72 protein-coding genes and 2 other annotated features (1 of these 74 running past the window's edge) are annotated in these 53798 nt (G+C 50.6%); of the genes, 68 read left to right on the top strand and 4 right to left on the bottom strand.

Annotated features, from left to right (window positions below):
* Window positions 1-302 carry the end of a CDP-diacylglycerol--serine O-phosphatidyltransferase gene (gene pssA / locus AC3WJN_RS17500; RefSeq protein ID WP_005828908.1) on the top strand. Its footprint begins 427 nt before the window's first position, so the window shows 302 of its 729 coding nt (coding positions 428-729); its start codon lies off the left edge, out of view; it ends in the stop codon at window positions 300-302.
* A 93-nt stretch (window positions 303-395) separates the two neighbouring features.
* Here the strand turns inward: pssA and AC3WJN_RS17495 are convergent, their stop codons facing one another.
* Window positions 396-791, bottom strand: a complete 396-nt coding sequence (locus tag AC3WJN_RS17495) for a nucleoside triphosphate pyrophosphohydrolase family protein (protein ID WP_005828907.1) — start codon at window positions 789-791, stop codon at window positions 396-398.
* 288 nt (window positions 792-1079) lie between these two features.
* On the opposite strand from AC3WJN_RS17495, the gene AC3WJN_RS17490 reads away from it, so the two are divergent.
* The 26 genes from AC3WJN_RS17490 (at window position 1080) to AC3WJN_RS17365 (ending at window position 27836) form a co-directional block, all read left to right on the top strand.
* Window positions 1080-2168 carry a PIN/TRAM domain-containing protein gene (locus tag AC3WJN_RS17490; RefSeq protein ID WP_005828906.1) on the top strand — a complete coding sequence of 363 codons (1089 nt, stop codon included), beginning with the start codon at window positions 1080-1082 and terminating at the stop codon, window positions 2166-2168.
* 34 nt (window positions 2169-2202) lie between these two features.
* Complete coding sequence (gene ispD / locus AC3WJN_RS17485) at window positions 2203-2889, top strand: 2-C-methyl-D-erythritol 4-phosphate cytidylyltransferase (protein ID WP_005828905.1); 687 nt, start codon at window positions 2203-2205, stop codon at window positions 2887-2889.
* A gap of 3 nt (window positions 2890-2892) precedes the next feature.
* On the top strand, window positions 2893-3366 hold the full coding sequence (ispF, locus tag AC3WJN_RS17480) for a 2-C-methyl-D-erythritol 2,4-cyclodiphosphate synthase (RefSeq protein ID WP_005828904.1): 474 nt from the start codon (window positions 2893-2895) through the stop codon (window positions 3364-3366).
* 82 nt (window positions 3367-3448) lie between these two features.
* Entirely contained in the window at window positions 3449-4915 is a 1467-nt protein-coding gene (gene gltX, locus AC3WJN_RS17475) for a glutamate--tRNA ligase (protein WP_005828903.1), read from the top strand.
* Window positions 4916-4940: 25 nt separating this feature from the next.
* Window positions 4941-5202, top strand: a binding site (T-box leader).
* Window positions 5203-5287: 85 nt separating this feature from the next.
* Entirely contained in the window at window positions 5288-5953 is a 666-nt protein-coding gene (gene cysE, locus AC3WJN_RS17470; protein WP_005828902.1) for a serine O-acetyltransferase, read from the top strand.
* A complete protein-coding gene (cysS, locus tag AC3WJN_RS17465) occupies window positions 5934-7340 on the top strand; it encodes a cysteine--tRNA ligase (protein ID WP_005828901.1) in 1407 nt (468 codons plus the stop codon). The genes cysE and cysS overlap by 20 nt, the downstream gene beginning before the upstream one ends.
* A gap of 17 nt (window positions 7341-7357) precedes the next feature.
* On the top strand, window positions 7358-7759 hold the full coding sequence (locus AC3WJN_RS17460) for a Mini-ribonuclease 3 (protein WP_005828899.1): 402 nt from the start codon (window positions 7358-7360) through the stop codon (window positions 7757-7759).
* Between the two features lie 3 nt (window positions 7760-7762).
* On the top strand, window positions 7763-8518 hold the full coding sequence (gene rlmB / locus AC3WJN_RS17455; RefSeq protein WP_005828897.1) for a 23S rRNA (guanosine(2251)-2'-O)-methyltransferase RlmB: 756 nt from the start codon (window positions 7763-7765) through the stop codon (window positions 8516-8518).
* 1 nt (window position 8519) lies between these two features.
* A complete protein-coding gene (locus tag AC3WJN_RS17450) occupies window positions 8520-9044 on the top strand; it encodes an NYN domain-containing protein (RefSeq protein ID WP_007787058.1) in 525 nt (174 codons plus the stop codon).
* A gap of 82 nt (window positions 9045-9126) precedes the next feature.
* Window positions 9127-9777: an RNA polymerase sporulation sigma factor SigH gene (sigH, locus tag AC3WJN_RS17445; RefSeq protein WP_005828894.1), complete on the top strand. Its 651-nt coding sequence runs from the start codon at window positions 9127-9129 to the stop codon at window positions 9775-9777.
* Between the two features lie 292 nt (window positions 9778-10069).
* A complete protein-coding gene (gene rpmG, locus AC3WJN_RS17440) occupies window positions 10070-10219 on the top strand; it encodes a 50S ribosomal protein L33 (RefSeq protein ID WP_003392018.1) in 150 nt (49 codons plus the stop codon).
* Window positions 10219-10467: a preprotein translocase subunit SecE gene (gene secE, locus AC3WJN_RS17435; RefSeq protein WP_005828890.1), complete on the top strand. Its 249-nt coding sequence runs from the start codon at window positions 10219-10221 to the stop codon at window positions 10465-10467. Before rpmG ends, secE begins: the two co-directional genes overlap by 1 nt.
* A gap of 45 nt (window positions 10468-10512) precedes the next feature.
* Window positions 10513-11049 (top strand): transcription termination/antitermination protein NusG, encoded by a 537-nt coding sequence (gene nusG / locus AC3WJN_RS17430; protein WP_005828888.1) that lies wholly within the window; start codon window positions 10513-10515, stop codon window positions 11047-11049.
* 183 nt (window positions 11050-11232) lie between these two features.
* Window positions 11233-11658, top strand: a complete 426-nt coding sequence (gene rplK / locus AC3WJN_RS17425; protein WP_005828886.1) for a 50S ribosomal protein L11 — start codon at window positions 11233-11235, stop codon at window positions 11656-11658.
* A gap of 91 nt (window positions 11659-11749) precedes the next feature.
* Window positions 11750-12433: a 50S ribosomal protein L1 gene (gene rplA, locus AC3WJN_RS17420; RefSeq protein WP_005828884.1), complete on the top strand. Its 684-nt coding sequence runs from the start codon at window positions 11750-11752 to the stop codon at window positions 12431-12433.
* Between the two features lie 42 nt (window positions 12434-12475).
* Window positions 12476-12640 (top strand) — a sequence feature (ribosomal protein L10 leader region).
* A gap of 24 nt (window positions 12641-12664) precedes the next feature.
* The gene (gene rplJ / locus AC3WJN_RS17415; protein WP_005828883.1) at window positions 12665-13180 is read left to right on the top strand and encodes a 50S ribosomal protein L10; all 516 of its coding nucleotides are present in this window, start codon (window positions 12665-12667) and stop codon (window positions 13178-13180) included.
* A 56-nt stretch (window positions 13181-13236) separates the two neighbouring features.
* Window positions 13237-13599 (top strand): 50S ribosomal protein L7/L12, encoded by a 363-nt coding sequence (gene rplL / locus AC3WJN_RS17410; RefSeq protein ID WP_005828881.1) that lies wholly within the window; start codon window positions 13237-13239, stop codon window positions 13597-13599.
* Between the two features lie 98 nt (window positions 13600-13697).
* Entirely contained in the window at window positions 13698-14294 is a 597-nt protein-coding gene (locus tag AC3WJN_RS17405; protein WP_005828879.1) for a class I SAM-dependent methyltransferase, read from the top strand.
* Between the two features lie 307 nt (window positions 14295-14601).
* Window positions 14602-18141, top strand: a complete 3540-nt coding sequence (gene rpoB, locus AC3WJN_RS17400; protein WP_007787066.1) for a DNA-directed RNA polymerase subunit beta — start codon at window positions 14602-14604, stop codon at window positions 18139-18141.
* A gap of 29 nt (window positions 18142-18170) precedes the next feature.
* Entirely contained in the window at window positions 18171-21797 is a 3627-nt protein-coding gene (gene rpoC / locus AC3WJN_RS17395) for a DNA-directed RNA polymerase subunit beta' (RefSeq protein ID WP_005828875.1), read from the top strand.
* Between the two features lie 137 nt (window positions 21798-21934).
* Entirely contained in the window at window positions 21935-22189 is a 255-nt protein-coding gene (locus tag AC3WJN_RS17390; protein WP_005828874.1) for a 50S ribosomal protein L7ae-like protein, read from the top strand.
* A 120-nt stretch (window positions 22190-22309) separates the two neighbouring features.
* On the top strand, window positions 22310-22753 hold the full coding sequence (gene rpsL, locus AC3WJN_RS17385) for a 30S ribosomal protein S12 (RefSeq protein WP_005828873.1): 444 nt from the start codon (window positions 22310-22312) through the stop codon (window positions 22751-22753).
* A 54-nt stretch (window positions 22754-22807) separates the two neighbouring features.
* Window positions 22808-23278, top strand: a complete 471-nt coding sequence (gene rpsG / locus AC3WJN_RS17380; RefSeq protein ID WP_005828872.1) for a 30S ribosomal protein S7 — start codon at window positions 22808-22810, stop codon at window positions 23276-23278.
* Window positions 23279-23349: 71 nt separating this feature from the next.
* Window positions 23350-25428: an elongation factor G gene (gene fusA, locus AC3WJN_RS17375; protein ID WP_005828865.1), complete on the top strand. Its 2079-nt coding sequence runs from the start codon at window positions 23350-23352 to the stop codon at window positions 25426-25428.
* Window positions 25429-25547: 119 nt separating this feature from the next.
* Entirely contained in the window at window positions 25548-26738 is a 1191-nt protein-coding gene (gene tuf / locus AC3WJN_RS17370; RefSeq protein WP_005828864.1) for an elongation factor Tu, read from the top strand.
* A gap of 162 nt (window positions 26739-26900) precedes the next feature.
* A complete protein-coding gene (locus tag AC3WJN_RS17365; RefSeq protein ID WP_005828862.1) occupies window positions 26901-27836 on the top strand; it encodes a DMT family transporter in 936 nt (311 codons plus the stop codon).
* 6 nt (window positions 27837-27842) lie between these two features.
* On the opposite strand, the gene AC3WJN_RS17360 is transcribed toward AC3WJN_RS17365, so the two are convergent.
* Entirely contained in the window at window positions 27843-28241 is a 399-nt protein-coding gene (locus AC3WJN_RS17360) for a globin domain-containing protein (protein ID WP_005828860.1), read from the bottom strand.
* A gap of 352 nt (window positions 28242-28593) precedes the next feature.
* Here AC3WJN_RS17360 and rpsJ point away from each other — a divergent pair, with 352 nt between their 5' ends.
* The 38 genes from rpsJ to AC3WJN_RS17170 all read left to right on the top strand — a co-directional run bounded on the left by rpsJ (window position 28594) and on the right by AC3WJN_RS17170 (window position 50181).
* Window positions 28594-28902, top strand: a complete 309-nt coding sequence (rpsJ, locus tag AC3WJN_RS17355) for a 30S ribosomal protein S10 (RefSeq protein ID WP_005828858.1) — start codon at window positions 28594-28596, stop codon at window positions 28900-28902.
* 152 nt (window positions 28903-29054) lie between these two features.
* Window positions 29055-29684, top strand: a complete 630-nt coding sequence (gene rplC, locus AC3WJN_RS17350) for a 50S ribosomal protein L3 (RefSeq protein ID WP_007787072.1) — start codon at window positions 29055-29057, stop codon at window positions 29682-29684.
* 17 nt (window positions 29685-29701) lie between these two features.
* Window positions 29702-30325, top strand: a complete 624-nt coding sequence (gene rplD, locus AC3WJN_RS17345) for a 50S ribosomal protein L4 (protein ID WP_005828851.1) — start codon at window positions 29702-29704, stop codon at window positions 30323-30325.
* Window positions 30325-30615 carry a 50S ribosomal protein L23 gene (gene rplW, locus AC3WJN_RS17340; protein WP_005828849.1) on the top strand — a complete coding sequence of 97 codons (291 nt, stop codon included), beginning with the start codon at window positions 30325-30327 and terminating at the stop codon, window positions 30613-30615. The genes rplD and rplW overlap by 1 nt, the downstream gene beginning before the upstream one ends.
* Window positions 30616-30647: 32 nt before the next feature.
* Window positions 30648-31478, top strand: a complete 831-nt coding sequence (gene rplB / locus AC3WJN_RS17335) for a 50S ribosomal protein L2 (protein ID WP_005828847.1) — start codon at window positions 30648-30650, stop codon at window positions 31476-31478.
* Window positions 31479-31527: 49 nt separating this feature from the next.
* Window positions 31528-31809: a 30S ribosomal protein S19 gene (gene rpsS / locus AC3WJN_RS17330; protein WP_005828846.1), complete on the top strand. Its 282-nt coding sequence runs from the start codon at window positions 31528-31530 to the stop codon at window positions 31807-31809.
* Between the two features lie 29 nt (window positions 31810-31838).
* Window positions 31839-32171 (top strand): 50S ribosomal protein L22, encoded by a 333-nt coding sequence (gene rplV, locus AC3WJN_RS17325; RefSeq protein ID WP_005828844.1) that lies wholly within the window; start codon window positions 31839-31841, stop codon window positions 32169-32171.
* Window positions 32172-32184: 13 nt separating this feature from the next.
* Complete coding sequence (gene rpsC / locus AC3WJN_RS17320; RefSeq protein WP_005828842.1) at window positions 32185-32847, top strand: 30S ribosomal protein S3; 663 nt, start codon at window positions 32185-32187, stop codon at window positions 32845-32847.
* Between the two features lie 2 nt (window positions 32848-32849).
* Entirely contained in the window at window positions 32850-33284 is a 435-nt protein-coding gene (gene rplP / locus AC3WJN_RS17315; protein ID WP_007787078.1) for a 50S ribosomal protein L16, read from the top strand.
* The gene (rpmC, locus tag AC3WJN_RS17310) at window positions 33274-33471 is read left to right on the top strand and encodes a 50S ribosomal protein L29 (protein ID WP_005828838.1); all 198 of its coding nucleotides are present in this window, start codon (window positions 33274-33276) and stop codon (window positions 33469-33471) included. Before rplP ends, rpmC begins: the two co-directional genes overlap by 11 nt.
* A 22-nt stretch (window positions 33472-33493) precedes the next feature.
* Window positions 33494-33760 (top strand): 30S ribosomal protein S17, encoded by a 267-nt coding sequence (gene rpsQ / locus AC3WJN_RS17305; protein ID WP_005828837.1) that lies wholly within the window; start codon window positions 33494-33496, stop codon window positions 33758-33760.
* Window positions 33761-33801: 41 nt separating this feature from the next.
* Window positions 33802-34170 (top strand): 50S ribosomal protein L14, encoded by a 369-nt coding sequence (gene rplN / locus AC3WJN_RS17300; protein WP_005828835.1) that lies wholly within the window; start codon window positions 33802-33804, stop codon window positions 34168-34170.
* Window positions 34171-34219: 49 nt separating this feature from the next.
* On the top strand, window positions 34220-34534 hold the full coding sequence (gene rplX, locus AC3WJN_RS17295; protein ID WP_005828833.1) for a 50S ribosomal protein L24: 315 nt from the start codon (window positions 34220-34222) through the stop codon (window positions 34532-34534).
* Window positions 34535-34560: 26 nt separating this feature from the next.
* Complete coding sequence (rplE, locus tag AC3WJN_RS17290) at window positions 34561-35103, top strand: 50S ribosomal protein L5 (RefSeq protein ID WP_005828832.1); 543 nt, start codon at window positions 34561-34563, stop codon at window positions 35101-35103.
* A 24-nt stretch (window positions 35104-35127) separates the two neighbouring features.
* Window positions 35128-35313 (top strand): type Z 30S ribosomal protein S14, encoded by a 186-nt coding sequence (locus tag AC3WJN_RS17285; RefSeq protein ID WP_005828830.1) that lies wholly within the window; start codon window positions 35128-35130, stop codon window positions 35311-35313.
* Window positions 35314-35340: 27 nt separating this feature from the next.
* Window positions 35341-35739: a 30S ribosomal protein S8 gene (gene rpsH / locus AC3WJN_RS17280; protein ID WP_005828827.1), complete on the top strand. Its 399-nt coding sequence runs from the start codon at window positions 35341-35343 to the stop codon at window positions 35737-35739.
* Window positions 35740-35775: 36 nt separating this feature from the next.
* On the top strand, window positions 35776-36312 hold the full coding sequence (gene rplF / locus AC3WJN_RS17275) for a 50S ribosomal protein L6 (RefSeq protein ID WP_005828824.1): 537 nt from the start codon (window positions 35776-35778) through the stop codon (window positions 36310-36312).
* Window positions 36313-36344: 32 nt separating this feature from the next.
* The gene (gene rplR, locus AC3WJN_RS17270) at window positions 36345-36707 is read left to right on the top strand and encodes a 50S ribosomal protein L18 (RefSeq protein WP_005828822.1); all 363 of its coding nucleotides are present in this window, start codon (window positions 36345-36347) and stop codon (window positions 36705-36707) included.
* Between the two features lie 18 nt (window positions 36708-36725).
* Window positions 36726-37223: a 30S ribosomal protein S5 gene (gene rpsE, locus AC3WJN_RS17265; protein WP_005828820.1), complete on the top strand. Its 498-nt coding sequence runs from the start codon at window positions 36726-36728 to the stop codon at window positions 37221-37223.
* A gap of 16 nt (window positions 37224-37239) precedes the next feature.
* Entirely contained in the window at window positions 37240-37425 is a 186-nt protein-coding gene (rpmD, locus tag AC3WJN_RS17260; RefSeq protein ID WP_005828818.1) for a 50S ribosomal protein L30, read from the top strand.
* 33 nt (window positions 37426-37458) lie between these two features.
* Window positions 37459-37899: a 50S ribosomal protein L15 gene (gene rplO, locus AC3WJN_RS17255; RefSeq protein ID WP_005828815.1), complete on the top strand. Its 441-nt coding sequence runs from the start codon at window positions 37459-37461 to the stop codon at window positions 37897-37899.
* The gene (gene secY / locus AC3WJN_RS17250; protein WP_005828813.1) at window positions 37899-39194 is read left to right on the top strand and encodes a preprotein translocase subunit SecY; all 1296 of its coding nucleotides are present in this window, start codon (window positions 37899-37901) and stop codon (window positions 39192-39194) included. The genes rplO and secY overlap by 1 nt, the downstream gene beginning before the upstream one ends.
* A 61-nt stretch (window positions 39195-39255) precedes the next feature.
* On the top strand, window positions 39256-39900 hold the full coding sequence (locus AC3WJN_RS17245) for an adenylate kinase (protein ID WP_005828811.1): 645 nt from the start codon (window positions 39256-39258) through the stop codon (window positions 39898-39900).
* 7 nt (window positions 39901-39907) lie between these two features.
* Window positions 39908-40654, top strand: a complete 747-nt coding sequence (gene map, locus AC3WJN_RS17240; protein WP_005828809.1) for a type I methionyl aminopeptidase — start codon at window positions 39908-39910, stop codon at window positions 40652-40654.
* Between the two features lie 117 nt (window positions 40655-40771).
* Window positions 40772-40990 carry a translation initiation factor IF-1 gene (infA, locus tag AC3WJN_RS17235; RefSeq protein ID WP_003333772.1) on the top strand — a complete coding sequence of 73 codons (219 nt, stop codon included), beginning with the start codon at window positions 40772-40774 and terminating at the stop codon, window positions 40988-40990.
* 34 nt (window positions 40991-41024) lie between these two features.
* Window positions 41025-41138, top strand: coding sequence for a 50S ribosomal protein L36 (gene rpmJ / locus AC3WJN_RS17230; RefSeq protein WP_003333770.1), 114 nt, complete (start codon window positions 41025-41027; stop codon window positions 41136-41138).
* 21 nt (window positions 41139-41159) lie between these two features.
* Window positions 41160-41528: a 30S ribosomal protein S13 gene (rpsM, locus tag AC3WJN_RS17225; RefSeq protein WP_005828805.1), complete on the top strand. Its 369-nt coding sequence runs from the start codon at window positions 41160-41162 to the stop codon at window positions 41526-41528.
* A 16-nt stretch (window positions 41529-41544) separates the two neighbouring features.
* Complete coding sequence (gene rpsK / locus AC3WJN_RS17220; protein WP_005828803.1) at window positions 41545-41946, top strand: 30S ribosomal protein S11; 402 nt, start codon at window positions 41545-41547, stop codon at window positions 41944-41946.
* A gap of 156 nt (window positions 41947-42102) precedes the next feature.
* Window positions 42103-43047: a DNA-directed RNA polymerase subunit alpha gene (locus tag AC3WJN_RS17215; protein ID WP_005828801.1), complete on the top strand. Its 945-nt coding sequence runs from the start codon at window positions 42103-42105 to the stop codon at window positions 43045-43047.
* Between the two features lie 130 nt (window positions 43048-43177).
* Window positions 43178-43537: a 50S ribosomal protein L17 gene (rplQ, locus tag AC3WJN_RS17210; protein WP_005828799.1), complete on the top strand. Its 360-nt coding sequence runs from the start codon at window positions 43178-43180 to the stop codon at window positions 43535-43537.
* Window positions 43538-43718: 181 nt separating this feature from the next.
* Complete coding sequence (locus AC3WJN_RS17205; protein ID WP_005828797.1) at window positions 43719-44570, top strand: energy-coupling factor transporter ATPase; 852 nt, start codon at window positions 43719-43721, stop codon at window positions 44568-44570.
* A complete protein-coding gene (locus AC3WJN_RS17200; protein WP_005828795.1) occupies window positions 44546-45418 on the top strand; it encodes an energy-coupling factor transporter ATPase in 873 nt (290 codons plus the stop codon). The genes AC3WJN_RS17205 and AC3WJN_RS17200 overlap by 25 nt, the downstream gene beginning before the upstream one ends.
* A gap of 2 nt (window positions 45419-45420) precedes the next feature.
* Entirely contained in the window at window positions 45421-46218 is a 798-nt protein-coding gene (locus AC3WJN_RS17195) for an energy-coupling factor transporter transmembrane component T family protein (protein ID WP_005828793.1), read from the top strand.
* Window positions 46215-46949, top strand: a complete 735-nt coding sequence (gene truA / locus AC3WJN_RS17190) for a tRNA pseudouridine(38-40) synthase TruA (protein WP_005828791.1) — start codon at window positions 46215-46217, stop codon at window positions 46947-46949. The genes AC3WJN_RS17195 and truA overlap by 4 nt, the downstream gene beginning before the upstream one ends.
* Window positions 46950-47202: 253 nt before the next feature.
* Window positions 47203-47640: a 50S ribosomal protein L13 gene (gene rplM, locus AC3WJN_RS17185; RefSeq protein ID WP_005828789.1), complete on the top strand. Its 438-nt coding sequence runs from the start codon at window positions 47203-47205 to the stop codon at window positions 47638-47640.
* A 20-nt stretch (window positions 47641-47660) separates the two neighbouring features.
* Window positions 47661-48053: a 30S ribosomal protein S9 gene (rpsI, locus tag AC3WJN_RS17180; RefSeq protein ID WP_005828788.1), complete on the top strand. Its 393-nt coding sequence runs from the start codon at window positions 47661-47663 to the stop codon at window positions 48051-48053.
* 188 nt (window positions 48054-48241) lie between these two features.
* A complete protein-coding gene (gene cwlD, locus AC3WJN_RS17175) occupies window positions 48242-48958 on the top strand; it encodes an N-acetylmuramoyl-L-alanine amidase CwlD (protein WP_005828786.1) in 717 nt (238 codons plus the stop codon).
* 119 nt (window positions 48959-49077) lie between these two features.
* Complete coding sequence (locus AC3WJN_RS17170; protein ID WP_007787090.1) at window positions 49078-50181, top strand: P-loop NTPase; 1104 nt, start codon at window positions 49078-49080, stop codon at window positions 50179-50181.
* 51 nt (window positions 50182-50232) lie between these two features.
* Here the strand turns inward: AC3WJN_RS17170 and gerD are convergent, their stop codons facing one another.
* The gene (gene gerD, locus AC3WJN_RS17165; protein WP_007787092.1) at window positions 50233-50877 is read right to left on the bottom strand and encodes a spore germination lipoprotein GerD; all 645 of its coding nucleotides are present in this window, start codon (window positions 50875-50877) and stop codon (window positions 50233-50235) included.
* A 125-nt stretch (window positions 50878-51002) separates the two neighbouring features.
* On the opposite strand from gerD, the gene AC3WJN_RS17160 reads away from it, so the two are divergent.
* Window positions 51003-51590 (top strand): KinB-signaling pathway activation protein, encoded by a 588-nt coding sequence (locus AC3WJN_RS17160; protein WP_005828781.1) that lies wholly within the window; start codon window positions 51003-51005, stop codon window positions 51588-51590.
* A 118-nt stretch (window positions 51591-51708) separates the two neighbouring features.
* Here AC3WJN_RS17160 and pdaB read toward each other — a convergent pair whose 3' ends face one another.
* A complete protein-coding gene (pdaB, locus tag AC3WJN_RS17155) occupies window positions 51709-52479 on the bottom strand; it encodes a polysaccharide deacetylase family sporulation protein PdaB (protein WP_007787094.1) in 771 nt (256 codons plus the stop codon).
* A 126-nt stretch (window positions 52480-52605) separates the two neighbouring features.
* On the opposite strand from pdaB, the gene AC3WJN_RS17150 reads away from it, so the two are divergent.
* Together AC3WJN_RS17150 and AC3WJN_RS17145 are read left to right on the top strand one after the other, a co-directional pair.
* On the top strand, window positions 52606-53259 hold the full coding sequence (locus AC3WJN_RS17150) for a stage II sporulation protein M (protein ID WP_005828776.1): 654 nt from the start codon (window positions 52606-52608) through the stop codon (window positions 53257-53259).
* A 114-nt stretch (window positions 53260-53373) separates the two neighbouring features.
* Window positions 53374-53607 carry a hypothetical protein gene (locus tag AC3WJN_RS17145; protein WP_007787097.1) on the top strand — a complete coding sequence of 78 codons (234 nt, stop codon included), beginning with the start codon at window positions 53374-53376 and terminating at the stop codon, window positions 53605-53607.
* Window positions 53608-53798 lie beyond the last annotated feature (191 nt).

Below are 53798 nucleotides of genomic sequence, written 5' to 3'. Positions count from 1 at the left end.
AAGTTTTCAATCCGGTACTGCTTGCGGTGAGCATGCTGCTTCTGGCTTTCCTCATGGTATCGAAGGTCAAGTATCCGAACTTCAAGAAGGTCGGGATTCCAAAATCGGCCTACTGGATTACGCCGATCATCATCGCCATCGTCGTTGTGGTTGCGATCAAGTATCCGCAGCAGTTTCCCAAAATCGTCTTCCTGCCGCTTGCTTTCTATGCCCTGTATGGAATAAAAAAAAACGTTGACTTTCTCGTCAAAAAATTACGCAAGCGCAAGAACAAGGAAGAAGAATCTGTGCCATTTGAATAAGCCAGGCAATGAAAAAACCCGCGCTGCGATGTGCGGGTTTTTCGCTTTTGGATGCAACTTTTTGTAGGGTTCATTCGTAATACGAGTGTGGGGTTAAGAAAGATTGAACACACCCAGCGTATTCAGCCGGTTCGATTCTTTTTGCAAGACGTCCTCCAGCTTGATGTCTGTAATGTTGCACAAGGCGGTCAGGTAAAAAAGATTTTTGCCAAGCTCTGCTGTGACTACGTCGCGACAATGCTCGCATAGTGGGCCGTTAAAGTGAGTGTCCAGATGGGACTTGTTCTCCTCCAGGTTTTTGCTTGCGTCGTAGGTTTGCTTTTTGGCTACCACTTCAACACAGCCGCATTCGGTGATGGCTTTCGTCAGGGAGCGGTTGATGCGAGACGCTGTTTCCTGAACTTTGGACATGACGTCCAGTACGCTTCGATGTCGGATCAAAAGCTCGGATACTTGTGCTTGAAAGTCGTCTACATCTCGTTTGTCCATATCGATTCACCTCTGCTTTAAGCTGTTCGTATCGTCACAATTTTCGCTCATTGTGTTACTGCCATTATAAGAAGGGAGTCTGGCCGCTGTCAATTTGCCTGGGAAGGAAACAGGTGTTTGAGGTTGACGAGAAAATGGCAACTATGTTAAAATTTTTGGCTATTTGACATGGTAAAATCATTTTTGCTATAGTGAGGGAAAGCGATAATGAAGCAATTTCGCTATTTGGAAAGAAACAGGGTTTTACTCATAGGCTTCTGTCTATAATTAATAAAAGGAGGTGAAGGCATGGTACGCCGCATAGGAAAAATCTTTTTTGTCTTGGTTGGCGGTGGCTTGGGGTACCAATACGGTACAGAGCTGTTTTCGCTGCTCAACCCGTTGTTGAATTTTGGAGTAGTTGCTGGAGCGCAATATATTGGGGCGGTACTTGGTGCCATTCTGTTCTTCTTTTTAGCTAATTGGCTGTTGGACTACATTTTGAGGGTAGTTCGCTGGGGAGAAGAGACGCTCGTCAAAATGCCGATTGTTGACGTGATGTTCGGAGCGATGGGGTTGATTAGTGGTCTTATTGTTGCCTTTTTATTATTCCTGCCCATCAGTAAAATTCCGATTCCGCTAATAGGTGATCTGTTGCCACTGGTTGTTTCCGGGTTGCTCGGCTATCTGGGCTTTCAGGTAGGGTTTCGCAAGCGGGACGAGATTATGTCGGTTTTCTCTATTGGACGCAAGGATAAGAAAAAGGAACAGGCTGCTGCGACGACCAATGTCGAGCACAAGATTTTGGATACGAGCGTCATCATTGACGGACGCATTGCAGATATTTGCCGCACGGGCTTTTTGGAGGGCGTGCTGGTCATTCCGGGCTTTGTCCTGGAGGAGCTGCAACACATCGCGGATTCCTCGGATGTGCTGAAGCGCAACCGCGGCCGCCGTGGTCTGGACATCCTCAACAAGATCCAGAAGGAAATGAAGGTCAAGGTGCAGATTTGGGAAGGCGACTTTGAAGAAGTATCCGAAGTGGACAGCAAGCTGATTAAGCTGGCGAAGGTCATGAACGGAAAAGTCGTCACCAACGACTTCAACCTGAACAAAGTGTGCGAGCTGCAAGGCGTGGCGGTATTGAACATCAACGACTTGGCTAACGCCGTGAAGCCGGTCGTGCTGCCAGGGGAAGAAATGAACGTGCAAGTCATCAAAGACGGCAAAGAGCACGGTCAGGGCGTTGCTTATCTCGACGACGGCACGATGATCGTCGTGGAAGGCGGACGCGAATACATCGGCAACGACGTGGACGTATTGGTCACCAGCGTGCTGCAAACGTCAGCGGGACGGATGATCTTCGCCAAGCCGAAGCTGCTGGAAAGAGCGCTGTAAGGCGAGAAGTACAAGACGGGAGAGGAAAGAAAACGTGAGTACAGGGGTCGTGATCGTTGCTGCCGGTTCCGGCAAAAGAATGGGCGGTCAACGAAACAAATTGTGGTTGCCGCTTGCAGGAGAGCCGATCTTGGCTCACACCGTTCGCCTTTTCGCTTCGCATCAGGAGATCGACCAGATCGTCCTGGTCGTGAGCGAAGCGGACTACGCCGACGTGCTTGCCTTGGTGGATGCGGAAAAGCTGCAAGTCACCGTCACCTTGGGCGGCGCCGAACGGCAGGACAGCGTCAGAAACGGTCTGGCGTCACTGGCTTCATCCTGTACCTACGTGCTTGTTCACGATGCTGCCCGACCTTTCGTCACGCAGCAGCAGATCAGCGACATGCTCCGGCAGGTGCGGCGCGATCAGGCCACGATCATGGCCGTGCCTGTCAAGGATACGATAAAAGTGGTGGGGGCCACAGGGCTTGTGGAGGCTACCCCGGCACGGGAAAGCTTGTGGGCGGTTCAAACCCCACAAGCTTTTCGTATGTCTTTGCTGCGAGAGGCGCATGAGGCGGCAGAAAAAGCGGGCAAGCTCGGTACGGATGACGCGATGCTGGTCGAATGGCTGGGGCATCCTGTGTCCGTCATGCAGGGAAGCTATGAGAATATTAAGATCACGACGCCGGATGACCTGTGGCTCGGTGAAGAGATCATGCGTAAGCGAAGGGGAGAGTAAATCATGCGTATTGGACAAGGATTTGATGTGCATCAACTGGTGGAAGGTCGTCCGTGCATTATCGGCGGCGTCACCATTCCGTATGAAAAAGGCTTGCTGGGCCATTCTGACGCCGATGTGCTGCTGCACGCCATCAGCGACGCGATTCTCGGAGCGATTGGCGAAGGCGACATCGGGCGCCACTTCCCGGATACGGACCCTGCCTTCAAGGGAGCTGACAGCGTCGTGCTGCTCGAGCATGTGTGGAAGCTGGCAAAAGAGCGTGGCTATCGCCTTGGCAACGTAGATGCGACGATTATCGCGCAAGCGCCGAAAATGGCTCCTTACATACCGCAAATGCGCGAAGTCATTGCCCGTGTGCTGGAGGCAGAAGACGCCTCGCAGGTAAACGTGAAGGCGACGACTTCGGAAAAGCTCGGTTTTACGGGCAGAGGAGAAGGAATCGCGGCCCAGGCTGCATGCTTGCTTGTCAAGTAAAGGGGCAAGGTGTAACATAAAGCCTTAGAAACGTATTCATGAAGGATCATAGCCTTTTACATTCACAAGGATGGTGCTAAAAATGGCGAAAGAAATCCGCACGCGTTATGCGCCGAGTCCTACGGGGCATTTGCACATCGGCGGTGCGCGAACAGCGCTTTTTAACTATCTGTTTGCCAAACATCACGGCGGTTCGTTTATCGTTCGGATCGAGGATACGGACCAAACGCGCAATAAGGAAAATGCCGATGAAGAGCAAATGAAGAACTTGAAATGGCTCGGAATCGAATGGGAAGAAGGCACCGATGTGGGCGGCCCCTACGGCCCGTATCGCCAAACCGAGAGATTGGACATTTACCGTAAATATATCGATCAACTGCTCGCAGAAGGCAAGGCGTACTACTGTTACGCGACCAAGGAAGAGCTGGATGCCGAGCGCGAAGAACAACTGGCGCGTGGAGAAACTCCGCGTATTCTGGAGAAGCATCGCCATGTGACAGAAGAGCAGCGCGCGCAATACGAAGCGGAAGGCCGTGTGCCATCCATTCATTTCCTTGTGCCGGATAACCGCGAATACGTAGTCAACGACCTGATCCGCGGACAGGTGACATTCAACTCCAACGAAATGGGCGACTTCGTCATTTGCCGTCCGGACGGTATCCCTACCTACAACTTCGCGGTTGTGATCGACGACTACCTGATGAAAATCAGCCACGTCATTCGCGGCGAGGAACATCTCTCCAACACGCCTCGCCAATTGATGATCTACGAAGCGTTTGGCTGGGAAGCGCCTGACTTCGCCCACTTGGCACTGATTCTCAACCAGGATGGCAAAAAAATGTCCAAGCGCGATGAAAGCATTTTGCAATTCATCGAGCAATACCGCGATCTTGGCTTCCTGCCAGAAGCAATCGTGAACTTCCTCGTTCTTTTGGGCTGGTCTCCAGGTGGCGAAGAGGAAATTTTCCTCATGGACGATTTGGTCAAGCTGTTCTCCATGGAGCGCGTGAGCAAGTCGCCGGCAGTATTTGATGCGACAAAAATGAACTGGATGAACAACTACTACCTGAAGCGTCAGCCGCTCGATCTGATTACCGACATGTGCATTCCGCACCTGCAAAAAGCGGGCTTTATCGAGGAAACGCTGTCTGACGAGAAGCGGGAGTGGGTGCGCAGCATTGTCGCGCTGTACCAGGAGCAAATGTCCTACTGTGCCCAAATCGTTCCATTGGCCGCTCTTTTCTTCCTGGACGAAGTGGTGTACGATGAAGAGGCGACAATGGTACTGAAAGAACCGCAGTTTCCGGAAGTTCTCGCTTCTTTTGTGAAACACCTGTCGGCCCAGGATGCATATAATGTGGATGTCATCAAAGCGGTGCTGAAGGACGTGCAAAAGGAAACGGGTCAAAAAGGCAAAGCGCTGTTCATGCCAGTACGTGTCGGCACAACGGGTCAAGCGCACGGGCGCGACTTGGCAGAGACGCTGTACCTGCTCGGACGCGACAAAGTGTTGGCGCGTGCCCAGCGTGTGATTGCAAACGGAAAATAGCCTGTAAAGGGCCAGTGATATACAAACGAATGCGACGATCAGGAGAAGTACGGCAGGATACACGTTTACAGAGAGGATGGAAAGGTGAGAGCCATCCAGCGTGCCCTGTTCGGAAATGCGCCTGTGAGCAATGAGCTGAACGTGTCTGACTGTTTGGACGACATCAGTAGGTGCCATCGGTTCCCGCCGTTATCGGGATGTAGAGCGAGATCGTGCGACTGGCTTTCTTTTGGCCGGATGAACAGCGATCTAAGCAGAGTGGAACCGCGGTAAACCCCGTCTCTGTCCCTTCGTCCTTGAAGGGGTGGAGGCGTTTTTCTTTTGCAGCAAAAAAATCTGGCAGGAATTTCAGGCAGGAGGTGCCACCCAACTATGTTCGCACAGATGAAAGATGACATTCAGGCTGTATTTGAAAGAGACCCGGCAGCACGCAGTGCATTGGAAGTTGTCATGACCTATTCAGGTCTGCACGCCATATGGGGGCACCGGATTGCCCACAAGCTCTGGAAAGCGGAGTGGTACACGCTTGCGCGGATTGTGTCGCAGGTTACCCGCTTTTTCACCGGGATCGAAATTCATCCGGGCGCGCGAATTGGCAGAGGTTTGTTTATCGACCACGGTATGGGCGTGGTCATCGGGGAGACATGTGAAATCGGCGACAATGTCACCATCTATCAGGGCGTCACGCTCGGGGGAACCGGGAAGGAAAAAGGCAAGCGCCATCCCACAATCGGCAACGATGTCATTATCGCGACGGGGGCAAAAGTGTTGGGTTCTTTCAAAATTGGCGATAATTCAAAGATAGGGGCTGGCGCAGTCGTTTTGCAGGAAGTGCCGCCCAACTCGACCGTAGTAGGGATCAAGGCACGCATCGTCATTCAGGATGGCAAACGCGTCAAACACGATCTGGACCACGTCAACATGCCTGACCCGGTTGCAGACACGATTCGTCTGATGCAAAAGGAAATCGATCAATTGCGCAAAGAATTGGAGCTTTTGAGGGAGGATAAAAAGAACCATGGGCATTCAACTGACTAATACGATGACACGACGAAAGGAACCGTTCGTCACATTGGAGCCGGGCAAGGTGAAGATGTACGTATGTGGACCGACCGTGTACAACTACATTCACATTGGAAACGCCCGTCCCGCTATTGTTTTCGACACGCTTCGACGTTATTTGAAATACCGCGGCTACGAAGTGACGTTCGTGCAAAACATTACCGATGTGGACGACAAACTGATTCGGGTAGCCAACCAGGAAGGAACGACGGTCAAGGAAGTAGCAGATCGCTACACCGATGCGTACAACGAGGACCTGCGTGCGCTGAACGTGTTGCCGCCTGACATTCAGCCGCGCGTCATGCAGACGATTCCGGAGATCATTTCGTTCGTGGAAGGGCTGATCGAAAAAGGCTACGCGTACGAGAGCGAAGGCGACGTCTATTTCCGCACGGGGCGTTTTCAGGAATACGGCAAGCTCTCGCACCAGCCGCTGGACGATTTGCAGGCAGGCGCTCGCGTAGAGATCAACGAGAAAAAAGAGCATCCGCTCGACTTCGCGCTCTGGAAGTCTGCGAAGGAAGGCGAAGTAACCTGGAGCAGCCCGTGGGGCGAAGGCAGACCAGGCTGGCATATCGAATGTTCGGCGATGGCCCTGAAGTTTTTGGGCGAACAGATCGACATTCATGCGGGCGGAACCGACCTTGTGTTCCCGCACCACGAAAACGAAATCGCGCAGTCCGAGTGTTTTACCGGAAAAGTGTTTGCCCGCTACTGGCTGCACAACGGGATGCTCAATATCGACAACGAGAAAATGTCGAAATCCCTCGGAAACTTTTTGCTCGCTCGCGATCTGTCCAAAAAATTCGGCGGCCAGTTGATCCGTTTCTTCATGCTGCAAGGCCACTACCGCAACCCGATCAATTTCAGCGAGGAGCTGCTGGAGCAGGCAGCGAACGGCCTGGAGCGCATCAAAACGGCTTACACGAACCTCTCCCACCGCCTGGATACGGCAAGAGACGAGGAGCCGAACGGCCAGGCCGAGGAACAGCAGCGCATCATCAATGAGCTGAGAGAACGGTTCATTACTGAAATGGACGACGATCTTAATACAGCCAATGCCATCACGGTCATTTTCGACGTGGTGAAGGAAGCGAACCTGTATTTGCGCCACCAAAATGTAGGGGCCGGAGAGGTTCGCGCCTATATGGAGCTGCTCGTGGAATTGACAGAAGTTCTCGGACTTGAGATTGCCGAGGAGCAGGAGCTGGTGGACAGTGAGATCGACGCGCTGATCGCAGAGCGCACAGAGGCGCGCAAAGCGAAAAACTTTGCCCGCTCTGACGAAATTCGCGACCTGCTCGCGGCAAAAGGAATCGTGCTGGAGGACACGCCACAAGGTGTTCGCTGGCGCCGAAAATAAGGGGCCGAAGAAGCTAGATGCAAAAAGAAGAACTGACCCGAGATCCAAACCTGACAAATCCACTCGTGCTCGCCTTTCTGGGCGATGCTACCTATGCGCATTGCGTGCGGTATCATCTGATCGCCAAGGGGCTGGTTAAACCTAACCAGCTCCACAAGGCGGCCAATCGTTACGTTTCAGCCAAAGCACAGGCCAATGTGCTGCTCGCGCTGATGCCGACATTGCCGGAGGAAGAGCTGAATGTGGTAAAACGGGGGCGGAATGCCAAGTCCGGCTCCACCGCCAAAAATGCCGATATTATCGACTACAGGCATGCTACGGCTTTTGAAGCGCTGATTGGCTACTTGTATTTGTGTGGAAAAGAAGAGAGGATCGCAGAAATTGTGCAACAGGCGTTTGCGATTGTGGAAGGAGAGTAAGGCATGAGTGAAGAGTGGATTTTGGGGAAAAACCCCGTGATCGAGGCGCTGCGTTCCGGGCGCACGATCAACAAGATTTGGATTGCGGAAGGGACCAACAAAAATTTGATGGCACCTGTCTTTGCTTTGGCAAAAGAGCAGGGGGTCATTGTGACTACCGCCAACCGCAAAAAGCTGGACCAGCTTGTGTCGACGGACAACCATCAGGGAGTCGTGGCTTCTGTCGCGGCTTACGACTACGTAGAAGTTGACGACATTTTGCAGCGGGCCGAGGAAAAAGGCGAGCAGCCGTTCCTTTTGCTGCTGGACGAGCTGGAAGACCCGCATAACCTGGGTTCGATCATGCGTACCGCAGATGCGGTGGGAGCGCATGGCATCGTCATTCCGAAGCGGCGCTCTGTCAGCCTGACAGCGACGGTGGCAAAGGCGTCAGCCGGAGCGATCAACTACGTGCCCGTAGCGCGCGTCACCAATCTCGTGCGCACGATGGAGGAGCTGAAGGAGCGCGGAGTCTGGATCGCGGGAACGGACGCCAGCGCCAAGCAGGACTTCCGCCAGGGCGACTACACGATGCCGCTCGCCGTTGTCATCGGCAGTGAAGGAAAAGGGATGAGTCGCCTCGTGCGGGAAAACTGTGATTTCCTCTACAGTCTGCCCATGGCGGGCAACGTCACCTCCCTGAATGCTTCGGTGGCTGCTGCTTTGCTGATGTATGAAGTATATCGCTCCAGGAGTCCTCTTCCGACGCGGGTGAAGTGAGATGGCGAAAAGAAAAGCCAAACAGCTTTTGATCGTGGACGGCTACAATATCATCGGGGCCTGGCCTGAGCTGCGCCTTTTGAAAGATCAGGAGCGGATGGACGAGGCGCGCGACCGGTTGATCTCCAAAATGGCAGAGTACCAGAGCTATACCGGGATCAAAGTCATCATCGTGTTCGACGCATACAACGTTCCCGGCATCGGCCGGCAAATGGAAGATTACCTGGTTGAAATCTACTTCACGAAGAAAAAGGAGACGGCTGACGAAAAAATTGAGCAGCTTGTCTCCGAATTTCACCAAAAAAATCGACAAATTTATGTAGCGACCTCGGACTATACGTCCCAGCGGGTTATTTTTGGACAGGGAGCCTTGCGCAAATCCGCGAGGGAGTTGCTGCTCGATATGGAAAACGCCGGGAAAGAAATCAAGCAGCAGGTCGAAAAAACGCACGAAGAACGGTTCTCCAAACGGATTGCGCTGAATGACGAAATAGCGAAAATATTCGAAAAATGGAGAAGGGAATAACTTGGATTCGGTTGACGCTTTTTTACGGCATCATGTATAATAGCGCTAGCTATGGAGAAACCGGTTGGCGGAGGGATCATTTGTGAGTGTTGACCTCAAGGAGTTAAAACATGCCCAATATGAACTAATGACCGACGAAGAAGTAGTCGACCTGGTTCGCGATAATGATGCCGAAGCTCTGGAATACTTGATTAACAAGTACAAGAACTTTGTGCGTGCCAAAGCGAGATCCTATTTTCTTATTGGGGCTGACCGCGAAGATATCGTACAGGAAGGCATGATCGGTCTGTACAAGTCCATTCGCGACTTCCGAGGGGACAAGCTCACGTCGTTCAAGGCGTTTGCCGAGCTTTGTATTACTCGTCAAATCATCACGGCGATCAAGACAGCGACTAGGCAGAAGCACATTCCGCTCAACTCGTACGTCTCGCTGGACAAGCCGATTTACGACGAGGATTCTGATCGGACACTGCTCGATGTGATTTCCGGGACCAAAGTGACTGATCCGGAAGAGCTGTTCATCAATCGCGAAGAGTTTGATGACATCGAAGGGAAAATGAGCGAAATTTTGAGTGACCTGGAGCGGCAAGTGCTGATGCTGTACCTGGATGGACGGTCCTATCAACAAATTGCCGTCGAGCTCAAACGTCACGTCAAGTCTATTGATAATGCACTGCAGCGCGTCAAACGCAAACTGGAGCGCTATCTGGAAGGAAGAGAGATTCATCTGTAAAACAGGGGAATCTCTTTTTATTTTCGGACCGCCAAGCGCGCAAAAGCTTTGTACATAACGAACCGCGGAGGAATATGGAAGCAAAAGGCCTTCTTTTTGTCAAGTCGTTTTGTTTGACATGGGTATTTTGGTGTGATAAATTTATTTAGGTAGCCATAGACTCTTATCTCTCTGTTCTATGGTTACTTTGGTGAATGAAATGGTCAGGAAAAAGTAGCGGTTTTCCCGTACTATTTATCATTTGGTACTTTTAACGAATAGCAGGTTTGAAATGAGATGGAGGTGGCAATAAATGCGAGTAAACATCACGTTGGCGTGCACCGAGTGTGGCGAGCGTAACTATATCTCCACAAAAAACAAGCGCACCACTACTGAACGTGTTGAGCTGAAAAAGTATTGCTCCCGTGACAAGAAGCAAACCCTTCATCGCGAGACGAAGTAATGGTTGATGCGACGAAGTCAGGGGGTGGCAAAGTGGGTTTTTTAGCACGAATCGGAGCCAGTTTTCGCCGCACCGGTGATTTCTTTGGCGACGTAATGTCCGAACTAAAGAAAGTCCGTTGGCCGAATCGTAAAGAATTGACGACCTATACGATCGTCGTTCTCGTTACGGTTGTGCTTCTGGCAATATTCTTCTTCGTCGTTGATTTGGGAATCTCGCGCTTGATCGATTTGATTCTAGGAACGTAATTTTGCAAGTCTTAGGAGGGACGGACGGTTAACGTCCTGGTGGATATGGAAAAAGCATGGTATGTCGTTCATACGTACTCAGGTTACGAAAACAAGGTAAAGACGAACCTAGAGAAGCGCGTCGAGTCGATGGGCATGGAAGACAAGATCTTTCGCGTTCTCGTTCCCACTGAAGAAGAAGTGGAGACTAAGGATGGCAAAAAGCGCACCGTCACGAAAAAAGTGTTTCCTGGATACGTCCTTGTTGAAATGGTGATGACGGACGACTCTTGGTATGTCGTGCGCAACACTCCTGGGGTTACCGGCTTTGTCGGATCCACGGGCGCTGGCTCCAAGCCGACAGCGCTGCGTCCTGAAGAGGCCGATACGATTCTCAAGCAAATGGGGATCGAAATTCCCAAGATCAGAGTCGATTTTGCTCTCCGCGATATGGTGCGCGTCACAGATGGTCCGTTTTCTAATCGCACCGGGGAGATTATCGAGATTCACCCCGACAGACAGAAGGTTCGCGTATTGGTGGACATCTTCGGTCGCGAAACACCGGTAGAGCTAGACTTTACACAAGTTCAAAAATTGGATTAGGATTCAACTTGAAAAGTATCGCGCTATGTGGTACATTTCATTTTGTTTTAACAATCCCACAACAATATCTGGGGTTTCTTGCACTCTCACTATAGATCGAAAGTCTTTTGCGAGACTTTCATAAAAAGGTGGGAGGGGGCATTCCCCCGTAATAACCACATGTGAAGTAAGGAGGTGTCTTACGTGGCTAAGAAGGTTATCCGCGTAATTAAATTACAAATCCCAGCAGGTAAAGCGAATCCTGCACCTCCAGTAGGTCCGGCTCTCGGTCAAGCTGGTGTAAACATCATGGGGTTCTGTAAAGAATTCAATGCTCGTACAGAGAGCGAAGTTGGTATGATTATCCCGGTGGAAATCACCGTGTTCGAAGACCGCTCTTTCACCTTTATCACAAAAACTCCTCCGGCTGCTGTTCTGTTGAAGAAAGCTGCTGGTATCGAGTCCGGTTCCGGCGTACCAAACAAAACAAAGGTTGCTACGCTGAAACGTGATAAAGTTCGCGAAATCGCTGAACTGAAGCGTCCTGACCTGAATGCTGCATCCGTGGAAGCGGCTATGCGCATGGTGGAAGGTACTGCTCGTTCCATGGGTATCGTAATCGAAGACTAATTGTCTTGAGTGCAAGGGGGCACAGACATTGTGCCCCCCTGTCTGTGGGAGGATTAACCGCTACGACCACATTGAAGGGAGATTTTTATTCATGGCTAAAAAAGGTAAGAAGTATCAAGAGGCTGTAAAGCTCGTTGATAAAAACAAAGTGTACGAAGTAGTCGAAGGCATTGAGCTGGTTAAAAAAGCAGCTACTGCTAAATTCGACGAAACAGTTGAAGCAGCATTCCGTTTGGGTGTAGACCCGAAACGTGCTGACCAACAAATCCGTGGTGCTGTAGTATTGCCACACGGTACTGGTAAAGTACAACGCGTTCTTGTATTTGCAAAAGGCGAAAAAGCAAAAGAAGCAGAAGCTGCTGGCGCTGACTTCGTAGGCGATGCAGACATGATCGCGAAAATCCAAGGTGGCTGGTTCGACTTTGACGTCGTAGTAGCTACTCCTGACATGATGGGTGAAGTAGGGAAATTGGGTCGTGTACTCGGTCCAAAAGGCCTGATGCCAAACCCTAAAACCGGTACAGTTACTTTCGACGTAACCAAAGCGGTTAACGAAATCAAAGCCGGTAAAATCGAGTACCGCGTAGACAAGGCAGGTAACATCCACGCTCCGATCGGAAAAGTGTCTTTCGACGCTGACAAGCTGGCTGAAAACCTGGCTGCTCTGACAGAAGCGCTGAACCGTGCGAAACCGGCTGCAGCAAAAGGTGTTTACATGAAAAATGTAACCCTGAGCTCTACAATGGGTCCTGGTGTACGCGTAGCTGTAAAATAATGACGCTTGACTTCCTTTTGGGGAGTTGTTAAGATAGTTCCTGTTGACGAAAAGAATATGCCGTAGACAGAAGGTGCGGTGCTTGCAAGAGTAACGCTTAATATCCCTCCGAGGCGTGTAATGTACGAATGAGGAAATGTGGATTTCCTTTGACGATAGAGCATTATGCCCTCGTGATGTCTGCGAGGGCATTCTTCTTTTTCCAGGATTAGAGCACGGGAGGTGTAAACAATGGCAGAAATTCGTCCAACCGTTATTCGTGAAGAAAAGGTACAAGCGATCAACGAAATCGCAACCAAGCTCCGCGAGAGCCAAACCACAGTGGTGGCTGACTACCGCGGTCTGACTGTAGCCCAAGTTACCGAGCTCCGCAAACAACTGCGTGAAGCTGGTGTTGAGTTCCAGGTGTTGAAAAACTCCCTGACTCGTCTGGCTACCGAGAAGGAAAACCTGACTGAACTGGATCAATATCTGACTGGCCCGAACGCTCTGGCGTTCTCCAAAGACGATGTTGTCGCTCCAGCAAAAATCATCGCGGAATTTGCGAAGAAAAACGAAAAGCTGGAAATCAAGGGTGGCGTGATCGAAGGCAAAGTAGTTGGTGCAGAGCAAATCAAAGCACTGGCGACTCTTCCTTCCCGCGAAGGTCTCTTGTCCATGCTTCTCTCCGTCCTGCAAGCTCCAATGCGCAACGTTGCGCTGGCAATCAAAGCAGTGGCCGAGCAAAAAGAAGGTCAAGGCGCGTAATCGTCTGATCGGGTAAAGCTTACACAAATACTATTCCATGAATGGAGGATTTCAAAATGTCTAAAGAGCAAATCTTGGAAGCCATTAAAGGCATGTCCGTTCTCGAACTGAACGACCTGGTAAAAGCAATCGAAGAAGAATTCGGCGTAACTGCTGCTGCTCCTGTAGCTGTAGTTGCTGGTGGCGCTGCTGAAGCTGCTGCTGAGCAAACTGAATTCACTGTAACCCTGGTAAGCGGCGGCGCTTCCAAAATCAACGTAATCAAAGTTGTTCGCGAACTGACTGGTCTGGGTCTGAAAGAAGCGAAAGACCTGGTAGACAACGCTCCAAAAACACTCAAAGAGGGCGTTTCCAAAGAAGAAGCAGAATCTCTCAAAGCAAAACTCGAAGAAGCTGGCGCACAAGTAGAAGTGAAGTAAGTTAGCTTTCTTTAGAAATTCCCCTTGCCTGCGGCAGGGGGTTTTTCTGTAAGGGGACGGCGAGTGTTTTCCAATCGATGAGGAAGGGTGAATCACACGTGGCAGATCACTATTACACCAATCGGCCGGGGGCAGCGCATGACGAGCAGCAGTTTTCGTTTGTGCTGCGCGGGAAGGAGCTGCGCTTCATCACGGACGCAGGCGTTTTTTCCCGGGACCGGATTGACTTTGGAAGTGTATTGCTCATCGAAAACATGGAGATCGGCAGTCATGCGCGTGTGCTGGATGTGGGCTGTGGCTACGGGCCGATCGGCTTGACGGCTGCCACGCTTGCGGATCAGGGGCGGGTGACGATGATCGACGTGAATGAGCGTGCGGTTGACCTGGCTCGTCGGAATGCCGAAAGAAACGGGATCAAAAATGTTGAGGTGCGGGTCAGTGACGTTTACAGCGCCGTGCAAGGCGAGCAGTACGACGTCATTTTGACCAATCCGCCGATTCGGGCGGGCAAGGAAATTGTGCATCGTATTTTTACTGAAGGACATGCGCTGCTCGTGGAAGATGGAGAGATGTGGGTAGTGATTCAGAAAAAGCAAGGCGCTCCGTCTGCTCTGAAGAAGCTGCAAGAGACGTACCGTGAAGTGATTGAAGTGGATCGGGAAAAGGGATACTCCATCTTTCGGGCAATCAAATAGTCAAGCGACAATCCTTAGAAAAGTTTTCTTGACGTGAATATTTGATTGTGGTAGCATTATAAAATGTCAATATGGGATAAATGTCTATTTTTCAGCAATTCCCTGTCTGTCAAGCGTTTCTACTTTTTTCCTGAAAGAGGAATGTTTGTGTAAAAACATGGGAATTCTTTTAAAATAGATTTTCTCTGGGTTAAAAATGGTTGATGCTGCTTTAACCCATTTTTATTTTAAGGTGTTCGCTCGCGATTGCAAGATTGCCGAATGCCAAGTTTCTATGTGTGAAAACACAACCTGAGGGGTGAATAAGTTGGCAGGTAAAGTGATTCAAAGTGGCCGACACCGCCAGCGTCGTACGTATTCACGTATTAACGAAGTGCTGGGCCTTCCAAATCTCATCGAGATTCAGCAAAAGTCCTACCAATGGTTCCTTGATGAGGGGCTCCGTGAGATGTTCCAAGACATTTCGCCAATCCAGGACTTCACTGGCAATCTCGTGCTGGAGTTTATCGACTACAGTTTGGGAGAGCCGAAGTACGATGTTGACGAGTCGAAAGAACGTGACGTCACCTATGCGGCGCCTCTGCGTGTGAAGGTACGTTTGTTGAACAAAGAGACGGGAGAAGTGAAGGAACAAGAAGTCTTCATGGGGGATTTCCCGCTCATGACCGAAACGGGAACCTTCATTATTAATGGTGCTGAGCGCGTAATCGTCAGCCAGCTTGTTCGTTCCCCCAGTGTATATTACAACACCAAAGTGGACAAAAACGGCAAGCAGACGTTTACAGCTACGGTAATCCCGAACCGGGGTGCGTGGCTGGAGCTGGAGACCGATGCGAAAGACGTAATTTATGTCCGCATCGACCGTACGCGAAAAATCCCGGTAACGGTTCTTTTGCGTGCACTCGGCTTTGGTTCCGACATTGAGATTCTCAACTTGCTGGGTGAAGATGAGTACATCAAGAACACGCTGGAAAAAGACAACACCGACTCTACGGAAAAAGCGCTCATCGAAATTTACGAGCGTCTGCGTCCGGGCGAGCCGCCAACAGTCGAAAACGCGAAGAGCCTCTTGATCTCTCGCTTCTTCGATCCAAAGCGCTATGACCTGGCATCTGTAGGTCGTTACAAAATGAACAAAAAGCTTCATCTGAAAAACCGTCTGTACAACCAGCGCCTGGCTGAGACATTGGTCGATACCACCACAGGTGAAATTTTCGCCGAAGCGGGTCAAATGATTGACCGTCGTCTACTGGATCGCATCCTGCCAGCGCTTGAAGGCAACGTCGGCTATCTGGACGTTCGCACGCATGGCGGCGTTTTGGAAGAGGATACGATTCGTCTGCAATCCATCAATATTTTCTCTCCGATTGAAGATGGCAAGATCATCAAGGTGATCGGAAACGGGAACGTAGATAAATCTGTCAAGCATATTACGCCGGCGGACATCGTAGCGGCGATCAACTACTTCATGAACCTGCTGCACGGTGTCGGTTCCACGGACGATATTGACCACTTGGGCAACCGTCGTCTGCGTTCCGTGGGTGAGCTTTTGCAAAACCAGTTCCGTATCGGTTTGTCCCGTATGGAGCGCGTGGTGCGCGAGCGCATGTCCATCCAGGATCAGAACCAGATTACGCCGCAGGCTCTGATTAACATCCGTCCAGTGATCGCATCGCTGAAGGAGTTCTTCGGAAGCTCGCAGCTTTCCCAGTTCATGGATCAAACGAACCCGTTGGCCGAACTGACGCACAAACGCCGTCTGTCCGCTCTCGGACCGGGTGGTTTGACGCGTGAGCGCGCAGGCTTCGAAGTGCGCGACGTTCACCACTCTCACTATGGCCGTATGTGTCCAATTGAGACGCCGGAGGGTCCGAATATCGGGTTGATTAACTCGCTGTCGTCCTTTGCGCGCATCAACGACTACGGCTTTATCGAGACACCGCGCCGCAAGGTAGACCCGGAAACAGGCTTTGTTCTGAACGACATCGTTTATCTGACTGCGGATGAAGAAGACGTGTTCAACGTGGCGCAGGCGAACCAGCCTCTCGATGAGGATGGCCGCTTTGTCAACGACATGGTTATCTGCCGTCGTAAAGGCGAGATCTTGAGCGTGCCGCGCGACAAGGTAGACTTCATGGACGTATCGCCGAAGCAGGTTGTATCCGTGGCGACCGCGCTCATTCCGTTCCTGGAGAACGATGACGCGAACCGCGCGCTGATGGGTTCCAACATGCAGCGGCAGGCCGTTCCGCTTTTGATTCCACAAGCGCCGTTCGTCGGTACAGGCATGGAACACAAAGCAGCGCAAGACTCCGGTGTGGCGATCGTCGCGAAGCATCCGGGCCAGGTTGAGCGCGTAACGGCTCGCGAAATCTGGGTTCGCCGCTACAAAGAAATCGACGGCAAGAAAGTAGCCGGAGACATCGACAAATACAAATTGCACAAGTTCATCCGTTCCAACCAAGGTACTTGCATCAACCAGCGCCCGATCGTAAGACGCGGAGACTGGATTGAAAAAGGCGATATCATTGGTGACGGTCCATCCACCGAAAAAGGTGAATTGGCACTGGGACGTAACGTAATCGTCGCGTTTATGACGTGGGAAGGTTACAACTACGAGGATGCGATTCTCCTTAGCGAGAAGCTTGTGAAGGATGACGTTTACACGTCGATCCATATTGAAGAATACGAGTCCGAAGCTCGCGACACCAAACTGGGTCCAGAGGAAATCACCCGCGATATTCCAAACGTCGGGGAAGACGCTCTGAAAAACCTGGATGAGCGCGGTATTATCCGCGTCGGTGCGGAGATCCAGGACGGCGATATCCTCGTTGGTAAAGTAACGCCTAAAGGGGTTACCGAGCTGACTGCGGAAGAACGCCTCCTGCACGCTATCTTCGGGGAAAAAGCTCGTGAAGTTCGCGATACATCCCTGCGCGTGCCGCACGGTGGTTCCGGTATTGTTGTAGACGTAAAAGTATTTACGCGTGAGAACGGCGACGAGCTGCCTCCAGGCGTAAACCAACTGGTACGTGTCTATATCGCCCAAAAACGGAAAATTTCCGTGGGTGACAAAATGGCCGGACGACATGGTAACAAAGGGGTTATCGCGCGGATCATGCCAGAAGAGGATATGCCATTCCTCCCAGACGGCTCTCCGGTTGAAATCGTCCTGAACCCGCTCGGCGTACCTTCGCGTATGAACATCGGTCAGGTATTGGAGACGCACCTGGGTATGGCGGCGAAGCTTCTCGGCATCCACGTGGCGACACCTGTATTCGACGGTGCCCGTCAGGCGGAAGTATTCGAGACGTTGGAAGAGGCTGGCCTCGACCGCGATGGTAAAACCATCTTGTACGATGGACGTACAGGTGAACCGTTCGATCGTCGTGTAACGGTCGGATGCGTATACATGCTGAAACTGGCTCACTTGGTGGATGACAAAATCCACGCTCGTTCTACTGGTCCATACTCTCTCGTTACCCAGCAGCCATTGGGTGGTAAAGCCCAGTTCGGCGGACAGCGTTTCGGGGAGATGGAGGTTTGGGCATTGGAAGCTTACGGTGCAGCCTACACCTTGCAGGAAATCCTCACCGTCAAGTCGGATGACGTCGTGGGCCGTGTGAAGACGTACGAAGCGATTGTCAAAGGTGAAAACGTACCAGAGCCAGGTGTTCCTGAATCGTTCAAGGTTCTTATCAAGGAACTGCAAAGCTTGGGTATGGACGTGAAGATCCTGTCCGGTGACGAGCAGGAGATTGAAATGCGGGAAATGGAAGACGAGGATGAAGGCAACGGTGAAAAACTGAACCTCGTTCTCGAAGGTGGAAGCTTGAACGACGAGTAAGATTCCGGTACAAAGGGAGGTAACGCCCTGTGATAGACGTGAACAACTTCGAATATATGAAGATCGGCTTGGCTTCCCCCGATAAGATCCGTTCGTGGTCTTTCGGGGAAGTGAAAAAGCCAGAGACGATCAACTACCGCACACTGAAACCGGAAAAAGACGGCTTGTTCTGCGAACGCATCTTTGGACCGACCAAGGACTGGGAGTGCCATTGCGGTAAGTACAAGCGTGTACGTTATAAAGGTGTAGTGTGCGACCGTTGCGGCGTGGAAGTGACCCGCGCCAAAGTACGGCGTGAGCGCATGGGGCATATTGAGCTGGCTGCCCCAGTTTCTCACATCTGGTATTTCAAAGGGATTCCAAGCCGCATGGGCTTGGTGCTCGACATGTCCCCGCGTTCCCTGGAAGAAGTTATCTACTTCGCTTCTTATGTAGTAACCGATCCAGGTGACACACCACTCGATAAAAAGCAGTTGCTCTCGGAAAAGGAGTACCGCAACTATCGGGAGAAATACGGCCACTCTTTCCAAGCGATGATGGGGGCGGAGGCGATCAAGCGCCTGCTCGCGGAAATCGATCTGGACAAAGACGTGGAAATGCTGAAGGAAGACCTGAAAACAGCACAAGGCCAACGTCGCAACCGCGCGATCAAGCGCCTGGAAGTGCTGGAGGCATTCCGCAACTCCGGCAACCACCCGGATTGGATGGTTCTGGACGTTTTGCCGGTAATCCCGCCAGAGCTTCGTCCGATGGTTCAGTTGGATGGTGGACGTTTTGCCACTTCCGACCTGAACGATCTGTACCGTCGCGTAATCAACCGGAATAACCGTCTGAAGCGCCTGCTCGAACTGGGTGCTCCTGACATTATCGTACAAAACGAAAAACGGATGCTGCAGGAAGCAGTAGACGCGCTCATCGACAACGGCCGCCGCGGTCGTCCGGTGACTGGCCCAGGTAATCGTCCGCTGAAATCTCTCAGCCACATGCTGAAAGGTAAACAAGGACGTTTCCGCCAAAACCTGCTCGGTAAGCGTGTTGACTACTCCGGACGTTCCGTTATCGTTGTAGGACCTAACCTGAAGATGTACCAGTGCGGTCTGCCAAAAGAAATGGCGCTGGAACTTTTTAAACCGTTCGTGATGAAAGAGCTGGTTTCCAAAGGACTCGCTCACAACATCAAGAGCGCCAAGCGCAAGGTAGAGCGCGTTCAGCCTGAAGTATGGGACGTTCTTGAAGACGTCATTCGCGAGCATCCAGTGCTTCTGAACCGTGCCCCCACCTTGCACCGTCTGGGTATCCAGGCTTTCGAACCGGTACTGGTTGAAGGCCGCGCGATCCGTCTGCATCCGCTCGTTTGTACAGCGTACAACGCGGACTTCGACGGTGACCAGATGGCGGTTCACGTTCCGTTGTCTGCAGAGGCGCAGGCGGAAGCCCGCATCCTCATGCTGGCAGCGCAAAACATCTTGAACCCGAAAGACGGTAAACCAGTAGTAACGCCATCCCAGGACATGGTGCTTGGTTCTTACTATCTGACACTGGAACGTGAAGGCGACAAAGGCGAGGGTACGATTTATCGCGATCCTCACGATGCGATTGCCGCTTACCAGCAAGGCTTTATCAGCCTGCATACGCGCATCGCTCTGCCAGCGAAGCGCCTGAACAAAACCAGCTTTACCGAGCGCCAGCAGAACGCGCTCATCGTAACAACGGTCGGGAAAGTGATCTTCAACGAAATCTTCCCGCCAGAGCTGCCGTACATCAACGTACCAACCAAAGCGAACCTGCAAAACATGGTTCCTGACGAATACTTTATTTTCGATAAAGGCGTCAACGTTACCGAGTTCATCAAGAACCTGCCTGATCCGGGCGCGGTGAAAAAAGGCTTCTTGGGAACGATCATTTCCGAGTGCTTCCGTCGCTTCGGTACGATGAAAACGTCCATGATCCTCGACAAGATCAAGGAACTGGGCTTCACGTACTCGACAAAAGCCGGTATTACCATCGCGGTAGCGGACATTGCCGTACCAGAGAAGAAGAAAGACATTCTGGAAGAAGCGGATAAAAAGGTTGCAACCGTCATGACGCAGTTCCGTCGCGGTCTGATTACCGAAGACGAGCGTTACGACCGTGTCATCTCGATCTGGTCCAAAGCCAAGGACGAAGTAACCGACGTACTCATGAAGTCCATGGACAAATTCAATGCGATCTTCATGATGGCGAACTCCGGTGCCCGCGGTAACGTGTCCCAGATCACACAGCTCGCTGGTATGCGCGGTCTGATGGCGAACCCGTCCGGCCGAATCATCGAGTTGCCGATCAAATCCAACTTCCGTGAAGGTCTGACCGTATTGGAGTACTTTATCTCCACGCACGGTGCGCGGAAAGGTCTCGCCGATACGGCGCTGCGTACTGCGGACTCGGGTTACTTGACCCGTCGTCTCGTAGACGTTGCTCAAGACGTGATCGTCCGCGAAAAAGATTGCGGTACGGATAAAGGGATCCGTGTTACAGCGATCAAGGATGGCCGGGAAGAAATCGAGAAGCTGTCTGACCGTCTGGTTGGACGTACATGCTTTGAGACATTGCGCCATCCGGAAACAAACGAAGTCATCGTCGGCCGCAACGAGGAAATTACTGAAGAAGTTGCCGAGTATATCGAAAAAGTGGGCATCACAAGTGTCTACATCCGCAACGTACTCGCTTGCCGCACCAGCCATGGTGTCTGCAAACTGTGCTACGGACGCAACCTGGCAACCGGAGCCGAGGTGGAAGTGGGAGAAGCGGTTGGTATTATCGCCGCTCAGTCCATTGGTGAGCCTGGTACCCAGCTGACCATGCGTACCTTCCATACCGGTGGGGTTGCCGGAGACGATATTACCCAAGGTTTGCCGCGTATTCAAGAGCTGTTTGAAGCGCGCAATCCAAAAGGTCAGGCCGTTATTTCCGAAATCGACGGGGAAGTTGTCGACATTCGCGAAGGCAAGGACCGTCGTGAAATCGAAGTTCGCGGGGAAGCGGAAAGCAAAGTGTACTCTGCTCCATACGGTGCGCGTATCAAGGTATCTGTCGGTACCAAGCTGAGTGCCGGTGACGAGCTCACGGAAGGTTCCGTAGACCCGAAAGAAATGCTCAAAGTTCGCGGCATGCGCGGCGTTTCCAACTACATTTTGCAAGAGGTACAAAAAGTTTACCGCATGCAGGGTGTAGAAATTAACGACAAGCACGTTGAGGTTATGATCCGTCAGATGCTCCGCAAGCTGCGCGTCATCGACAGCGGAGACACAGACCTCCTGCCAGGCTCCTATGTGGAAGTTCCGGAGTTTGAGCAAGCGAACGCAAAAGTTCTCCTCGAAGGCAAAAACCCGGCAGTAGGCCGTCCGGTTCTTTTGGGGATTACAAAAGCATCCCTGGAAACCGACTCCTTCCTGTCGGCAGCTTCGTTCCAGGAGACGACTCGCGTTCTTACCGATGCAGCGATCAAAGGAAAAGTGGATCGCCTGCTCGGCCTGAAAGAAAACGTGATTATCGGGAAACTCGTTCCGGCAGGTACCGGTATGTCCCGTTATCGCAATGTAAAAGTAGCTAGTCAGGTTGATTACGAAGCAGAACAGGAAGCTCTGAAAGCAGAGCAGGAAGCAGTTTCTGTCGAGTAATAACAGGAGTGGCGCCCGTCAAAATTTGGTGGGCGCCTTCCTGAATAAAAATATGAGCTGGGCGTTGACAACAACTGACCCACCTGATATTATATTCAAGTGTGCCTGACATCTGTACTTTGGAGGATATGAGAATCATGTCTTATGAAAAAGTAGAGCGGGCCAAGGAGTTGACGATCGGTATCAAGCAAACGATGAAAGCCGTGGAAAACCTCCAGGTTGAAGCAGTTTACATCGCGGCTGATGCTGACAGACGTTTGACCCAAAAAGTCGAGCTCCTTTGCAAAGAGAAGGGTGTTCCAGTCATTCATGTAGATTCCATGCGCCGGTTAGGCAAAGCGTGCGGAATTGAAGTGGGAGCGGCTACCGCTGCGATTAAGAAAAGTGGTTAACGATGTTTTTGTCTGTTACGCAGTGCGTAAAAGGTGGACAAGAACTTTCTATTTGGCCTAAAAATGACTCACCTGGATCTGTGGTCTTGAAGATTGGGTATTAAGAAGGGAGGTAACATCATGCCTACAATTAACCAATTGGTGCGTAAAGGTCGCGAGGACAAGGTTGTGAAGTCGAAGTCCCCAGCTCTGCAAAAAGGGTACAACAGCTTCAAGAAAAGCCAAACCAACCAAAGCTCTCCTCAAAAACGTGGTGTTTGCACGCGTGTAGGTACCATGACTCCGAAAAAACCGAACTCCGCGTTGCGTAAATACGCTCGTGTGCGTTTGACAAACGGAATCGAGGTAACAGCTTACATCGGTGGTATTGGCCACAACCTGCAAGAGCACAGCGTCGTGCTGGTGCGCGGCGGTCGTGTAAAAGACTTGCCAGGGGTACGCTACCATATCGTTCGTGGTGCACTTGACACTGCAGGCGTTAACAACCGTAAACAAGGTCGTTCCAAATACGGTACAAAACGTCCAAAACCAGGTCAAGCGGCTGCAGCAGCGAAAAAGAAATAAGAAAAACGCCTGTGAAGTGGCGTGAATTTATACCGAAAAGAAGGAGGGAATACGATGCCTCGTAAAGGTCCTGTAACCCGTCGTGACGTGTTGCCTGATCCTATTTACAACAGCAAGCTGGTTACTCGTTTGATTAACCGCCTGATGTTGGATGGCAAACGCGGTGTAGCGCAAAATATTCTCTACAACGCATTCACCATCATTCAGGAGCGCACTGGTCGCAACCCGATGGAAGTGTTTGAAGAAGCACTGAAAAACGTAATGCCTGTACTGGAAGTTAAAGCTCGCCGTGTAGGTGGTGCTAACTACCAAGTACCAATCGAAGTAAAACCGGAGCGCCGTACTACTCTTGGTTTGCGTTGGCTGGTTAACTACTCCCGTAGCCGTGGAGAGAAAACCATGGAACAACGTCTGGCTAACGAGATCATGGACGCAGCTAACAACACCGGTGCAGCAGTTAAAAAGCGTGAAGACACGCACAAGATGGCTGAAGCGAACAAAGCGTTTGCTCACTATCGCTGGTAGGAAATTGAATCGGGTGTCCGTTTTGGATACCCGTTTATTCAAAAACTCGAGTATGGAAGGAGCATACCTGAATGGCTCGCGAGTTCTCTTTGCCGAATACGCGTAATATCGGTATCATGGCTCACATCGATGCTGGTAAGACGACAACGACTGAGCGTATTCTGTTCTACACCGGTCGCGTTCACAAGATTGGTGAGGTGCACGAAGGTGCAGCAACCATGGACTGGATGGAACAAGAGCAAGAGCGCGGTATCACCATCACTTCGGCTGCTACTACCGCTCAATGGAATGGCCATCGTATTAACATCATCGACACGCCAGGCCACGTAGACTTCACTGTAGAAGTTGAGCGCTCCCTGCGCGTTCTTGACGGTGCTGTAACCGTTTTTGACGCAAAAGGTGGCGTTGAGCCGCAAACCGAAACCGTATGGCGCCAAGCTGACCGCTACGGCGTACCGCGTATGTGCTACATCAACAAAATGGATATCTTGGGCGCTAACTTTGATATGTGCTTGGAGCAGATCAAAACTCGTCTGGGTGCAAATCCAGTAGCAGTTCAATATCCAATCGGAGCAGAAGACCAATTCAAAGGTATGGTTGACCTGATCGAAATGAAGGCAATCATCTATACCGATGACCTGGGCAAAACTTCCGATGCTACCGAAATCCCTGCTGAGCTGAAAGACAAGTGCGAAGAGCTGCGTCTGGCACTGGTTGAAGCGGCTGCGGAACAAGACGAAGAGCTGATGATGAAGTACTTGGAAGGCGAAGAGCTGACCAACGACGAAATCCGTGCGGCTCTGCGCAAAGGTACCATTGAGTGCAAACTGACTCCTGTAATGTGCGGATCTTCCTACCGTAACAAAGGTGTTCAGCCTATGCTGGACAACGTTGTTCGTTATCTGCCATCTCCAGTAGACATCCCTGCAATCAAAGGTACTTTGCCTGACACTGAAGATGAAGTTGAACGTCCTGCAGACGACAACGGTCCGTTCTCTGCTCTTGCCTTCAAGATCATGACTGACCCGTACGTAGGCCGTCTGACCTTCTTCCGCGTTTACTCCGGCGTACTGAACTCCGGTTCTTACGTTCTGAACTCCACAAAAGGTAAACGCGAACGTGTAGGTCGTATCCTGCAAATGCACGCAAACCACCGCGAAGAGATCCAAACGGTTTACTCCGGTGACATCGCTGCGGCTGTAGGTTTGAAAGATACGACAACTGGTGATACTCTGTGTGATGAAAAGGCTCCTGTAATCCTCGAGTCTATGGAATTCCCAGAGCCAGTTATCTCTGTTGCGATCGAACCAAAATCCAAAGCAGACCAAGACAAGATGGGTATCGGCCTGTCCAAGCTGGCTGAAGAGGATCCAACGTTCAGAACCCGCACAGACGAAGAGACTGGTCAAACAATCATCTCCGGTATGGGTGAGCTTCACCTGGAGATCATTGTTGACCGTCTGAAACGCGAATTTAAAGTCGAGTCGAACGTAGGTGCGCCACAAGTAGCTTACCGTGAAACATTCCGTAAAGCTGCGAAAGTGGAAGGTAAATTCGTTCGCCAGTCCGGTGGTCGTGGTCAATACGGTCACGTTTGGGTGGAGTTCGAACCACTCGAACCAGGACAAGGCTTCCAATTCGAAAACAAAATCGTCGGTGGTGTGGTACCGCGCGAATACATCCCTGCTGTTCAAGCGGGTATCGAAGAAGCGATGAAAAATGGTGTTCTCGCCGGCTTCCCGCTGGTTGACATCAAAGCTACGATCGTAGACGGTAGCTACCATGATGTCGACTCCTCCGAGATGGCGTTTAAAGTAGCAGGTTCTCTCGCTCTGAAAGAAGCTGCGAAAAAATGTGGCGCTGTATTGCTCGAGCCAATCATGAAAGTAGAAGTTACAATGCCGGAAGAGTACATGGGCGACGTAATGGGCGACCTGAACTCCCGCCGCGGTCGTATCGAAGGTATGGAAGCTCGTGCGAATGCACAAGTAATCCGTGCGATGGTACCACTGTCCGAGATGTTCGGTTACTCCACAGTTCTTCGTTCCCGTACCCAAGGCCGTGGCGTTTACTCCATGGTGATCGACCACTACGAAGAAGTACCTAAATTCATCGCTGAAGAGATCATTAAGAAATCGAAAGGCGAATAATTTACGGTTCCGCTTTATCTTGAATCAGGAAAGGTTTACAATGTTTAAGGTACAACCCTTGATAGGGTAAACCTTTCTTACCTATAAAACCCTTATCATTTAAGGAGGCTTTAGCTCTCATGGCAAAAGAAAAATTTGAGCGTAATAAACCACACGTTAACATCGGTACCATCGGTCACGTTGACCACGGTAAAACTACCCTGACTGCTGCGATCACTACTGTATTGGCGCAACAAGGTAAAGCAAAAGCTATGGCTTATGACAGCATCGATGCTGCTCCAGAAGAAAAAGAGCGCGGTATCACCATCAACACCGCTCACGTTGAGTACGAAACTGAAAACCGTCACTATGCTCACGTTGACTGCCCTGGTCACGCTGACTACGTGAAAAACATGATTACCGGTGCTGCTCAAATGGACGGCGCTATCCTGGTTGTATCCGCGGCTGACGGCCCAATGCCACAAACTCGCGAACACATCCTGCTGTCCCGCCAAGTAGGCGTACCTTACATCGTAGTATTCATGAACAAATGCGACATGGTAGACGATGAAGAGTTGCTCGAACTGGTTGAAATGGAAATCCGTGACCTGCTCTCCCAATACGAGTTCCCAGGCGACGATATCCCAGTAATCAAAGGTTCCGCTAAAGAAGCTCTCGACAACCCAACTGGCGAATGGGCTCAAAAAGTTGTTGAACTGATGGACGCTGTTGACAACTACATCCCAACTCCTGAGCGCGCAACTGACAAGCCTTTCCTGATGCCAGTTGAGGACGTGTTCACAATCACTGGTCGTGGTACAGTTGCTACTGGCCGTGTAGAGCGCGGTATCGTTAAAGTCGGTGACCAAGTAGAAATCGTTGGTCTGGCTGAAGAAACTCGCTCCACAACTGTAACTGGTGTTGAGATGTTCCGCAAATTGCTGGATCAAGCTCAAGCTGGTGACAACATCGGTGCCCTGCTGCGCGGTGTTGAGCGTAAAGACATCGAGCGTGGACAATGCTTGGCGAAACCAGGTTCCGTTAAGCCTTACACCAAGTTCAAAGCAGAAGTTTACGTTCTGTCCAAAGAAGAGGGCGGACGTCACACTCCTTTCTTTGCTAACTACCGTCCACAATTCTACTTCCGTACAACTGACGTAACAGGTATCATCCAACTGCCAGAAGGCGTTGAAATGATTATGCCTGGCGACAACACTGAGTTCACCGTTGAACTGATCGCTCCAGTAGCGATGGAACAAGGTACTCGCTTCGCGATCCGCGAAGGTGGCCGTACAGTAGGCGCTGGCGTTGTAGCTTCTATCGACGCGTAAGATTTACTGATACGTACAAAAACCCGACAGCATTTGTTGTCGGGTTTTTCTTTTTGTATGACAGGGTCTCATCAATTTTCTGCATCGTTCCCATCAAAATGATTCAATAAGCCGGCGACTGGCCGTGTGCTACAATACGATCAGTGGATGGGGGATAGAGAAATGCAAAACAAGGAGAAGTTGTTGTTTTTCATGCTGATCGGCGTTGTCACGCTTTGGGGCTTGAACGTGGTAATGGTGAAATACCTCGCCACGTTTCCGCCGCTCTACGTTGCTGCGATTCGGATGACGGTAGCGGGAGTATGCCTGGCACCTATTATTTATAAATACAAAACGAATCTGCGTTTGAAAAAAGGCGACTGGCTGCTGATCGCGGGTGTGGGAGCCAGCTCGATTGCGCTGCACCAGATCACTCTGGCGGCAGGCGTCCAGACGACAACGGCAGGCAACGCTTCGCTGATTTTGGGGTTGAATCCTTTGGCGACAGCTTTGCTGGCGATGATCTTTCTCGGCGAAGCCATGTCGTGGCAAAAAGGGCTCGGTATTGGCGTAGGCTTTGCGGGAGTGCTGATTGTGGTCATTTCCCAGCACGGAGGTTTTCATATGAACGGCTGGGGCGACGCCATCATGTTTTTCTCCATGCTCATGTATGTAACAGGAGGCTTGCTGATCCGCAAGCTGGTTGTCCGCGGAGTGCCTGTGCTGCTGATTACGGCCTTGTCGCAAATGTTCGGGATCGTCTTTTTGTGGGCGGCAGCGCTCGTGCAACAGCCGGCATCGTACTATTTTTCCCTGGAGGTATCGCCGTTCCAGTGGCTGGTGATCTTCGTCTCAGGCGCACTTTCCACCGCGCTCGGCTCGGTCGGCTGGAACTACGGCATCCGCCAACTGGGAGCCAGCCGAACAGCCGTATTTTTGAACGGAATGCCAATGGCCAGCCTGCTGTTCGCCGCACTGTTTCTCGGAGAGCAACTGAAGCTCGTGCACGTGCTCGCGCTGTTTATGATTGTAGGTGGGGTGTACCTCGGTTCGCGCAATTTGGTTAAGCCGACCCCGGTTCCATCCAAAGCAGCTCCCGAACTAACGACAAAAGCGTAGGATATCCTACGCTTTTTCTTCTTGGTCCCACTTGTTCACCATATGATAAGCAGTCAAACGCAGCCGCTCAAAAATTTGTTCCCGAAGCTCGCCTTCCAGCCCGGTTTTGTCCATGGCGGTTTTCATACAAGCCAGCCAGGCTTCCGCTTGGACAGGGCCGATCGGAAAGCGCATGTGGCGTGCGCGCAGCATCGGATGCCCGTGGCGCTCTGTATAGAGAGCCGGGCCGCCGAGAAACTGTGTGAGAAACTGATATTGGCGTTCTTTTACTTCCGTGAAGTCTTCAGGGAAAAGGGGAGCAAGATCAGGGTGCCGGGCAACCAGATCGTAAAAGGCATCAACAAGACGAGCCAACGTATCGGCCCCGCCAATCATTTCATACGGAGTGCGAATGGATTCAGACATACAGACAGCCTCCTTTGCTTAGACAGCTCATTCCTTAGTATAACGTCTTCTTTCTATTATAGATAGGACGGGAGGAAGTTGGCAGGTAATCCCGCTTGCCTTTCTGCCGGGAAATCAGTAATATGGACGAGGTGAGTCTTTCAGTAGGCTCGCGTGTACAAAAAATGTGCGGGAGACCAAGAAATCACTTGCGTTGCCCAGATATTTTTAGTACAATATTGAATGTTGGTCATGGACTTGCGATGATGTGGGAGGTTGCTGACACACCCGGCCCCTTTGCCATGACCGGGGTGCAGGATATTTCCACGGAGAAATGTCTGTTTAATAAATGGGCGAAAAAGGAGGGACTAAAATGGCAAAGCAAAAGATTCGTATTCGTTTGAAGGCGTATGATCACAAAATCCTCGATCAATCCGCAGAGAAAATCGTGGACACAGCGAAGCGTTCCGGAGCAAACGTATCCGGCCCAATCCCGCTTCCGACCGAGAAAGCAGTTTATACGATCCTGCGTGCGGTGCACAAGTACAAAGATTCTCGCGAGCAATTCGAGATGCGTACTCACAAACGTTTGATCGACATCTTGAACCCTACACCACAAACAGTAGATGCTTTGATGCGTCTGGATCTGCCATCCGGTGTAGACATCGAGATCAAACTGTAAGGTCCCAAAAAGCGATACACGCGCAGACGTTGTCTTGATAAGCGTGTTATACCAAGCAACAAACCCTTAAAATGGCACCCCTGCGCATCGGTGGGGACTTGATACAACATAAAAACGTTTTTTTACTGAAATAAGCACAGGAGGTGGCACAAATGACCAAAGGAATCTTAGGGAAAAAACTTGGCATGACTCAAGTTTTTGGTCCAAACGGAACAGCGATCGCTGTAACGGTTATCGAAGCAGGTTCTAACGTGGTTCTTCAAAAGAAAGATGTGGAGAACGATGGCTACGAAGCGATTCAAATCGGCTTCGAAGACAAAAAAGAACAGCGCGCTAACAAGCCGGAAAAAGGACATGCAGCAAAAGCTAACACTGCTCCTAAGCGCTTCGTTCGCGAAATTCGCGGAGTTAACCTCGCTGATTACGAGGTTGGTCAAGAGTTGAAAGTAGACATTTTTGCCGAGGGAGACATCGTTGACGTGTCTGGCGTAACCAAGGGTAAAGGTTTCCAAGGTGCGATCAAACGTCACAACCAATCCCGCGGTCCTATGGCTCACGGTTCGCGCTACCATCGCGGTCCTGGTTCCATGGGTGCTGTCGCTCCAAACCGCGTTTTCAAAGGTCAAACCCTGCCAGGACAAATGGGTGGCGACAAGGTAACCATCCAAAACCTGGAAGTAATTAAAGTAGATGCTGCTCGCAACCTGATTCTCGTAAAAGGCTCCGTGCCTGGTCCGAAAAACAGTTGTGTACTGGTATCGACGGCAGTCAAGAAACACTAAGGAAAGGAGGAACTGACATGCCGAAAGTAGCTCTTTATAACCAAACTGGTTCTCAAGTTGGCGAAATCGAATTGGCAGATAGCGTATTCGGGATTGAGCCTAACAACGCTGTTCTGTACGATGCGATCGTGATGCAACAAGCATCCCAACGTCAAGGAACACACGATGTAAAGAACCGTTCTGAAGTACGTGGCGGTGGCCGCAAGCCATGGCGCCAAAAAGGTACAGGTCGCGCACGCCAAGGTTCCATTCGCTCTCCGCAATGGAAAGGTGGCGGTGTTGTATTCGGTCCAACTCCGCGCAAATACGGTTACAAACTGAACCGTAAAGTTCGCCGTCTGGCTCTGAAATCCGCACTGTCCGCGAAAGTACAAAACAACGAACTCCTGGTTCTGGATGCATTGAACTTCGCAGCTCCTAAAACCAAGGAAATGACCGCTGTTTTGAACAACCTGAAAGTAGATCGCAAAGTTCTGATCGTAACTTCCGAGTTCGATCAAAACGTAGCTCTCTCTTCCCGTAACATCCCAGGTGCTAAATTTGTAGATGCTGCAGGCATTAACGTTCTGGATCTGGTAGCGCATGACAAAGTAATCGTGACGAAAGACGCGGTTGCGAAAGTAGAGGAGGTGCTCGCATAATGAAGAGCCTTCATGACGTCCTTAAGCGCCCTGTCATTACCGAGCGCACCACTGATATGATGGCTGAGAAGAAGTACGTTTTCGAAGTACCTCTCAAAGCCAACAAAACCGAAATCAAGCAAGCTGTTGAAAAAGTGTTCGGCGTGAAAGTAGAAGCAGTTAACACTATCCGTGTCCCTGCTAAACCAAAACGCTACGGAAAATACTCCGGTTACACATCCGAGTGGAAGAAAGCAATCGTGAAGCTGACTGATGACAGCAAAGAACTGGCCTTCTACGAGGGAGTATAACCTCGACGACTACCGAAAAGGAGGGTATTAACATGGGTATCAAAAAGTTTAAACCGACTTCTCCTGGTCGTCGCCAAATGACGGTTTCTACTTTCGAGGAGATCACTACGTCGACTCCCGAAAAATCCTTGCTGGCGCCTCTTAGCAAAAAAGCTGGTCGCAACAACCAAGGTAGAATTACCGTACGTCATCAAGGTGGCGGTCATAAACGTAAATACCGTATTATCGACTTCAAGCGTAACAAAGACGGCATCGTAGGTCGCGTAGCTACTATCGAATACGATCCAAACCGTTCCGCTAACATCGCACTTATCAACTACGTTGATGGTGAAAAACGTTACATCCTCGCTCCTCACAACCTGAAAGTTGGAGACGAGATCATTTCCGGAGCAGATGCCGACATCAAAATCGGTAACGCGCTGCCGCTGGAAAAAATCCCGGTAGGTACTACCATCCACAACATCGAGCTGAAACCAGGCAAAGGTGGCCAACTGGTTCGCGCTGCTGGTGCTTCCGCTCAACTGTTGGGTCGTGATGGTGAGTTCGTAATCGTTCGCCTGTCTTCCGGTGAGACTCGCCGCATCCACAACGTATGCCGCGCTACTATCGGTCAAGTAGGTAACCTCGATCACGAACTGCTGAACATCGGTAAAGCAGGACGTTCCCGCTGGTTGGGTATTCGTCCAACTGTTCGCGGTAGCGTAATGAACCCGAACGATCACCCACACGGTGGTGGTGAAGGTCGCGCTCCAATCGGTCGTAAAGCACCTGTTACTCCTTGGGGTAAACCAACCCTGGGTCTCAAGACTCGCAAGAAGAAGAACAAGTCCGACCAATACATCATCCGCCGCCGCAAGAAGTAAGGTAGGCTGATACAATAACCGAACGCCTTTGGCGAAGGGAGGTTCACTAATGGGACGTAGCTTAAAAAAGGGTCCTTTCGTGGATGACCACTTGATGAAAAAAGTTGACGAGCAAAATGAAAAGAACGAGAAACGCGTGATCAAAACCTGGTCTCGTCGTTCCACCATCTTCCCTGAGTTCGTAGGACACACGTTTGCTGTATACGATGGTCGCAAACATGTTCCAGTATACGTATCGGAAGACATGGTTGGTCACAAATTGGGTGAGTTCGCACCAACTCGTACCTTCAAGGGTCACGTCGACAACGACAAGAAATCCAAGAAGCGCTAATTTTCTCTTGACAGAGAGGAGGTACAAAGATGGAAGCAAGAGCAGTTGCTCGCAATATTCGCATTGCGTCTCGTAAAGTCCGCCTGGTGGTTGACTTGATTAGAGGCAAGCAAGTAGGTGAAGCGTTGGCGATCTTGAAACACACGCCAAAAGCAGCTTCTCCAGTTGTTGAAAAGCTCCTGAAGTCGGCTATTGCAAACGCTGAGCACAACTACGAAATGGATCCAAACAGCCTGGTAGTTAGCAAAATCTTCGTGGACCAAGGTCCTACGTTGAAGCGTTTCCGTCCGCGCGCTATGGGTCGCGCAAGCCGCATCCATAAACGCACTAGCCACATCACAGTGGTACTAAACGAGAAATAAGGAGGGATTACGTGTGGGTCAAAAGGTAAGCCCGGTAGGTCTTCGGATCGGTGTCATTCGTGACTGGGAGTCCAAATGGTACGCTGACAAGGACTTCGCAACTCTGTTGCACGAAGACTTGAAAATCCGCAAGTTTGTAAAAGGGCGTCTGAAAGATGCTGCTGTATCCACTATCGAAATCGAACGCGCAGCTAATCGCGTGAACGTAACGATTCACACCGCTAAGCCTGGTATGGTAATTGGTAAAGGTGGGGCAGAGGTAGAAATTCTGCGCAAATCCTTGACTGATTTGACTGGCAAACGCGTTCATATCAATATCAACGAAGTAAAACGTCCGGATCTGGATGCTACTCTGGTAGCTGAAAACATCGCTCGTCAATTGGAAAACCGCATTTCTTTCCGTCGTGCGCAAAAGCAATCGATCACTCGTACGCTGCGTGCAGGTGCTAAAGGTATCAAAACCTTGGTAAGCGGTCGTCTTGGCGGCGCGGACATCGCACGTTCTGAAGGTTACAGCGAAGGTACTGTTCCGCTTCACACTCTGCGTGCCGACATCGACTACGGTACTGCTGAAGCTCATACCACATATGGTCGCATCGGTGTAAAAGTGTGGATCTACCGTGGAGAAGTCCTTCCAGCGAGAAAGAACGTCGCTACTGAGGAAGGAGGCAAGTAATCATGTTGACGCCAAAACGCGTGAAACACCGTAAACAACACCGCGGGAAAATGGCTGGTAACGCAAAAGGCGGTACTACTGTTGCGTTCGGTGAATACGGATTGCAAGCATTGGAGCCATCTTGGGTAACTAACCGTCAGATCGAGGCTGCTCGTATCGCGATGACTCGTTACATCAAGCGTGGCGGTAAAGTGTGGATTAAAATCTTCCCTGACAAGCCAATTACACAAAAGCCGCTCGAAGTACGGATGGGTTCCGGTAAAGGTTCTCCTGAGAAATGGGTAGCGGTAGTGAAGCCAGGCAAGATCATGTTCGAACTTGCTGGCGTACCTGAAGAAGTCGCTCGCGAAGCTATGCGTCTTGCTATGCACAAGCTGCCTATCAAATGCAAATTCGTGAAGCGTGAAGAAGTGGGTGGTGACGCACATGAAGGCTAATGAGTTCCGCAATTTGACCACTGCCGAGATCGAACAAAACGTCGCTTCTTTGAAAGAAGAGTTGTTCAACCTTCGTTTCCAGTTGGCTACAGGTCAACTCGAAACCACATCTCGCATCAAACAAGTGCGTAAGGATATTGCTCGTGCGAAAACCATCCTGCGCCAGAGAGAATTGGGAATCGGCTAATTAAAGGAAGGAGGTTTGAACGATGACCGCAGAACGCAATATGCGTCGATCCGTTGTAGGTCGCGTTGTTTCCGACAAAATGGATAAAACCATTGTTGTGCTTGTTGAAACTTACAAGACACACCCGTTGTACGGCAAACGCGTGAAATACTCCAAAAAGTTCAAGGCTCACGACGAGAACAATACGGCAAAAGTGGGCGACATCGTAGAGTTGATGGAAACTCGTCCTTTGTCCAAAGATAAACGTTTCCGTTTGGTACGTATCGTCGAAGAGGCAGTAATCGTATAAGTCAGATTTTCGGATATCAAATCCGAAAGGAGGAACAGTAAATGATCCAAACTCAGACGAGATTGGCTGTTGCTGACAACTCCGGTGCAAAGGAACTCATGTGCATCAAGGTTCTGGGTGGTTCCGGTCGCAAAACGGCGAACATCGGTGATGTTATCGTGTGCTCCGTAAAATCCGCTACACCCGGCGGCGTTGTCAAGAAAGGTCAAGTAGTTAAAGCAGTTGTAGTTCGCACTGTAAGCGGCGTTCGTCGTCAAGATGGTTCTTACATCCGTTTTGATGAAAATGCAGCGGTAGTCATCAAGGAAGATAAGTCCCCACGTGGTACTCGTATCTTTGGACCAGTAGCTCGTGAGCTCCGCGACAAAGATTTCATGAAGATCATCTCTCTGGCTCCAGAGGTTATCTAATTGAACGGAAAAACTCAGGCAGTTTGTTCGATAGGAGGTGCACCAGGCGATGCACGTTAAAAAAGGCGACACTGTTATCGTAATTGCGGGCAAAGATAAAGGCAAAAAAGGTCGCGTTCTCGCTGCTTATCCGAAGAAAGAACGCGTTCTGGTTGAAGGTATCAACCTCGTGAAGAAACACAGCCGTCCGTCCCAAGCTAACCCGCAAGGTGGCATTGTGACTCAAGAAGCAGCGATTCACGTTTCCAACGTATCTTTGATCGATCCGAAGTCCGGAAAAGCTACTCGCATCGGTTACAAAGTTTTGGATAACGGTAAGAAAGTTCGGTACGCGAAAAAGTCTGGCGAAGTACTCGACAAGTAGTCAGGTTGGAAAGGAGGATATCCTAGATGGCAACAAGATTGAAAGAAAAGTACACAAAAGAAATCGTGCCTAGCCTGATGAGCAAGTTCAACTACACTTCCATCATGCAAGTGCCGAAGGTTGAAAAGATCATCATCAATATGGGTGTTGGCGAAGCGGTAGGTAACGCTAAAACCTTGGATGCTGCGGTTGAAGACCTGCAAACTATTGCTGGACAAAAACCTGTAGTAACTCGCGCAAAGAAATCCATCGCTGGTTTCAAACTGCGTGAAGGTATGCCGATCGGTGCGAAGGTTACCCTGCGCGGCGAGCGTATGTACCACTTCCTCGACAAATTGATGAACGTATCTCTTCCGCGTGTTCGTGACTTCCGTGGAATCTCTTCCAAGGCATTTGACGGTCGCGGTAACTACACACTTGGTCTGAAGGAACAACTGATCTTCCCTGAGATCGAGTACGATAAAATTGACAAAGTTCGCGGTATGGACATCGTAATTGTTACTTCCGCGAAAACGGATGAAGAAGCTCGTGAGCTGCTGACTCAAATGGGTATGCCATTCCGTAAATAAACCCACTCGTAAGGAGGGAAGAATGTGGCAAAGAAATCTATGATTATCAAGCAACAGCGGCAGCCGAAGTTTGCAGTGCGCGCGTACACTCGTTGCGAGCGTTGCGGACGTCCGCACTCCGTATTGCGCAAATTCAAACTCTGCCGTATTTGCTTCCGTGAACTTGCTTATAAAGGTCAAATTCCAGGCGTGAAAAAAGCAAGCTGGTAATTTGAAACGGGAAGGAGGTTTTCTCTCATGGTTATGACTGATCCAATCGCAGATATGTTGACACGTATTCGTAACGCTAACATGGTTCGCCACGAGAAAGTGGAGATCCCAGCGTCCACCATCAAGAAGGAAATCGCGCGCATTCTGAAAGAAGAAGGCTTCATCCGCGATGCGGAGTTTGTTGAGGACAACAAACAAGGAATCATCCGCGTATTCCTGAAATACGGTGCGAACAACGAGCGCGTTATCACAGGTCTGAAACGTATCTCCAAACCAGGACTTCGTGTGTATGCGAAAAACAACGAAGTACCTAAAGTTTTGGGTGGCCTCGGTTGCGCGATCATCTCCACATCCAACGGTGTTATGACTGACAAGCAAGCTCGTCAAGCTCATGTTGGCGGAGAAGTTCTTGCATACGTTTGGTAATTAACAGAATGTAAAAAAGCACAGGAGGTGCACCACATGTCTCGTGTCGGTAGAAAACCGATCGTGGTACCTGCAGGCGTTACCCTCACTCTGAACGGAACTGAGCTGACGGTAAAGGGCCCTAAGGGTCAACTCGTTCGTAACTTCCATGAAGATATCAAAATCAACATTTCTGAAAACGAAGTTGTTGTAGAGCGTCCAAGCGACAACAAACTTCACCGCTCCCTGCACGGTACAACTCGTGCGCTGGTTGCCAACATGGTAAAAGGCGTATCCGAAGGCTTCACTCGTACTCTGGAGCTCGTCGGTGTAGGTTACCGTGCTGCGAAAAGCGGTAACGGCGTTACTCTTTCTCTTGGTTTCTCCCACCCAGTGGAAGTTACTCCAGAAGCGGGTATCGAAATCGATGTACCAAACCAAACCACTCTGGTGGTAAAAGGCATCAACAAAGAGCGCGTTGGTCAAGTTGCTGCTGAAATTCGTTCGCTGCGCAAACCTGAGCCATACAAAGGCAAAGGTATCAAGTACAGCGATGAAGTGGTTCGTCGTAAAGAAGGTAAAAAAGGTAAATAAGCTTCTAGCTTCATGAGAAAGGAGGCCGCTTAATGTTTACGAAAGCTGATAAAAACAAAGCTCGGAAAAAACGTCACCTGCGTATCCGCAAACGCGTGATTGGTTCTGCTATCCGTCCGCGTCTGAACGTATTCCGTTCTTCTAAGCACATCTACGCTCAACTGATCGATGATGCAACTGGCGTAACACTGGCATCTGCATCTTCTCTCGATAAAGAGCTGGGCCTGAAAAATGGCGCTAACGTAGAAGCTGCTGCGGCTGTTGGTACATTGATCGCTAAGCGTGCACAAGAAAAAGGTGCGACTGAAGTGATTTTTGACCGCGGTGGTTACATCTATCATGGACGTATTAAAGCACTGGCAGAAGCAGCTCGCGAAGCTGGTCTGCAATTCTAACAACAAGGAGGGTAAGGAATGCGTATCGACCCTAGCAAATTAGAGCTCGAAGAAAAAGTAGTCGCTGTTAACCGCGTAGCTAAGACGGTTAAAGGTGGACGTCGCATGAGCTTCAGCGCCCTGGTTGTTGTGGGAGACCGTAACGGCCACGTAGGTGCTGGTATGGGTAAAGCTCAAGAAGTTCCAGACGCCATTCGCAAAGCGATTGACGACGCTAAGAAAAAATTGATCCGTGTACCGCTGAGAGGAACGACTGTTCCACACGAAGTTATGTGCCAATTCGGTGCAGGTAAAGTTCTCATCAAGCCTGCTGCCCCTGGTACTGGTGTTATCGCTGGCGGACCTGTTCGTGCCGTTCTCGAACTGGCTGGTGTAGGCGATATCTTGAGTAAGTCTCTTGGTTCCAACAATCCTATCAACATGGTCAACGCTACGCTGGAAGGCCTCGGCCGTCTGAAAACAGCGGAAGATGTCGCGAAACTGCGCGGTAAGACTGTTGACGAGTTGTTGGGTTAATAAGGAGGGAATGAACATGGCAAAATTGCAAATCACCCTCAAACGCAGCCTGATCGGTCGCACTGTAGACCAACAAGATACCGTAAAAGCTCTGGGTCTTCGCAAAATCAACTCCACTGTAGTGAAGGAAGACAACGCTGCAATCCGTGGAATGATTTTCAAAGTGAAGCACTTGGTTGAAGTGAAAGAAGTAGAAGCATAACCCTACATCTCAATTAGTTAGGAGGTGCAACGTATGAAATTGCATGAACTGCAACCTGCAGAAGGATCCCGTCACACTCGTAAGCGCATCGGTCGCGGTATCGGTAGCGGTACTGGCAAAACTGCTGGTAAAGGTCACAAAGGTCAAAACGCTCGTTCCGGCGGCGGAGTTCGCCTTGGTTTCGAGGGTGGTCAAAACCCATTGTACCGTCGTCTGCCTAAGCGCGGTTTCACTAACATCAGCCGCAAAGAATTTGCGATTGTTAGCCTGGACGCGCTGAACCGTTTCGAAGAGGGTACTGTAGTAACACCTGAGCTGTTGAAAGAAACTGGTGTTATCAGCGCGCTGCGCGACGGTGTTAAGGTTCTTGCTAACGGTGAACTGACTGTGAAGCTGACTGTGAAAGCTCACAAGTTCTCCGGAGCTGCTGCTGAGAAGATCGCTCAAGTCGGTGGAACAACCGAGGTGATCTAATGTTAGCGTCCTTAACTAACATTTTTAAGATTGGCGACTTGCGTCGTAAGATCCTGTTTACTCTCATGATGTTGGTCGTCTTCCGGATCGGTAGCTTTGTACCGGTTCCTAACGTAAACGTCGAGCTGTTTCAGCAGAACACAAACCACTTGTTGGGCTTGTTGAACACCTTCTCTGGTGGAGCACTGCAAAACTTCTCGATTTTTGCCATGGGTATCATGCCATATATTACGGCATCGATCATCATGCAACTGATGTCGATGGATGTTGTGCCTAAGCTGACGCAATGGGCACGCGAAGGGGAAGTTGGCCGTCGCAAGATCGCTACTGTTACCCGTTACGCGACAATCGTCCTCGGTTTGATTCAGTCTGTAGGGATGACAATCGGCTTCAATAATATGGCGCCTGGCCTGCTCAACGACACTTCCGTTGGCAGCTATGCACTCATCGCGTTGACACTGACGGCTGGGACCGCATTCATGATGTGGATGGGGGAACAGATTACGGAGAAGGGAATCGGTAACGGGATTTCGATCCTGATCGTGGCCGGGATCGTCGCTAACATTCCAACTGGAATTTCGACGATTTACACCACACAGTTCGGTGATCCTTCTCAGAACATCTTCTTCAGCATCGTCAAAGTTGTGATCATTCTGCTGGTGATCCTCGCTATTATTGTCGGGGTTATCTTTATGCAGCAAGGTATCCGCAAAATTCCAGTGCAATACGCGAAGCGAGTGGTTGGACGTAAAATGTACGGTGGTCAATCCACACACATTCCGCTGAAAATCAACTCTGCCGGTGTTATTCCTGTAATCTTTGCCGTCTCGCTGGTACTGTTCCCGTCGACAATCGCGCAGTTCTGGGTGGATTCATCCGGAACTGGGTTCGCCAACTGGATCTATCGCAACTTCCAAGTGAACGAACCGTTGGGAATGACGTTGTACGCTATCTTGATTCTCGGTTTCACCTACTTCTACACATTTGTTCAGATAAACCCTGTGCAAATGGCTGAAAACATGAGAAAAAATGGCGGTTACATTCCTGGTATCCGACCCGGTAAAAACACTGAGGTTTACATTACTCGTACACTAAACCGTCTAACATTGGCTGGCGCATTGTTCTTGATGGCAATTGCTATTTTGCCATTCTTCTTCAGTAAGCTGGCTAACCTGCCGCAGCAGATTTACATCGGCGGCACTTCGCTCTTGATTGTGATTGGGGTAGCCCTTGACACAATGAAGCAGATCGAAAGCCAGATGATCAAACGCCATTACCAAGGGTTTATCAAGTAATGACTTAGATGTTTACAGAAAAGCCTCTGTAGCTTTTCTTTATGGGACGGAGGGAATGGACGTGAATATAATTCTGATGGGGCTGCCTGGTGCCGGTAAAGGAACACAGGCAGAACGTATCGTAAAAGAGTTTGACATCCCGCACATTTCGACTGGCGACATGTTCCGGGCAGCGGTTAAAAACGAAACGCCGCTCGGACTGCAAGCCAAATCCTTTATGGATAAAGGTTTGCTTGTTCCCGATGAAGTAGTCATCGGAATTGTGCGGGAGCGCCTCTCGATGGACGACTGCGCAAAGGGATTCCTGCTCGATGGATTTCCGCGCACGGTTCCACAGGCAGAAGCGTTGACAGCTACCCTCAAAGAGCTGGGACGCGAAATCGATCATGTGATTAACATCAACGTTCGTCGCGAGCAATTGATTGAACGTCTGACCGGTCGCTGGATCTGCCCTGTATGTGGAGCTAGCTATCACACGATGTTCAATCCTCCAAAAGAGGCTGGCGTGTGTGACAAAGATGGTGGTAAGCTGTATCAGCGTGATGACGACAAGATCGAAGTGGTAACACAGCGCCTTGATGTCAACATCGCTCAGACTCAGCCACTCATCGACTACTACTCCGCACAGGAACTCCTGCGAGATATCGATGGGGAACAAGATATCCAGGTAGTGTTTGCGGAAATTAAGTCATTGCTAAGAGGGTAATTGCCGAATGATTATCCTGAAGTCGAAAGCAGAACTTGAGGTTATGCGCGAAGCTGGTCGTATCGTCGCACTCACCCATCAAGAGCTGGCCAAGGCGATCAAGCCTGGTGTCACGACAAAGCAGCTAGACGAAATTGCCGAGACATTTATTCGTAGCATGGGAGCAGTTCCATCATTTAAAGGCTACGGTGGCTTTCCAGGTAGTATCTGTGCTTCAGTCAATGAAGAACTCGTACACGGGATCCCAGGGAAACGGGCGTTGCAAGAAGGAGACATCATCAGCATCGACATCGGTGCCCAGTTCCAAGGGTACCATGGAGACTCCGCTTGGACGTATCCGGTCGGCAAAATTTCAGCGGAAAATGAAAAGCTGTTGCGGGTAACGGAAGAATCGCTGTTCAAGGGGCTTGAAAAAGCTGTTCCTGGCGGACGGTTGTCCGATATCTCCCACGCCATTCAAGTTCACGCAGAAGCTGCCGGCTTCACACTCGTCCGCGAGTATGTGGGGCATGGGATTGGGCAAAACTTGCACGAAGATCCGCAGGTTCCTAACTACGGCCCGCCTGATCGGGGTCCACGGTTAAAACCAGGCATGGTGTTGGCAATTGAGCCAATGGTAAATGCCGGCGAACGTTATGTCCGCACATTGGAGGACAATTGGACGGTAGTAACATTGGATCGGAAAACATGTGCTCATTTTGAACACACCATCGCGATTACGGAAGATGGCTATGAGATTTTTACACGAACATAAAGCGGGAGTTCCGAGTGATTCGGGATTGTCGTCCAACGTGTCGACGATAAGTTCGTTGTGTGATCGTTTCGCAAAACTCATGGTCCGACTGAAGAGCAGAAGAAAGGAGAGTTTACCATGGCAAAAGATGATGTAATTGAGGTAGAAGGCACAGTAATTGAGCCTTTGCCGAACGCTATGTTTCGAGTAGAATTGGAGAATGGACACAAAGTCCTCGCTCACGTCTCCGGAAAAATCCGCATGCACTTTATCCGTATCCTGCCGGGGGATAAAGTAACTGTTGAACTGTCGCCGTACGACTTGACCCGCGGACGTATTACGTACCGCTATAAATAGTAAGCAAAACCCCTAGAAAAGGGAGGCAAGAACCATGAAAGTGAGACCTTCGGTTAAACCGATCTGCGAGAAATGCAAGGTTATCCGTCGTAAAGGTAACGTAATGGTTATTTGTGAAAATCCTAAGCATAAGCAAAAACAAGGGTAAACAAGGAGGTGCTTTTGACACATGGCACGTATTGCAGGCGTAGACTTGCCGCGCGAAAAACGCGTTGAAGTTGCTCTTACCTACATTTTTGGTATTGGCCGCCCCACGTCTCAAAAAATTCTGTCCGCTACTGGCGTAGATGTGAACACTCGTGTTCGCGATCTGACAGAAGAAGAAGTTAGCAAACTGCGTGAGTACATCGACAAGAACGTGAAGGTGGAAGGCGATCTCCGTCGTGAGATCTCCCTGAACATCAAACGTCTGATGGAAATCGGATGCTTCCGTGGAATCCGTCACCGTCGTGGACTGCCAGTTCGCGGTCAACGTTCTAAAACAAATGCTCGTACACGTAAAGGCCCACGTCGTACAGTAGCTAACAAGAAGAAGTAAAGGAGGGTAAACTGACATGGCGAAAAGAAAACAGGCTACAGCAACTCGTACCCGTCGTCGTGATCGCAAGAATGTTGAAGTCGGCGTAGCGCACATCCGCTCCACATTCAACAACACGATTGTAACCATCACAGATCCACACGGTAACGCGATCTCTTGGTCCAGCGCTGGTTCCCTCGGCTTCAAAGGCTCCCGTAAAAGCACTCCGTTTGCTGCGCAAATGGCTGCTGAAGCGGCTGCACGTGTTGCTATGGAACATGGCATGCGTTCCCTTGAAGTATCGGTAAAAGGCCCAGGTGCTGGTCGTGAAGCAGCGATCCGTTCCCTGCAAGCAACTGGTCTTGAAGTGAACATGATTAAAGACGTGACGCCAATTCCGCACAACGGTTGCCGTCCACCAAAACGTCGCCGCGTGTAACTGGTTTATATTGTTCAGAACATGTCCATACTAGAATGGTAAATTCTGATTTATAGCTTGTCATGCACGCAAACGGTAAACCGCCGGGGAAATTCCTGAGTGGGCACGTATGCGGCCCACCCAAGGATTTCGACGTTTTGAAGGAGGGTTTGTTTAATGATAGAAATAGAAAAACCAAAAATCGAGGTTGTGGAAGTTAGCGACGACAACTCGTATGGAAAATTTGTTGTAGAACCTCTGGAGCGCGGATACGGAACTACCCTTGGCAACTCGCTGAGACGGATTCTTCTTTCGTCCTTGCCAGGCGCGGCAGTTCGTACTGTTCAAATCGACGGGGTTCTTCACGAGTTCTCTACGGTAGAAGGCGTCGTTGAAGATGTAACCGAGATCATCCTGAACATCAAAGGCTTGGCGCTGAAGATCCATTCCGATGAAGAAAAAGTAATCGAGATCGATGCAGAAGGCGAAGGCGTTGTCAAAGCGGGGGATATCCGTGCTGACAGTGATGTGGAGGTCTTAAACCCTGATCTTCATATTGCAACGTTGGCCAATGGCGGTCGTCTGCATATCCGCATGACAGCTGGACGTGGTCGTGGTTATGTTCAATCAGATGGAAACAAGTCCGAGGATCTGCCTATTGGTGTGATTCCGATTGATTCGATCTATACGCCGATCAAGCGCGTTAACTATCAAGTGGAAAATACCCGCGTAGGGCAAATGACCAACTACGATAAGTTGACACTTGAGGTTTGGACTAACGGCAGCATCAGTCCGGAAGAAGCCGTAAGTCTCGGCGCAAAAATCATGACGGAGCACTTGAACCTGTTTGTCGGTCTGACCGATGAGGCGAAAGATGCTGAGATCATGGTTGAAAAAGAGGAAGACAAGAAAGAAAAAGTGTTGGAGATGACTATCGAAGAGCTGGATCTTTCTGTTCGTTCCTACAACTGCTTGAAGCGTGCCGGTATCAATACCGTGCAAGAGCTGACGCAGAAGACCGAAGAGGACATGATGAAAGTCCGCAACCTGGGTCGCAAATCTCTGGAAGAAGTGCAGGAAAAGCTGGCTGAACTCGGCCTGTCCCTGCGTAGCGACGACTAGAGTAGCAAACCCTGACAGGCAGGCTTTCGTTCTCTCGAGTCTGTCCCCTTTTAGGGGAGAGTACAGATCTGGCTTCCCGACAGTAGAGTTTTCTACGTAGTGTTGCCAGCTTGAAAAGGGAGGTAAAGACATGGCATACCGTAAATTGGGTCGTCGTAGTGCAGCTCGTAAAGCGTTGTTCCGCGACTTGGTAACTGACCTAATCATCAACGAGCGCATCGAAACTACAGAGATGAAGGCGAAAGAACTGCGCCCAATCGCTGAGAAAATGGTTACGCTCGCGAAACGCGGCGATCTGCATGCTCGTCGTCAAGTTGCTGCTTTCGTTCGCAAAGAAGTTGCGAATGCAGAAGGTCGCGATGCTGTACAAAAACTGTTCGATGAAATCGCGCCTCGCTTCAAAGAGCGCAACGGTGGATACACTCGTATCCTGAAAGCCGGCCCTCGCCGCGGCGACGCTGCTCCGATGGCGTACATCGAATTCGTTTAATAATGGATAGAAATTGGTCGTTTTACATGGGGAGCGAGACACAACCTCGATACCGGTAATAGACCGTGAAAAGGGTGGGGGCAGATCTGGTCATAGGCTGGACTCTGATTCAACCCTTTTTTTCTTTCTATAAGGAGAAATCCTGCTAGTCTGCGAAGGCTGGGGAGGATGTGGATGCCTCATGAATGAAGAGAACCTGCTGGCACTGCAAGATGTTTCCTATACCTATGATGACGAGAATGGCAGCCGTGTCCCGGTATTGAAGGACGTCGACCTGACCATTCAAAAAGGTTCCTTTGTGTCTGTATTGGGCCATAACGGTTCAGGCAAGTCTACGATGGCGAAGCTGATGAACGCTTTGCTGCTGCCTGAGGGCGGCAAAGTTCTCGTCAGCGGAATGGATACGTCCCAAGGAGAACTGGTGTGGGAGATACGCCGCCATGTAGGCATGGTCTTTCAAAACCCTGACAATCAGATTGTCGGGGCAACAGTCGAAGATGATGTGGCTTTTGGGCTTGAAAACATGGGTGTCGAGCCTGAGCAGATGCGACAGCGTATTGATGAAGCACTGGCCTCGGTAGGGATGGAGCCGTATTTGCTGGCGCAGCCGCACCGGCTGTCAGGTGGACAAAAGCAGCGCGTGGCGATCGCAGGCATTATGGCGATGCGGCCATCGGTCATCATCCTGGACGAAGCGACGGCTATGCTCGATCCCCAGGGCAGGCAGGAAGTGCTGCAACTGGTCAGACGGCTGAATCGCGACGAAGGGATCACCATCATCAACATTACCCATTTTCCCGAAGAAGCGGTCTATTCGGACAAGGTCGTTGTGATGAATGCCGGAGAAGTTCTGATGGAAGGGCCGCCTGGTGACGTGTTCAACCAGGTAGAACGTTTGAAAGCGGTAGGGCTGGATGTGCCATTTGCCGTCCGCCTCCGACACATGTTGGCTTCCAAAGGGATTGATCTACCGTTTGTACTGCACCAAGAGGAGCTGGTGGAGCACGTATGCAGATTACTTTTGACCAGGTAAGCCATATTTACGCAAAAGGAACACCGTTTGAGCGTGTAGCCTTGCACGACATCTCGTTTACGATTCCATCCGGTTCGTTTGTAGGGATTATCGGGCAGACCGGCTCTGGCAAGTCTACGCTGATCCAGCATTTGAACGGCTTGCTTTTGCCTAGCGCTGGGAAAATTACCTTGGGCGACACGGTTATCACCTCGAAGCAGCGTTTGCCTCACGAGCAAAGACGAAACATCGGGCTTGTTTTCCAATATCCGGAGCATCAACTGTTTGAGGAAACGGTGGCGAAAGACGTTGCCTTCGGACCTTCGAACTTCGATTTGCCGGAAGCGATGGTAGACGCCCGCGTGAGAGAGGCTCTTGAAATCGTTGGACTGGATTACGAAAAAGTCAAGGACCGTTCGCCTTTTCATATGAGTGGCGGACAAATGCGCCGTGTCGCGTTGGCGGGAGTTCTGGCCATGCAGCCAAAAGTGCTTGTATTGGACGAGCCGACGGCAGGGTTGGACCCGATGGGACGTCAGTTGATTCTCGAAGCGATCTACCGCATTCATCAGGAGCAAAAGCTGACGACGCTATTGGTCACTCACAGCATGGAGGAGGCGGCGAGGTATGCCGACTATATGCTGGTGCTGGCACAGGGCACGGTAGCCTTGCAGGGCAAGCCGGATGAAGTCTTCATGCAGGCAGAACGCCTCCGCGAGCTCGCTTTGGATGTGCCGGAGACAGTCGCTTTTGTGTCGAGGCTGAATCAATTGCTGCCGGACGAGGAAAGTCTGCCAAGCTCCGTTTATCGGGAGGAAGAGTTGCTTGCCCATCTGCTGGAACGACTGGCCGTACCGAAGGAGGGCTAGGCATGCTGCAGAATATTGCCATTGGTCAATACGTACCTGGGCATTCCTTTTTACATCGCGCGGATCCGCGAAGCAAACTGCTCTTTATCATTCTTTTTGCCACGCTCGTCTTTCTGGCTAACAATACGCTCACTTATGCAGTATTGGTCGCCTTTACCCTGTATGCCGGACTGCTCTCCAGGCTGTCGCTTGGGTACATCCTGAAAAGCTTGAAGCCGGTATGGATCTTGATCGTCTTTACCGTCGTCCTGCACATTTTCCTGACAAAAGGCGGCGAGGTGTACTTCCAGTGGGGCTGGTTCACAGTCGAGGAACGCGGGGTGCAGCAAGCGATCTTCATTTCCTTGCGCTTGGGGCTTCTGGTAGTGATTAGCTCGCTGCTGACACTGACCACGTCTCCGATCGATTTGACGGAAGGACTGGAGCGTCTGCTCGGGCCGTTTAGCCGGATTGGCGTTCCTGTGCACGATATCGCCCTGATGATGTCGATTGCGATCCGTTTCATTCCGACCCTGATGGAAGAGACGGATAAAATCATCAAGGCGCAGACGGCCAGGGGAGCCAATTTTACGAGCGGAAGTCTCGTCAAGCGAGCGCAAAACCTGATTCCGATCGCGATCCCGCTGTTCGTCAGCGCGTTTCGCCGGGCAGAGGATCTCGCTTTGGCGATGGAAGCGCGCGGCTATCGCGGCGGAGTCGGGCGGACCAGGCTGCACAAGCTGGCGTTTTCATGGCGAGATGCCGGAATGGCGGTTGCCGGAGTCTTGCTCGCGATTGCGATTGGGTGGTGGCGTGCATGAAGCGGTTGCGCTGTGTTTTGGGATACGATGGAACAGACTTCAGCGGGTTTCAGGTGCAGCCCGATCAGGTGACGGTGCAGGGAGAGATCGAAGCCGCTCTGAAACGAATCACGGGGGAGGATATCCAAATCCACGGTTCGGGTCGTACCGATGCCGGTGTGCACGCGCGCGGACAGGTGATTCATTTTGATACGAACAGCCACATCCCGTTGGACAAGTGGCGGTTTGTGCTCAATAATCAACTGCCTGATGCGATCGTGATCCGGTCTGTAGAAGAGGTGGCAGAGTCTTTTCACGCCCGTTTTGACGTGCGGGTGAAGGAGTATCGGTATTGCATCGACAACAACCCTGTGGCGGATGTATTTCGCCATCGCTATGCCGACCACATCCGCTTTCCGCTGGACGTGGAGGCGATGCAGCAGGCGGCCCGTCATTTGGTCGGAGAGCACGATTTTACGTCCTTTTGCTCGGCGAAGACATTTGTCGAGGACAAGGTGCGAACCGTGTATAGCCTGACTGTGGAGCGCTCTGGCGGCGAAGTGTGGGTAACGTGCCGCGGCAACGGCTTTTTGTACAACATGGTGCGCATTATTGTGGGCACCTTGGTGGAGGTCGGGCAAGGCAAACGCCATCCCGATGAGCTGAAAAAAATCCTTGCGGCACGTGATCGGGAGATGGCAGGAAAGACAGCGCCAGCCAAAGGTTTGACCATGTGGGAAGTCGTCTATTAGCAGACGGATTTCCAACTATTAGACCAGGTGGAGGCACTTGACTACGAGACTGCGATGTAGTACGATATTCCTTGGTATTTTAACCCCGCCTAGCCCCACTCTAGCCCCGGGATTGAAAGACAAGATCGTGATTAATGGAACACCTGGAAGAGTTGCTCACCCGTTAACAGCAATTATCTTCCATTGCAAGTTTCGGCTGTTTTGGTTATAAGTAGATGGACATGTAAAGGTAAGATATTTAGGAGGGACAAAAATGCGTACCACATATATGGCGAAACCGCTCGAAGTTGAGCGCAAATGGTACATCGTTGACGCAGAAGGCCAAACGCTGGGCCGTCTGGCAAGCGAAGTAGCTTCTATCCTGCGCGGCAAATTGAAACCTGAATTCACTCCACACGTTGACGCTGGCGATTTCGTAATCGTAATCAACGCTGACAAAGTGAAATTGACTGGTAACAAGCTGCAAGACAAAATCTACTACACTCACTCCCTGTATCCAGGCGGTCTGAAAAAGACTACTGCTGGCGACATGCTGAACAAAAAACCAGCTCGTATGTTCGAACTGGCTGTAAAAGGCATGCTGCCTAAAAACAGCTTGGGACGTCAAATGTTCACTAAGCTGAAAGTTTACGCTGGCACTGAGCATCCTCATGCAGCACAAAAACCAGAAGTTTGGCAAATTCGCGGTTAAGGTAAAGGGAGGAAATATACGTGGCACAAGTACAATACTACGGTACAGGTCGTCGTAAGCACTCCGTAGCACGTGTTCGCCTGGTTCCAGGTGAAGGTCGCATTGTGATTAACAAACGTGAAATGGATACTTACTTTGGTTTGGAAACACTGAAATTGATCGTAAAACAACCACTCGTTCTGACTGAAACTCTCGGTCGTTACGATGTACTGGTTAACGTAAACGGCGGCGGAACAACTGGCCAAGCTGGTGCAATCCGTCACGGCGTTGCTCGCGCTCTGCTGAAAGCAGATCCAGAACTGCGCGGCGCTCTGAAACGCGCTGGCTTCCTGACTCGCGACCCTCGCATGAAAGAACGTAAAAAATACGGCTTGAAAGCAGCTCGTCGCGCACCTCAATTCTCCAAACGCTAATATTTACGTTTGCCAAGGCTCTCGAACTTTACGGTTCGGGAGCCTTTTTGCGCTATTTGGAAAAACGTTGCAAAAAGCACGAACCGTTGCACGTAGCAAGCCCCGAGCCGATCCGGCTTATGTGTGGAATATTTGTCCATGTTTGTCCATATGATGGAACGAGAATGGGACAAAGGGGACGATACGCCGTGACACGAAAAGGGGTAGGCTGGATACTGGCTTTCGCTTTACTGGTGGTGCTGTTCACCTACGAATCACCGGATCGTTCGTCGTGGACGGCATGGTCACTGCCGCTGACAGGAACCGTTATTGCCATTGACCCGGGCCACGGGGGAAAAGACGGTGGCGCTGTATCCAGCTCGGGGGATGTGGTAGAAAAAGAGGTGACGCTCGCAATCAGTATGTACTTGCGCGATTTCCTCCAGCAGTCAGGCGCGTTTGTCATCATGACGCGGGAGGAAGACAAGGATTTGGCTTCGCCGGAGGCTGACCTGGCCAAGAGAAGAAAGGCAGAAGACATTCGCAACCGGGTGAAGCTGGTGAACGACAGCTCTCCCGATTTTTTGGTCAGCATTCACGTCAATTCCATACCGTCTCCCAAATGGTCGGGAGCGCAAACGTTTTACTCGCCTGCGTTTAAAAAAAGTGCGGAAGTATCCTATCTGATTCAGGATGAGATCAAGCGGGTGCTGGGAAATACGGATCGTGTTCCGAGCAAGACCAATAACGTGTTTCTGATTCGCGAGGTCAACTGCCCGGCAGTGTTGGTCGAGGTCGGATTCGTCAGCAACACAGAAGAAGCGAAACGGCTGCAAAGCCCGGAGTACCAAAAGGCGATGGCGAATGCCATCTACCAGGGCATTTTGCGGCAGTACTCCGGCGAAAAGGCGCCAATTGCACCTTGAGCGGGCGGTGGCTGTGTCCCGCCCGTCCGAATGTGCTATAATGAACGCGCAAACCATCTTGCAAAGTAAAGTTTGGGGAAAAATGATTGCCAAGACGATATAGATGAGGTGAACAACCAATGTTGACCAGAGAACAAATTCTGGAAGCGCTGCGTGATGTGAAGGACCCTGAAATCAATCGTAGCCTGGTCGAGCTGAACATGATCCGCGACATCCGCGTTGAGGGCGCTACAGTGAGCCTGACAGTCGTTCTGACGATCTCCGGCTGTCCTCTCAAGGCCAAGATCGAAGACGACGTCATAGGGGCTGTGAAAGCGCTTGGAGCGGAGGAAGTGCGCGTGCAGTTCGGCTCGATGACAGACGAGGAGCGAGCAGCCTTGAGCGCCCAGCTCCGCAACAGCCAGGGCGGACAAACGCACAACATGACGCAGGGACAAGCTCCCCTGCTCAATCCGATTTTGGCCAAGGACTCGAACACAACATTTATTGCCATTACGTCCGGTAAAGGCGGCGTAGGGAAGTCGACGGTCACCGTCAACCTAGCCGTGGCCCTGGCTCGTTTGGGGAAAAAGGTCGGCATTATCGACGCCGACATCTACGGCTTCAGCGTGCCGGACATGATGAACATCGACCAGCGCCCGACTGTAATTGGCGAAACGATTCTGCCTGTAGAAAAGCAAAGCGTGAAGGTCATGTCCATGGGCTTCTTCGTAGAGGACAACTCGCCGATCATCTGGCGCGGTCCGATGCTCGGAAAAATGTTGCGCAATTTCTTTACGGAAGTGCATTGGGGCGAAGAGCTGGACTACTTGCTGCTGGACTTGCCGCCAGGAACGGGTGACATGGCTTTGGATGTACACACGATGATTCCGCAAAGCATGGAGATTGTCGTGACGACGCCGCATCCTACGGCAGCTTTTGTCGCGGCGCGTGCCGGGGCGATGGCCAAACGGACAGGACACGAAATTCTCGGTGTCGTGGAAAACATGGCCTGGTACGAAGCCAAGGACGGCTCCAAAGAGTACGTCTTCGGCCGTGGAGGCGGCGGGAAGCTGGCGGAGACGCTGGCGACCGAGCTTTTGGCGCAAATTCCGTTGGGACAGCCAGACAACCACCCATCTGAGCCGGATTATTCTCCTTCTGTTTATCGGGAAAGCTCCGAAATCGGCCAGTTGTATCGGGACATGGCAAAACGCGTGATTGAAAAATGCGAGCAGAAATAAGCGCAAAAGATACAAAAAGGTGGGCTCTGGATGAGAGCTCACCTTTTTTTCTTAGGAGGATTCGCCACCGGAGTCTCCGCTTTCTCCACGTTCCCCGCTGCCGCCGCCTTTGCCTTTTTTCTTAGGCTTCAGTTCTTTCGGCTTTGTCAGGTCTTCGGAAACCTTGGTCATGAGCTTCATCAGCTCCGCCTGGAACAACGGGCTTTGCAAGGATTCCTTCATAATCTGCATGGTTTGCTGACGGTAAGCGGCGCTTTTCATTAAATCCATGAGATTTTTTTCAAACTCGGGGTCCTTCATTACGCTGATGAGCTGCTTTTGGTACTCGGGGTCTTTCATCAAATCCTTCATCAGCGTTTTTTGTTCGTCCTTCATCGACTTGGCCAATGTGCTGGCGAATTTCGGGTCTTTGAAGGCCTCTTTGATGTGGGAGCTGTTCGGATTGGTCATGCTTTGTATCAAAGTGGTGCGGACAGTGGACTCGTCAATCATCAGGCTTTGCTTGAACTTTTCGTCCTTCATCATCTTGCCAACCGATTGCTTCGCTTCGTCAGTCTGCAATATGTCCAGCACCATGTCTTTGACGCTTTTATAATCAGGCTGAGACGAACCTTGCGCTTGCCCGCCGCCTGAGCAACTGGATAGTACCAGACAGACAATTGCGGAGAGCCAAAAAGACAATGCCTTTTTTCTCATGGGGTGGACACCTCCTTCTTTACTCTGCCTAAGAGTAACGTGCGCATTTTGTTTTGTTCTTACGCTAGTATTTTCTTGTATCCATTGGTACAATCATATTCGATGTGGAATGGAGGGAATGTTTGGTGAGTTTGCGAAAGTATGGCTGGCTCTTTGTCACCACGTTGCTCTTGGGTGGACTGGGAGGCGTCCTGGTCGCCTTTATTTTTGATTTGGATAAGCTGTTGGAAGGCAGCGCAGGCAACTTTTTTGTCGGCACGCTGATGTATCTTTTGTATGGGATGACCATTAGTATTGTGGCCCAGATGGGTTTTTTTGCGTATATGACGATTAATTATTTTGCCAAAACGATTTTCAAGACCCCTTCCCTGTGGAAGAGCGTTCAAGTTTTTTTCATCCTGTTTGTCTTTTTTGATATGATTTACCTCCGCTACACGTCGCTTGGCGAAGGAAAAGGAATCGGGCCGTACTTTATCGAGCCGGTTTTGCTGCTGATTGTCGCCCTGGCTACCGCTTATGGAAAAGTAAAGCTGACGAACAGAACGGCGTGGGTTCCCACGATGTTTTTCATGTTTGTAGTAACGGCTCTGGAATGGATTCCGGCCCTGAAGGAAGACAACGTGCATGCGACCTTGTCCATGCTCGTCCCTTTACTGTTTTGCAACGTATGGCAAGTGATGCATTTGCACCGCTTGGTAAAAAGAGAAAGCTGACCTTTATCCGGTCAGCTTTTTTTGTGGATTTTTCTTTCGGATAAGCAAAAAAGGGCTTCGCCAAAGGCTTGGCGCAGCCACGTTTTCTGCTGGCGAGGGACGAGGTTTTTTTGAACGTTTAATTGACTTCTTTGCTCTGGATGCTGGTGCCGGCGATCAGCTCGGATACGGTGACGAATTCGTATCCTTGCTTGCGTAGCTGGTCGATAATGACGGGGAGGGCAAGGTGCGTCTCCTTGGCGGAATCGCTTGCATGCATCAGGATGATGTCGCCGGGATGGGCCTTGGACAGGACGTTTTGGACGATGACGTCTTTTTTCGGCTCGATCCAGTCCTTGGAGTCCGTATCCCATTGGACGACCGTATAGCCCATGCGGTTGGCGATTTCCAGCACACGCTTGTCAAAATCGCCGTTTGGCATCCGAATCAAGGTCGGTTTTTTTCCAGTCATCTCTGTCAGGATGGAATCGGCCTTCGCAATCTGGCTGCGAATTTCTTCATCCGTGTATTTGCTGTAGTTGTCGTGTTTATGGCCATGCGAACCGATTTCCAGTCCCGTCTCCTTGATCCTTTTCACAATTTCCGGATGGCGCTGGCTCCAGGGAGAGGACAGGAAGAAGGTCGCCTTGCTCACATTTTTTTCTTTCAGCACATCGAGAATAGGGAGTGCGCGGGTTTCTCCCCAACTGATGTCAAAGGTGAGAGCAATTTTCTTCTCCTTGGTGTCTACCTTGTAGATTGCCTGGGGCCCCTGCTTGTTGCCGCTGCTGGAAAAAGCCGAGATTGTATCGCGTTCCACATAGCCAATGCCTACTGTCAGCAGAATGGCTGCTGCGATGATGAGGATTTGCTTCAAACGGTTGGCACTCACGACATAAATGAATTTCATGGATAGGCACCTCCTTTGTCCGATAACAGTTTATGCAGGGAAGACAAGGATATTCTTTGGCCTGTTGGCTATTGTTGAGGTACAATGCATATAGTGAATGTAAGAGGCAGTAAAGGAGCGTGGCTCATGAACAAAAGACTGCAGCGTCTGTGGTTGGATAACAAACGATTTTTTCTGGCCGCTTGTCTCATTTTTTTCGGGGGCGGTTTAATTGGCTATTTGCAGGCTCCCGCCGTGGAACCCGTGGTGCAGAGCCTGATGGGGCAACTGAAAGAAATTGCGGATCGGATCAAAGAGAGCGGGGGAGGCGTGTTCGCTACGTTTTGGATGATTTTTTCCAACAACGTGCTCAGCTCCTTGATGATGATGGCTCTCGGATTGTTTTTTGCATTCTTTCCCATAATTGGAATGCTGGCGAACGGGATTCTGCTCGGGTATATCATCGCGAAATACAGTGCGATTGGAATTAGCCCGTGGCTGATTTTTGGCGCAGGCATTTTGCCGCACGGGATTTTTGAACTGCCTGCTGTCCTGTTTGCCGCGGGAATCGGCATACGGTTTGGGATACTCAGCCTGCGATCTGTCGGGGTGCTGTTTGTGCCACACAATCAGGAGCGCGTGAAAAATGACTGGTACGACACCCTCAAGCAATTTCCAACTGCGGTGTTGACCGTCATCGGATTGCTTCTGATTGCGGGGATCGTAGAGAGTTCGATTACGCCTCTTATTCTCAAAGCAACGATTGGGGAACAAATGCAGCAACTAAACTTGCTGAAATAATTCAGAGTTGCCAACAAATTGAAGCCTTCCTAAACGGGAGGCTTTTTAATTTGAATAGGGTTGAATTGTGATGGAAAGGATAGAGGTGAGACTCGTAAGGCGGAGGCGATATCGTTGTTAGGGTTTTTGTTTAATGCCAAAGAAGTGCAAGAACTAGAGTACTTGTTGAAGCGGGAGCTCGAAGAAATGCTGCTCGACTTTAGCGATAAACGAATCGATTATTTGGTGAAACGCGCCATGGAGGAACGCTACTCCATCATGTTCCGCATGTATGCCAGAATAGCCTCTCCCAATGAGCTTTCCAAGTACGTGAGACGCAGAAAACTGGGCGAGGAGCATTTCACCTGAAATCTTTTTTAAAAAACCTATTGACTCTCATATGCATGACATGATAGATTAGTTCTTGTCCTCGAGACGCCATCACGAAAAACGATGAACGCTCAGCGGACAGCAATCAGTAATTGCTCCTTGAAAACTGAACAGCGAAAGCGTTGATGAGTCTATCATGAAATGATTTGCCAGCTTTGAACCAGTAACAA

Source organism: Brevibacillus sp. FW306-2-1A-C05A (assembly GCF_058781555.1).
Note: the sequence above shows the minus strand (reverse complement) of the source record. Positions and strands in the feature narration are given on the sequence as shown.

What these genes read in the sequence shown, in the direction of transcription:
- rplD (WP_005828851.1), top strand. Translation starts at nt 29,702, where the DNA reads ATGCCGAAAGTAGCTCTTTATAACCAAACTGGTTCTCAAGTTGGCGAA.
- rplW (WP_005828849.1), top strand. Translation starts at nt 30,325, where the DNA reads ATGAAGAGCCTTCATGACGTCCTTAAGCGCCCTGTCATTACCGAGCGC.
- rplQ (WP_005828799.1), top strand. Translation starts at nt 43,178, where the DNA reads ATGGCATACCGTAAATTGGGTCGTCGTAGTGCAGCTCGTAAAGCGTTG.
- rplN (WP_005828835.1), top strand. Translation starts at nt 33,802, where the DNA reads ATGATCCAAACTCAGACGAGATTGGCTGTTGCTGACAACTCCGGTGCA.
- cysE (WP_005828902.1), top strand. Translation starts at nt 5,288, where the DNA reads ATGTTCGCACAGATGAAAGATGACATTCAGGCTGTATTTGAAAGAGAC.
- AC3WJN_RS17490 (WP_005828906.1), top strand. Translation starts at nt 1,080, where the DNA reads ATGGTACGCCGCATAGGAAAAATCTTTTTTGTCTTGGTTGGCGGTGGC.
- rpsM (WP_005828805.1), top strand. Translation starts at nt 41,160, where the DNA reads ATGGCACGTATTGCAGGCGTAGACTTGCCGCGCGAAAAACGCGTTGAA.
- fusA (WP_005828865.1), top strand. Translation starts at nt 23,350, where the DNA reads ATGGCTCGCGAGTTCTCTTTGCCGAATACGCGTAATATCGGTATCATG.
- rpsQ (WP_005828837.1), top strand. Translation starts at nt 33,494, where the DNA reads ATGACCGCAGAACGCAATATGCGTCGATCCGTTGTAGGTCGCGTTGTT.
- rpsK (WP_005828803.1), top strand. Translation starts at nt 41,545, where the DNA reads ATGGCGAAAAGAAAACAGGCTACAGCAACTCGTACCCGTCGTCGTGAT.
- AC3WJN_RS17205 (WP_005828797.1), top strand. Translation starts at nt 43,719, where the DNA reads ATGAATGAAGAGAACCTGCTGGCACTGCAAGATGTTTCCTATACCTAT.
- rpmG (WP_003392018.1), top strand. Translation starts at nt 10,070, where the DNA reads ATGCGAGTAAACATCACGTTGGCGTGCACCGAGTGTGGCGAGCGTAAC.
- AC3WJN_RS17450 (WP_007787058.1), top strand. Translation starts at nt 8,520, where the DNA reads ATGGCGAAAAGAAAAGCCAAACAGCTTTTGATCGTGGACGGCTACAAT.
- AC3WJN_RS17200 (WP_005828795.1), top strand. Translation starts at nt 44,546, where the DNA reads ATGCAGATTACTTTTGACCAGGTAAGCCATATTTACGCAAAAGGAACA.
- rplE (WP_005828832.1), top strand. Translation starts at nt 34,561, where the DNA reads ATGGCAACAAGATTGAAAGAAAAGTACACAAAAGAAATCGTGCCTAGC.
- rplP (WP_007787078.1), top strand. Translation starts at nt 32,850, where the DNA reads ATGTTGACGCCAAAACGCGTGAAACACCGTAAACAACACCGCGGGAAA.
- rplM (WP_005828789.1), top strand. Translation starts at nt 47,203, where the DNA reads ATGCGTACCACATATATGGCGAAACCGCTCGAAGTTGAGCGCAAATGG.
- pdaB (WP_007787094.1), bottom strand. Translation starts at nt 52,479, where the DNA reads ATGAAATTCATTTATGTCGTGAGTGCCAACCGTTTGAAGCAAATCCTC.
- truA (WP_005828791.1), top strand. Translation starts at nt 46,215, where the DNA reads ATGAAGCGGTTGCGCTGTGTTTTGGGATACGATGGAACAGACTTCAGC.
- gerD (WP_007787092.1), bottom strand. Translation starts at nt 50,877, where the DNA reads ATGAGAAAAAAGGCATTGTCTTTTTGGCTCTCCGCAATTGTCTGTCTG.
- AC3WJN_RS17195 (WP_005828793.1), top strand. Translation starts at nt 45,421, where the DNA reads ATGCTGCAGAATATTGCCATTGGTCAATACGTACCTGGGCATTCCTTT.
- AC3WJN_RS17460 (WP_005828899.1), top strand. Translation starts at nt 7,358, where the DNA reads ATGCAAAAAGAAGAACTGACCCGAGATCCAAACCTGACAAATCCACTC.
- rplJ (WP_005828883.1), top strand. Translation starts at nt 12,665, where the DNA reads ATGGCAGAAATTCGTCCAACCGTTATTCGTGAAGAAAAGGTACAAGCG.
- rplX (WP_005828833.1), top strand. Translation starts at nt 34,220, where the DNA reads ATGCACGTTAAAAAAGGCGACACTGTTATCGTAATTGCGGGCAAAGAT.
- rpsG (WP_005828872.1), top strand. Translation starts at nt 22,808, where the DNA reads ATGCCTCGTAAAGGTCCTGTAACCCGTCGTGACGTGTTGCCTGATCCT.
- rpsE (WP_005828820.1), top strand. Translation starts at nt 36,726, where the DNA reads ATGCGTATCGACCCTAGCAAATTAGAGCTCGAAGAAAAAGTAGTCGCT.
- cysS (WP_005828901.1), top strand. Translation starts at nt 5,934, where the DNA reads ATGGGCATTCAACTGACTAATACGATGACACGACGAAAGGAACCGTTC.
- AC3WJN_RS17495 (WP_005828907.1), bottom strand. Translation starts at nt 791, where the DNA reads ATGGACAAACGAGATGTAGACGACTTTCAAGCACAAGTATCCGAGCTT.
- nusG (WP_005828888.1), top strand. Translation starts at nt 10,513, where the DNA reads ATGGAAAAAGCATGGTATGTCGTTCATACGTACTCAGGTTACGAAAAC.
- rplL (WP_005828881.1), top strand. Translation starts at nt 13,237, where the DNA reads ATGTCTAAAGAGCAAATCTTGGAAGCCATTAAAGGCATGTCCGTTCTC.
- tuf (WP_005828864.1), top strand. Translation starts at nt 25,548, where the DNA reads ATGGCAAAAGAAAAATTTGAGCGTAATAAACCACACGTTAACATCGGT.
- rplF (WP_005828824.1), top strand. Translation starts at nt 35,776, where the DNA reads ATGTCTCGTGTCGGTAGAAAACCGATCGTGGTACCTGCAGGCGTTACC.
- rplA (WP_005828884.1), top strand. Translation starts at nt 11,750, where the DNA reads ATGGCTAAAAAAGGTAAGAAGTATCAAGAGGCTGTAAAGCTCGTTGAT.
- rplB (WP_005828847.1), top strand. Translation starts at nt 30,648, where the DNA reads ATGGGTATCAAAAAGTTTAAACCGACTTCTCCTGGTCGTCGCCAAATG.
- rplR (WP_005828822.1), top strand. Translation starts at nt 36,345, where the DNA reads ATGTTTACGAAAGCTGATAAAAACAAAGCTCGGAAAAAACGTCACCTG.
- rplO (WP_005828815.1), top strand. Translation starts at nt 37,459, where the DNA reads ATGAAATTGCATGAACTGCAACCTGCAGAAGGATCCCGTCACACTCGT.
- gltX (WP_005828903.1), top strand. Translation starts at nt 3,449, where the DNA reads ATGGCGAAAGAAATCCGCACGCGTTATGCGCCGAGTCCTACGGGGCAT.
- rplV (WP_005828844.1), top strand. Translation starts at nt 31,839, where the DNA reads ATGGAAGCAAGAGCAGTTGCTCGCAATATTCGCATTGCGTCTCGTAAA.
- AC3WJN_RS17215 (WP_005828801.1), top strand. Translation starts at nt 42,103, where the DNA reads ATGATAGAAATAGAAAAACCAAAAATCGAGGTTGTGGAAGTTAGCGAC.
- rplC (WP_007787072.1), top strand. Translation starts at nt 29,055, where the DNA reads ATGACCAAAGGAATCTTAGGGAAAAAACTTGGCATGACTCAAGTTTTT.
- AC3WJN_RS17365 (WP_005828862.1), top strand. Translation starts at nt 26,901, where the DNA reads ATGCAAAACAAGGAGAAGTTGTTGTTTTTCATGCTGATCGGCGTTGTC.
- rlmB (WP_005828897.1), top strand. Translation starts at nt 7,763, where the DNA reads ATGAGTGAAGAGTGGATTTTGGGGAAAAACCCCGTGATCGAGGCGCTG.
- rpmD (WP_005828818.1), top strand. Translation starts at nt 37,240, where the DNA reads ATGGCAAAATTGCAAATCACCCTCAAACGCAGCCTGATCGGTCGCACT.
- rpsS (WP_005828846.1), top strand. Translation starts at nt 31,528, where the DNA reads ATGGGACGTAGCTTAAAAAAGGGTCCTTTCGTGGATGACCACTTGATG.
- AC3WJN_RS17360 (WP_005828860.1), bottom strand. Translation starts at nt 28,241, where the DNA reads ATGTCTGAATCCATTCGCACTCCGTATGAAATGATTGGCGGGGCCGAT.
- secY (WP_005828813.1), top strand. Translation starts at nt 37,899, where the DNA reads ATGTTAGCGTCCTTAACTAACATTTTTAAGATTGGCGACTTGCGTCGT.
- AC3WJN_RS17150 (WP_005828776.1), top strand. Translation starts at nt 52,606, where the DNA reads ATGAACAAAAGACTGCAGCGTCTGTGGTTGGATAACAAACGATTTTTT.
- secE (WP_005828890.1), top strand. Translation starts at nt 10,219, where the DNA reads ATGGTTGATGCGACGAAGTCAGGGGGTGGCAAAGTGGGTTTTTTAGCA.
- rpsJ (WP_005828858.1), top strand. Translation starts at nt 28,594, where the DNA reads ATGGCAAAGCAAAAGATTCGTATTCGTTTGAAGGCGTATGATCACAAA.
- infA (WP_003333772.1), top strand. Translation starts at nt 40,772, where the DNA reads ATGGCAAAAGATGATGTAATTGAGGTAGAAGGCACAGTAATTGAGCCT.
- rpmJ (WP_003333770.1), top strand. Translation starts at nt 41,025, where the DNA reads ATGAAAGTGAGACCTTCGGTTAAACCGATCTGCGAGAAATGCAAGGTT.
- rpsL (WP_005828873.1), top strand. Translation starts at nt 22,310, where the DNA reads ATGCCTACAATTAACCAATTGGTGCGTAAAGGTCGCGAGGACAAGGTT.
- AC3WJN_RS17170 (WP_007787090.1), top strand. Translation starts at nt 49,078, where the DNA reads ATGTTGACCAGAGAACAAATTCTGGAAGCGCTGCGTGATGTGAAGGAC.
- rpsH (WP_005828827.1), top strand. Translation starts at nt 35,341, where the DNA reads ATGGTTATGACTGATCCAATCGCAGATATGTTGACACGTATTCGTAAC.
- ispF (WP_005828904.1), top strand. Translation starts at nt 2,893, where the DNA reads ATGCGTATTGGACAAGGATTTGATGTGCATCAACTGGTGGAAGGTCGT.
- map (WP_005828809.1), top strand. Translation starts at nt 39,908, where the DNA reads ATGATTATCCTGAAGTCGAAAGCAGAACTTGAGGTTATGCGCGAAGCT.
- AC3WJN_RS17390 (WP_005828874.1), top strand. Translation starts at nt 21,935, where the DNA reads ATGTCTTATGAAAAAGTAGAGCGGGCCAAGGAGTTGACGATCGGTATC.
- rpmC (WP_005828838.1), top strand. Translation starts at nt 33,274, where the DNA reads ATGAAGGCTAATGAGTTCCGCAATTTGACCACTGCCGAGATCGAACAA.